The sequence below is a fragment of the Paraburkholderia sp. GAS348 genome (assembly GCF_050434205.1).
Classification (GTDB): Bacteria; Pseudomonadota; Gammaproteobacteria; order Burkholderiales; family Burkholderiaceae; genus Paraburkholderia.
The window spans coordinates 56,410-114,080 of sequence record NZ_JBNPVT010000011.1 but is presented as its reverse complement, the minus strand read 5'-3'; the positions used below and the strand labels follow the sequence as shown (position 1 = coordinate 114,080).

Below are 57,671 nucleotides of genomic sequence, written 5' to 3'. Positions count from 1 at the left end.
GACCATCGGGTTGCAGGACGTGATCGACGCGTTGCACCTCCTGTTCGATGATCGGTCCTTCGTCGAGATCCGACGTGACGTAGTGCGCGGTGGCGCCGATCAGCTTGACGCCGCGTTCGAATGCCTGGTGATACGGCTTCGCACCTTTGAAGCCCGGCAGAAACGAGTGATGGATGTTGATGGCCCGGCCGGCGAGCTGCTTGCAGAGGTTGTTGGAGAGGATCTGCATGTAGCGCGCGAGCACCACGAGTTCCGTCTCCGTTTCGGCGACGATCTTCAGCAGTTCGGCTTCCTGCTGGTCCTTGGTTTCCGGTGTCACCGGCAGATAGATGAAACGGATTCCCTCGCGCTCCGCCATCGGCCGCAGGTCCAGATGGTTGGAGACGATGGCGGTGATCTGCATATGCAGCTGGCCCTTGTGATACCGGTACAGCAGGTCGGCGAGGCAATGGTCGAACTTGCTGACCATCAGCAGCACCTTCATCGGCTGTGCCGCACTGTAGAGCTTCCATTGCATCGCGAAGTCGTTGGCGATGCTGCTGAAGTCGTGGCGCAACTTGTCGATGCTGCCGGTTTTCGCTTCGTTAAAGCGGAACACCGCACGCATGAAGAATGTGCCGTTGGATTCGTCGTCGAATTGCGCCAGCTCGCCGATATAGCAGCCCGATTGCGCGAGATAGGACGAGACGGCCGCGACGATGCCGGAGGTGGCCGGGCAACTGATCGTCAGTATGTAGTTCTGGGTCACTGCGACACTCCTGAAAATACGTGAGAGACGTAACGGGAGACCGTCGACGGACTAACCGATCGCGGTGCGTTTCTTCTTTTCCGGATCGTCGAACGGCAGTTCGGCGGCGCTTGCACGGGCCTTGATGCGGCCGCGCACTTCGAGCGGTGCGCCGGCGCGTGCGTAGTCCACGTCGAGGCGCGCGATCGCCATCGAGCGGCCGGTCAGCCGCGAGACCATGCCGCAGGTGACGACGCCGACTTGCTTGCCATCGTTCCACAAGGCATCGCCACCGTTGGCCGCTTCGGTGGAGTCCACCAGCACGCCGAAGATCTTGAAGCGCTCCTTGCCTTGCAGACGGAAGTGTTCGCCCGCGCCGCAGAACTCGGTTTTCCCCGGCGACACGGTGAAATCAAGCCCGAGTTCCCACAACGTGTCGCCCGCCTTTTCGTTCGCGAACGGATACATCTCGGAGTTGTCGTAGGGGAAAAACAGCAGATAGCTTTCGACGCGCAGCCAGTCGAGCGCGGTGAACGCGCACGGGACGATGCCGAATGTCGCGCCCTTGTCGAGGACGGTGTCCCAGATGAAAGGCGCATCTGCGGCTTTGCAGAAGATTTCGTAGCCGCGCTCGCCGGTGTAGCCGGTGCGCGAGATCATCACCGGTTTGCCGAAAAGCCGCGTTTGCAGGTGATGGAAATAAGGCAGATCGCGAATGCCCGGTACGTGTTCCGCGAGAAAGTCCACGGCAGCGGGACCTTGCAAAGACAGATCATGCAGATCGTCGTCGAACAGGACAGCCACCTGGCGGCCTTGCGCCGAGCGCACGAGACGTTCATGGCCGGTTCCCGAGCCGTGCACGACCATGAATGCGTTCGGCCCGGTCCGGTAGACGATGCAGTCGTCGATAAACTTGCCATCTTCGTTGAGCATCGCCGCATACACCGACTTGCCGGGATAGAGCTTGCCGACGTCGCGCGTGGTCGCCCAGTTGAGCAGGCTTTCCGCGTGGGGCCCCACGTAGTGAACTTTCTTCAGACCCGAGACGTCCATCAAACCGGCCTTGGTGCGAATCGCCTCGTGCTGGTCGGCGAGGTCGCCGGAATAGGTCCATGCGGTGCCCATGCCATTCCAGTCTTCCAGGTTCGAGCCCAATGCGCGATGTCGATCGGCGAGCGCGGAAATACGCCATGAATTAGCCATGTCTGTTACTCCAGAGGTGAGGGTGTCGGGGTGTGCGTGAATTGCGCGGCGTGTTAGAGGCCGTTGTCGAACTGGCTCAACCAGTCGACGAGGATCTTCCGGTAGCGCGTCATGCCCTTGTAGTCGGCAATAGGTTCGGGCAGGTCGCGCAGCACCCGATGAAGACGGCGCGCCCACGCAGGATGAGTGACGAGCTCGGCCATGCTGGCCAGATAAGTGCGGATGCTGAACATCAGCGCGTTGCTCTGCGGCAGCCGCGCCATGAATTGCAGTTCGACGCGCAGATGCACGCATTGCGCGACGTTTTCCGGCGTCACCTGGCCGCGCTCCGCACCCCACAGGTGGTAAGTCTCGGGCGCGGTGTCGAGGCGCGGATTGATCGTGAGCGTCCAGTTCAGACGCCGTACCGGACGGTCCACCTGAATGTTCAGCAGATACTTCAGCGCGCGATCGAAGATGCCCATCTCGTGCGCCATCGGCACCGGCGAATGCCATTGCCTGAAACTCATTCCCGCATCGAATGCGAGCGACCAGTCCGCAGGTCCGGTGATGACGCCGGCATCCATGAAGAGGTCGCCGTCGCGTTGATCGAGCAGCGCGATATCGCCTTGCGTCTGCCGCATGACGTATTCGAGCGGCTCGCACGGCAACGTCTGCGCGTCGCCGAAACGGAACGCCTGCTCGATGCCGAGTGCGCGATTGAGCCATAGCCACCGATCACCAGTGCGTTTCAGCGAAAACAGCCCTGGATAATCCTGGGCGAGATGCTCCATGATCATTTCCAGCGCGTCCCACGACGCTTTCTGCATGTGCGGCATCACCATGCAGCGGCGCGGATCGTTTTGCAGCACGATCGCGCGCTCGGCAACTTCGGAGCGATAGTGCTCGTCGATATCGAACCAGTGCTCGAAGGCCGAGCCCGGGTCGCGCGGCGTGGCCGGTTCGATATTCACCGAATACATGTAGGCGTCTTCGGGAAACGGAAAAGGGAAGCGCGCAATGGCGGCTTCGCTGTTGCGAAACGAAAACGCCTCACGGTAGCTTTCGGCGGGTTTCAGAATGACGCTCATGGCGCGGTCCTCAGAGATCAAGGAAAAGAGAGCTGCTGTGGGCACGCGAGACGCACGGCATCAGATGCGTGGCGCGCTCGGATTCGTGCAGGAACAGATCGCGGTGGTCGACTTCACCGGCAACATGACGGGTCGCGCACTGACCGCAGACCCCGCCGCGGCACAGGTTCGGAATCTCGAGTCCGCTCGCTTCGAGCGCTTCCAGCAGGCTCTGGTCTGCCGCCACGTCGAGCCTCGAGCCGCTGCGCATGAGTGTCACCACGAACGGCGCGCCCGGCTGCGGCGCAGCGAACGCTTCCCAGTGCACGCGGCCGTCAGGCCAGCCGAGCACCCGAGCTGTCTCGCGCACGGCATTCAGAAGTGCTTGCGGACCGCATACATAGACATGCGTCCCCATCGGGCGGCCACGCAGCACCCGTTCGATATCGAGGCGCGCGCGCTCGCCGTCGTAACCATGAAAACGGCTGCCCAGGCGCTCGCTCAACTCGGTGCGATACGCGTCGGTGAGCCCTTGCCGGTAGGCGTAGTGCAATTCGAAATCGGCGGCGTCGCGCTCCAGAGCGGCGACATGCGCGACAAACGGCGTGATGCCGATGCCGCCCGCAATCAGGATGTGAGCGCGCGCGCCGGAATGCAGCGCAAACAGATTGGCCGGCGGTGTGATTTTCAACGCCGACCCTTCACTGACCCGCTCATGCATGAACACCGAGCCGCCACGCGAATCATCCTGCTTGCGCACGGCGATGCGATAGCTGGACGCGTTCGCCGGATCGCCGAGCAGCGAATAGGCGTTGCGCAATGGGCGCTCCTCCAGCGGCAACCGCACCTGGATATGGCTGCCGGAAGAGAACTTCGGCAACCGGCCGTGCACGGCGGTCAGCGTGAACTCGCGCACCACGGGCGTCAGCAGCCTTGTCGCTTCGACTCGAACCTCGATCGTGTTCATGCGCGGTGCTCCAGGTGAGGACGATCCGGATCGGCGCACACGCCGAGATACGCGCCGACGCGCTGCGAGAAATGCTGGCGCACGCCGAGGTTGATGCCACAGCCGATGCATTCGACTTCAGGCAGTGCGTCGTACACGTGCGATGCGCTGCAATGCACGCAATACACCGCGCGCGGTGTGGCATCGAGCTCGGCGCTGATTTCTTCCGCCAGCATGCCCGCTTCAACGGCGAGGCGCCGGATGCGCCAGATAAACGCTTCGTCGCCGCATACATAGAGTCGCAAGCCGATTGCCGCGCGATCCAGGGTCGCTAGAAGATGGCGCTCGAGCGCGTCGTGTGTCGGGAAGAACGATGCGCGGTGAGCCGTTGCTGACGTGTCGCCTTGAATGAGAAGTACGCTCACGTCAGGCGCTGCCGGCAGCGTCGCGATGAAAGCCGCGATCTTCGTGAGTGCGTCGGCTTGAACGACCACGATGTGTTGACGCGCCTCCTCACATATCCGGAGCGCCTGATATCGCGGAAGGCTCGGGGGAGAGCCTGGTGTTCTGTTGTGTGTCGATGTCATGTCTTGAGTCGCCGGTTCTGTCGATGCGGGTAAAGCACGTGAATGACGTTTCGCTTCAAACGTGTGCATTTGCTTCTGAACTAAAACGGGGCGCCTGCTCCATTCGAGTGCGTTGCGAAGCACCGGTCTGACGGATAAAACACTCGGAAAACTGCATCCCCACAAGCAAAATAGTTCCTTAAAGGGAAACGCCGTTCAATCCTGACAACGAGGTATGACCAAGGGAGTAGTGCCGGGATGGCGCGGACTACGGCACGGTTCTTGCGTTTAAAAGGCTTTTCTCACGGGATGCCCCGCATGGCGTTGAGCCGGACCCCGATGCGGCGACGCGCATCCTCGCAAGCGGCTGGTGAGGTCGATGGCGTCGATCTTTCGCTGCGTTTCCGGGATGCGCTGTTGCGGGTCTTCGTCGACATCGCGGGCGGGCAGAGGTCAATCCAGCCATTGCAGCAGTTTGTCGGCTGGCTCGAAGCGGACCTTCCCGGTAGTCGCGCGACGCTGGCGGTCGCGGGCGAAAGGTTGCTGACGGGAGCGTCCGGCGTTGTCCTCTCATGCGATGAACCTCGCGACTGCGCGTTGAAGACGTCCCATGCCGAACCGTCGACCCAGCTGTGTTCGGCATGCTTGCGCGACGGCCGCGCTCGGCTGGTTGCAAGGTTCGGGGGCGCCATGCTTCTGCTCGAACTGGCGTCACCTGCGAGCCATCTGTTGGCGGTTGAAGTCGGCCATGCGGTGCAGGCGCTCGGCGCCGCAATCGGCTTGATCCAGCAGGAATGTCCAGACCGCCAGCAGGAAGCAAACACTACGGACGACGGCGTGCAAGTGCTGATCCGCGAGCTTCACGATTCGGTTGCGCAGCAGCTTGGCTTCATGTCGTTTCTCGTTAGCCGGGTGCAGCAGCAGTCGCGCAAGCCCGAGGTCGCGGAACCGCTGATTGCAGAGTTGCGTACCACGATGACGCGGTTGCAGCGCGACGTTCGCCAGTTGATCACCGGCGCGCGCCTGACGCTCGAAGGGCGTTCGTGGCGCCAGGCGCTGGCGGATTCCGTCGATGAATTTTCGCGCCGCTGCAACGTGGTTTTTGAACTGGATAACCGCATGCCCGAAATCCAACTCGCGCCAGATGTCGGGCTGCACGCGTTGCAGATCGTGCGCGAGGCGTTGTCGAACGTGGTTCGCCACGCCCACGCGCGACATGCGCGGATCGAAGTGATGGACGGTCCCGCGGACACCCTGTGTGTGACCGTGACCGACGATGGCGTAGGTTTGAGGCCTGCTTCGGTCGACGAAAATCACTACGGGCTGGAGATCATGCGCGAGCGTGCCCGCGCGATAGGCGCGCGCGTTGCCATCGAAAATGTGCAGCCGAACGGCACGCGGGTGCGCCTGCTTGTCCCGAATGACGCTTCCAGGAGGGTGTCTTTTGATGGGTCCGACGACGTTGCTTCTGATTGACGACCATCCGCTGTTCCGGCGCGGCCTCGCCGAGTACTTCAACTCGACCGGGGAGTTTCAGGTGGTCGGCGAAGCGTCCAGCGGCCGGCAGGGCATTGCGCTCGCGGAGCAGTTAAGGCCTGGCCTGATCCTGATCGATCTTCACATGCCGGGACTGGGTGGTTTGCACGTGCTCGATGAACTGGGCCAACTCGAAATCGAGAGCCGCAAGGTCGTGCTGACGGCCTCGCTCGATCGCAACGAGTTGTTGAGCGCGCTGCGCCTTGGCGCCGACGGCTATATGCTGAAGGAAACCGAGCCCGAAGACCTGCGCCTATACATACGCAACTGCGTGCAGGGCGTGATCGTGCTCGACGATTGTCTGGTCACGCTGCTGGCGAAAGACGTCGACGCACCCGAAGGCGAAAGAGGCCCTCGTCAGGTCGAACTGACCGAGCGCGAAGCGCAGACTTTGGCGCTCATCTCGGACGGCATGAGCAACAAGCAGATCGCGCGGCAATTGGGCATTAGCGACGGCACCGTCAAGGTCTATGTCAAGAATTTGCTACGTAAGCTGAATTTGCGTTCCCGGCTTGAACTCGCCGCGTGGGTTCACCGCGATGCCCTGGCGCGTCAATGACGAAGGGATAAACGAATGCGAGACGATGCTGTTGTAAGCGAATTGGCCGCCGGCACGTTAGGCCTCGATGCCTATCCAGTCGCGCTGCTGCAAGTGGATACCGAAGGCAGCATTCGCCACGCAAACGCTGCATGGAGCGAACTGATGGAAACGAGTGCGGCGGGCGTCGAGATGGCCGCGTACGTGCATCCTGAAGATCGGCTGATCTGGCGAGCGATACTGGAGCGGCTGCGCAACGAAAGCGGAGTCTGCATGCGCGAGCGAATCCGCTTCGTTCATCCACACGGACAGCTTCGCTGGCTGGAGGTGGCATGCCGTCGGCACGAGGACGCGTTCTTTATCTCCGCATTCGACGCCACGGCGCAAAAACGTCAGGAGACGTCAATCGAAGCCAGGCTGCGCAGCGCAATGGGTCTCCTGAACGGCGTGCCGGGACTGATCTATCGCGGCCGCAACAATCCATCGTGGTCGATGGAATTCGTCAGCGACGGCTGCGAAGAGTTGACCGGCTATCCGGCCACCTGGTTTGTCGATAGTCACGAACATAGCTACAGCCAGTTGATCGTGCCGGAAGACGTTGATTACGTCTGGCGCGGCGTGCAGGAATCACTGGCGGATCGCAGACCGTTCGAACTGCGCTATCGCATTCGCGGGGCGAATGGCGTGCCAAGAAACGTCTGGGAACGCGGCATCGGTATCTATTCGGCCAGCAGCGAGGTGTTGGGTATCGAAGGCGCGATCTTCGCCGTGCGATGAACAACGCCCGTGTTGCGCGAAGGGTCGCGCAACACGGGCGCGCGGTTTCCAGCAAGCGTGCGTAGTCAGGTCGTGATCCAGTGGCTCACGAAGACGACCACCACGCCGAGCACTAATGCCGCATACGGCAGAAAACCCGCGCGCCGCTCGCTGCTGGAGTTCGACAGGTCCATGTCGTCCAGCATCGCGTCAGGGAAACGGCCTTTGTCCGTCACGTAGTGACGCCAGATGAACACCGGCACGATCAGCGCCGAGAAGACGATGCCCGAAATCAGGGTGCCTTTGCCCCATACATCCGCGCCCAGTCCCATCAGTGCGAGATTGGCGAACGACAGCACGGTGCCGGCGCCGAGCACCCATTTCGGCGCCTTGAAAGGACGCTCCCAGCTCGACCGGTCGAGCCGATGAATCCAGGCGGCGTTGAGATTCAGAAAGTTGAAAATGATGTAGCCGACATTGGACATCGCAAGGACGACGACATAGTCGGACATCAGCAGCAGCACGAGATTGAATGCGAGGTCGGTCCACATCGCGCGGGTCGGTGCGCCGTTGTGGTTGACGTGCGACAGATATTTAGGCAGCCAGCCGTCGACGGAAGCCTGATAGAGCGTGCGCGACGAGCCCGCCATCGACGTCATGATGGCGAGCACGAGCGCGAACACCAGCATCGGTTTCAGAATGAATGCGCCCAGGTTGCCGGCGTGCACGATTTGCGCCATCGCTTCGGAAACGCCCATGCCGCTGTAGATGCCCGGCGACAGAATGCCATCGTAGATAGCGGGCTGCGTGACGTTGCCGGCGGCGTCCTTGATCTCGGGCGAGACGAGTTGGCCGAGACCGAGGGCGCCCTGGAACGCGAGCGGGACGAGCGTAAAGAACACGAGGCACAGGAGTCCGGAATAGACGATCGCCTTGACCGTGTCGCGGCGCGGATCCTTGAATTCGCGCGTGTAGCAGACCGCCGTTTCGAATCCGTAGGTGGACCAGGCGGCGATAAAAAGTCCACCGGCCATCAGTTCGATGCTGCTCAGATTCCACGTGCCGTCGATCACGCGGCCGCCGGCGTCTTTTGCCAGCGGGTAGAGCGGAAACAGATTGTGCATCGGCAGATCGCCAGTTAGCAGCGGATAGACGCCGACCAGCAGGAGCGGCAGCAGCGCGGAGATCCCGAGAATCATCTGGAGCCGCGCGGCTTGCAGAATGCCGCGGTGCTGGATTGCGAAGGTCGTCAGCAGAATCGCGGCGCCGATCACGAAGGTGGCATTGACCCGCAGACTCAGCCCGCTCGACAGCCAGCCCAGATCGACCAGCGTGATTTGCCATGTGTTGATCGCGGAGGTTGCGGGGAACAGCATGTTCAGCACGTAGCCGGCACCGAGGCCCGAACCGATTGCCAGCACCGGCGACCACGCGAACCAGTTGCACCACACGGAGAGCGGCGCGAGCAGCTTGCTGTAGCGCACCCAGGCGACCGCGCCATACACCGATGCGCCGCCGGACTTGTGCGGAAACAGCCCGGCGATCTCGGCGTAAGAAAAGGACTGGATGAAGCCGAAACAGATCGAAATCGCCCAGATGATCCACGACGGCTTGCCGACGGTCGCCGCAATCGAGCCGACCGAGAACAGCACCAGCGCCGGTACGCCGCTGGCTACCCAGAATGCGCCTGCCCAGCCTATCTTTCTATGCAGTCCTGTCGCATCTACTGGTGCGGCAAGATGAAGTTCCTGACCTGCATCGTTTACCGAACTCATGTTCGTCTCCCCAAGGATGTGTCGTCACTCAGGTGACATTCACCGGCCAATATCGGCGGAGCAAGGGGCGCGAAGAGGTACTCCCTCGGAGGGATGCGTAAGGGATCTTTAAGATCGGACCGGAGCTCAATGCGTCTAGTCCCGGCTGGCTTTCTAACGCCGAGACAGATGAATCCCCGCGAGCATGCAGCGCACGGATCCCCAGCCATTTCGATCGTGGCGACGCACGGAGATTTTTGGTGACGAGTCTGGGAGGTATCGCGTCAAGGCGAAGAAAGCGAATGCTGCAGGCGGCGTCAGTCAGTAAGTCTCACTTCACGCCTGAAAGAAGACCGGCTCACGCGCCGGTCTTCTTTCTACGCTGTGGGTAGAAAGCGACGCCTCTTCACACCGTCAATGGCTATTGACGCGGTTCTCGAAATGCCGGATGTCGACTGTCTTCCAGATGCCCGCCGTGTTAAACGGATCATCGAGGACGAAGTGCCGGACGGTTTCAATATCTTCCGACTCATAGAGAAAGAAGCTCCCGCTCGTCGTCCCGTCCGGCTCGGTCAGCGGCCCAGCAATCAGGGCACGCAGCGGCGAAGCCTGCAACCGTGCCTTGTGTGCCGCAAAGTGGGTCCGACGACGCTCTGCCGTCTCGGGATGATCGAGGCAATAAACGATGATATGCATTTGGGTTCCTAAGTGAACAGAAAACACCGGCGGCTATGCCGTCCGGACCGACCTGATGCAAGACAGCGCACGACCGCCCCCGCAACATCAGAACTGAAAAAACGGCGGACGGCCAGTCAACCTTGGTTGTCGAACCACGGATAGTGCGTTGTGTCCTTGCCCGCGTAATCAGGATCGAGGTAGATGAATACGCGCTGGATTTTCCAGTCGCGGATTTCAAATACATCGCACCAGTGGCCGGCCGCCGAGTGAGGTGCGCCGGCCTGCCAGGGACCATCGCGATGTTCGACATGACGGTTCTGTCGCGGTAAGGCGAGAGGGAAATTACAGTTTATCCGCGAGCTTGAATGAACAAACCGCAATGTTCAGGTTGGTCGCTTGTTCCTCAAGCGACTGCGCGGCCGCCGCAGCCTGTTCCACAAGCGCTGCGTTTTGCTGCGTCGCGTGGTCAATTTGAATGATGGCCTGATTTATTTGTTCAATGCCACGACTCTGCTCTTCCGATGAGCCCGCGATTTCACTGATGAAATCGGAAACACGTTTGATAGCACTTTCAATCTCCCTCATGGCAGTGCTGACTTCAATCGCCTGTTGTGAGCCATCTTGAATCGTCGCTACAGATGAGGCAATCAGTTCCTTGATTTCTTTCGCTGCAGAAGCAGAGCGCTGAGCTAAACTACGGACCTCACTTGCCACAACTGCAAAACCTCTTCCTTGTTCTCCAGCACGGGCAGCCTCTACGGCGGCGTTGAGCGCAAGAATATTTGTCTGGAATGCTATTCCTTCAATGACTCCCGTGATTTCGGATATCTTATTCGAACTACCACCAATTCTTTCGATGGTAGCAACCATGGCTTGAACCAGATCGTTGCCTGTGGTTGCGACGACGGCGGCCTCCATGGCCAGCGCCTTGGCGTGGCTCGCGTTGTCAGCGCTCTGCTTGACTGACTCGGTCAGTTGCGTCACGCCTGATGCCGTCTTCTCTAGCGACGAAGCCTGTTTTTCGGTCCGAGCAGACAAGTCAAAGTTTCCGGCAGCGATTTCACGTGTAGCCGTGGCGACCGAATCGCTGGATGAGCGCACAGTGGACACGGTCTCTTCTATACGACGCATCAGTTTGTCGAACGCAACAGCAGAGCGGCCGAACTCGTCCATGCTCGGACTCGACGACCGCTTCGATAAATCGAGCGTCTTCGAAATCTCCTCAAATTTTCTGCCCATTCGGTCCAGCTTGCCGCAAACAAGCCGTTGGATATGAAGACCGCTGCAGATCGCGACACCACATCCCACCCAGGAAAGCGCGATCAGACTTGCTAGAAACCAGCGGTAGGGTGAATCAGCGCTCGCTTCGACGTGTCGCAGCGCGAGTATTCCCAGCAGGCCGACGAAGAACATGAATGTCGTACACGCACCAAACGCCAACATTAATCTTAGTCTGATCGTAAAGACAAGTTTACGCAAAATGTTATCTCCGTCCATGGTGGCGATGTCGTCATGCGTTTCCGCAAATGAATTTTTATATGCAGGCGAGTCTACTTGCGCGTCGACCGCTTTCGCGCCGACATTTAAACAATCCCGCACCATTCCAATCTTCGGTTGCGCGGATCAGAATGGGGCGCTTAAGGACTGTTTTCACTATGCACTGATTGCGAAACGTGGAATAAAACGCGCCTGCGACTGCAACATTAACGAAGAGTTTTGTAGTGCCGTGGCATCTTATCGAAAGATATTAAATTATAAGCGCGCGTTCAATCCGGAACCCTTGCGTGTGATTTGGCCCATTTCTTGGAGCCCAATTTAGGCGATACCAAATGAAATCTGGTAACCGAATCGTCGCGCATTTTATCAATTCGTCCAGATTTTCCTGCTGTTCATGCATGCCAAAATGCAACATTGAGGTGGCCTCGGTCATCCGTACAGAACGGGCCGAACCCCCAAATTTGGATGCTCGTGGCGCGACTTCGTTTCTAATAAGAGAGGACCTTCCAGGAAGGCGAAGTGCACCGCGAGGCCGATCGCCACCGCTGCGTCCAGCGGCGCTCGCAGTCCGTGCCGTCAAAATGCGCGACGAGAAAGTCAATGAAGGCGCGCAACGTCGATGGAACATATTTGGGTTCTGTTGCGATAAAGCGAACCGCTATGATGCGCGGAATGACATGAACGACTGAAAGCTCGAAGAAGACGTTAAATCCGGCGGTGGGCCGAGTGCTCAACGCCTGCATTATCCGCTCGACGTGATCCTGACTTGCGTGCGCTGGTACGTGCCCTATCCGCCAAGCCTGCGGCACCTCGACGACATGATGGCTGCGAGCAGCGCGCTCTTGTCCGACGCCGGCCTGTGTGCGCCGACCAGGACCGTGATAATCATCGCGTTCGGCGTGCGGTTCATTCCCATGAACGTCGGATCAATGAAGAGCTCGTCTTCGGCGTGCTCACTCAGAACAATGAAGCGGTCTCCCTTGGGAAGGTTGAGTGCTTCGACGAGCGAAAGATTCAGCGCGTTTCCCATCGCTATCTTCTGCTCTTTGGAAAAACGACCCTTAGGAATGTGGGCATGGAATACAGGCATATTTCTCTCCAGTTTTCAGGTGAATTGCAGTGGCACTCGACAGACTCGTTCAGAACGACGCCGTGCTGAGCACAAGATCATGATTGATATCTGTCTTTACAATATGCGTATATGCTCATATTATGATTCGCGTTGACGTTCGACAAGTACTCTGTGGAGATGGAGGAGACCGACTATGAAGGCCGCCCTTGATGCTAGCCAAACCTCGAATCGGGGGATGCGACCGGGTACCCTTGACTTTGACGCACTAGTCATCGTTCATGGCTTCCTCGATAGCCATGAAGTCTGGAATCCACTGATCAAAGCACTTTATTACACCGGGATTCCGGCAGTTGCTGTAGATCCGCGGGAGGGCGTGCGAGCGACGTGTCGAGGACGATAAGTGCACGCGGGCGCAAGCCGTGTCCGACATCGAGAAGCTATTCGACGAATCGAGCCTTTCCCGAGTGGCGCTCGTCGGGCATAGCATGGGGGCACAAATCGCTGAGCTTGTCGCGACTGAACGCCCCGAACAAGTTGCTTCTCTCGTGCTTGGGGGGCTTACGTAAGTCCCCGCGTGACGTGCTTGGCAGCGGATTCGATCCGTGGGTAGAAGGCGAGGGGAGTTTGGCAGCGCAGTAGGCGGATCAATCGAAGAACCCACTGCAAACGGAACGTTATGCGAACATGGCTGCTACGTTTTTGCGGCCATTTTCGTCCGAAAAAATGAGCATATGCTCATATTGTGTGATGGTGATGTTCCAATCAAAGGAGATGAGACATGAAGCATTCAGCAATTGTTGAAGCATGCCGGAAAGCCTTTACGGGTTTTGATCGCAACGACAAATCCGACCTTGTCGCGCTGTTGGCAGACGACATCACGTTTGAGTTTTCGGACTCGCTCCCGTATGGTGGCACCTATCATGGCAAGGAAGAATTCCTTGCGTTCTGGAAGCACGTGTACCACGAGTGGGAATATTTCAATTACGACGCGCGGGCGATTCTCGAGGCGGAAGACTTTGTGATCGTGCCCGTGATTGCGCAAGCAAAAGCGACCAATGGGTACTCGATGCGGAACGAGCATCTCTTCCTGTTCCAGGTCCGCGATGGCCGGATCGTTCACGGACGGCTCTATGCGGATACGGCGCGTGGCCGCGACGTTCTTGAAGGGCGGGAGCCGCGTCGCTATCCGAAAGTCATCCTCGGTTGAAAGTGTCGTCGTTGCGTGATCGGCCATGGCCGTTTTTGAAAATCTGCAGTCTGACAGGGAATTCCCGTGGAAATTGATCCGGATGCTCTCGATAGCAGTGCGTTGTACAAGATTCTGATTGGCAGTGTGGTTCCGCGTCCGATCGGTTGGGCCTCCACGCTGTCGGTGGACGGCGTCGCCAATATCGCGCCATTTTCGTTTTTCACCGTAGTAGCGCGAAAACCGCCGATGGTCAGCCTTACGATACAACCTCGCTCGAGCCGCACACAACTGAAAGATACGCTGACCAATGCGCGCGAGACAGGCGAGTTTGTGATCAACGTCGTGTCGCTGCCCTTTGCAAATCAGATGCACCTGACGTCCGTCGAGCATCCGCCTGAGGCGGACGAGTTCGAACTTTGCGGGCTGACCAAGGCGCCTTCTGTGACGGTGCGTCCGCCGCGCGTTGAAGGTGTGCCGGTCGCGATGGAATGCAAGGTGGAGACAATATTGTCGTTTGGCGAGGTGGACGATCATGTCGTAATCGGTCGTGTCACCCGGTTCCATATTCGCGACGAGCTTTGGCTCGATCGCGGACGCATTGACACTGCTGCTTTGCAGCCAGTGGGTAGGCTTGCGTCGGAATATACGCTCGCGGATACAGTTTTCGCTTGTCCGCTACCCGAGACCGTTCTCTCCGGAAACGCGCAGCAACGCATGAGGCGAATCGACGGGAAGGATACAAATTGGTCGCCGCTCGATGAGCGCAGTTGGTCTGCCGCAGGGAACCCTACGATTAGCAAATAGCAGAATTGGCACCGCTGCTGGGGTGGACGTTCGTAGCGAACGGCTGCGCCAGGGTGGTGCCCATGAAAAACGTCCATTCAAAACGTGCCATCCCGTCACCGCTGTGATCCGCATGCTGACATGCGACGCAAGCCCGATCCTGGTGCAACCAGAGGTGGATCAGTTGTCGTCGGCCCGACAGGGTGTTCACCATTTTCAAACCGGGTATACCTATAATGCGTATGAAATGACGAATACCTAGAATGGCGGTTCACTGCTCGCAGGCTTTGCGGTGATCGACGACGGCGTCGGGATTCAGGCGGAAAGTCTGACAAAGATCTTTAGCCATGGCTTTACGACCCGGAAGGAGGGCCACGGCTTTGGCCTGCATGGCGCCGCGCTGACCTCCAGGCAAATAGGCGGATCGTTGCGAGCGCACAGCGAGGGCGTCGGCCAAGGCGCGACGTTCACCCCGGAATTGCCACTCAAGCTTGCGGAGGGCGTTTCATGACCCGGCAAATCAGCACCGGCAACCGTCGTATCCTGGTGATCGACGACCATGAAGCAATTCACCAGGATTTCCGCAAGATTCTGGACCCGGAGCCACAAGGGGCGGCATCGCTCGCCGCATCCGAGGCGGCACTGTTCGGCGAAGCCCCACCGCAGCGACAAGGCTTCGAACTGGATTCGGCTTACCAGGGCGAGGAAGGTCTGGCCATGGTGGTCCGCGCACTGGCCGAGAACCGGCCGTATGCGCTCGCGTTCGTCGACGTGCGCATGCCGCCCGGCTGGGATGGCGTCGAGACCATCGAGCGCCTCTGGCAGGTCGACGCGCAGTTGCAAATCGCGCTGTGCACCGCCTATTCCGATTATTCCTTGGAAGCCCTGTCCGAGCGGCTGGACCTGACCGACAGCCTGCTTATCCTGAAAAAGCCATTCGACACGATCGAGATCCGTCAAATGGCCAGCGCGCTAACCGTGAAGTGGCAGATGACGCGGGATGCGGCATTCAAGATGGATTGCCTGGAAAAAGCCGTCGAGGAGCGAACCAAGGCGTTGTCCGACGCCAACATCATCATCCAGAATAGCCCGACGATCCTTTATCGTCTGCGGGGCGAGCCCTCGTTACCGCTCATCTACATCTCCCACAACATCACCAAATTTGGCTACGATCCTGCCCTGTTGCTCGCATCGCCAGACTGGGCGGAGAAGCTCATCGAGCCGGACGATCGGGACAAGGTAGGCGCGGCGATGGCGCGCGTGATGGACAAGGATGCCGAAGGCGCCTCAATCGAGTTTCGTCTGCGTACCGGCGACGGCGCTCATCGCTGGGTCGAGAACCGTTATATCCCGGTTCGCGATGCGCACGGGCGGCTTATCGAAGTCGAGGGGATCATCATCGACATCACCGAGCGCCGTGCGGCAGAGGAAAAAATTGCCCAGCTTGCCCGCACGGATGGACTTACCGGTCTGGCGAACCGCGCGACGTTCATCGAACGACTCGCACAGGCCTTCGCCTCGGCCCGGCGCGGCGCGGTCCCCTTTGCGGTCCTCTATCTTGACCTCGACCGTTTCAAACCGGTCAATGACTTATTCGGTCATCCGGTGGGCGATCTGCTGCTCAAGGAGGTCGCCCACCGCCTCACGAACTGCACGCGGGAAAGCGACCTGGTGGCGCGGCTGGGCGGCGACGAGTTCGCGGTGTTGCAGGGCGAAATGGGCGAGCCCGCGAATGCGGGTGCGCTGGCGGGAAAGATTCAGGAGGCGCTGGCCTCTCACTATCGATTGAGCGGCAATGACGTGCACATCTCGGTCAGCATCGGCATCTGTCCATATGTTCCGGACAGCGCGGGACCGGATGCGATGCTGGGACAGGCCGATCTGGCGCTCTATCGATCCAAACAGGAGGGCGGCAACCGTTATCATTTCCATTCGGATGATCTCGACCAGCAAGTACTCGACTGGATTACCCTTGCCGACGATCTGAGAAAGGCGATCAACACCGGCGAACTGCAGCTTTACTACCAGCCCCAGATCGAGCTGTCTTCTGGGACGATAGTCGGCATGGAGGCGCTGGTCCGCTGGAACCACCCCACACGCGGCCTGCTCAAGGCCGCAGCCTTCATCCCGATCGCCGAGAAAAACGGCACCATCGGGGCGCTCGGACATTGGGTGCTCGATCAGGCGTGTCGGCAGCTGAGATGCTGGCGCGATGCCGGAATTGCCCTGCCGGTAATCGCGATCAATCTCTCCGCCGCCCAGCTCAGATACGGGGACGACCTGGTACGCGACGTCGCTGAAACCCTCGCGAAGTGGCGTCTTGTCCCGTCCGATCTGGAATTCGACGTGGCCGAGGCGACCCTGGCCCAGGTGAAATGGGGACAAGCCGGCGCGCTCCCACAGCTGCGTAAGCTCGGCGTGAGGATCGCCATTGACGATTTCGGAACTGAATACTCGTCGATCGGCTATCTCCGGACGTATCGTGTGAATCACCTCAAGATCACACCGTCTCTCGTCAACAACGCTACGGAAGACTCGCGCAGCGCAGCGACGATCCGCGCCATCATCAATCTTGCGCGTGAGGTGGGTGTCGGGGTGATCGCGGAGGGCGTCGAAACCGAGGCGCAGCGCAACGTTCTGGTTGCATCGGGTTGTACCGTGGATGCGCAAGGCTTCTATTTCAGTGAAGCCGTCGAGGGCAGTCGCGCCAGCGAGCTCCTGCGCCGCGGCGTCATTGGCGTGGATGCATGGAACGACGATGCGCGTTTCGCCCGCGAAGGAGCGACATGAACATGTCACCCGGCACCGCCAACCGTCGCATCCTGGTGATCGACGACCATGAAGCAATTCACCAGGATTTCCGCAAGATCCTGGGGCCGGAGGAGGAGAGGGCGGCGTCGCTCGCCGCATCCGAGGCGGCACTGTTCGGCGAAGCCCCACCGCAGCGACAGGGCTTCGAACTGGATTCGGCTTACCAGGGCGGGGAAGGTCTGGCCATGGTGGTCAGCGCACTGGCCGAGAGCCGACCCTATGCGCTCGCATTCGTCGACATGCGCATGCCACCCGGCTGGGATGGCGTCGAGACCATTGAACGCCTCTGGCAGGTCGACGCGCAGTTGCAAATCGCGCTGTGCACCGCCTATTCCGATTATTCCTGGGAGGCGTTGTCGAAGCGCCTCGACCTGAGCGACCGGCTGCTTATCCTGAAGAAGCCGTTCGACACGATCGAGATCCGCCAAATGGCCAGCGCGCTGACCATGAAGTGGCAGATGATGCACGACGCGGCGCTTAAAACGAGCCATCTGGAGAAAACCATACAGACAAGCAAACTTGATCTGCTAAGACTATCCCATATGGTCAAGCACAATGTTCTGACCGATCTTCCTAACCACATCCTGCTCCATCATCGGCTGCCGCAAGCGATTGCCTTGTCCGAACGTCACCGGAAACAACTGGCCGTGATATGCGTGGGCGTGGATAACCTCGAGCGCATCAACAACGCCCTGGGCTATGGGGTGGGCGATGAGGTGCTGCGGTCGGTGGCAAGACGCTTGGTGGCGAACGTGCGCATGTCAGATCCCGTATTCCATCGAGGCGGAAGCGAATTCATAGTTGTGCTTGAGGATGTGACGCATCCGGAGAAAACGGTCAGCCTTGCAGAGAAGCTGCTCGCGGCACTGAGCAAGCCGGACCGCATCGCTGAGCATGATCTCCAGATCAGCGTGAGCCTTGGCATCAGCCTCTATCCAAATGACGGCGACGACGGGGAAACCCTGATCAGGAACGCGGAAACCGCGATGCGTAATGTCAAAGAAGGCGGTGGCTTCTGCTTCTTTGAGCCGAGCATGGACATCCGCGCCCGCGAGCGGCAATCCATGGTGAGCAACCTGCATAGGGCCTTGGATCAGCGTGAACTCCTCTTGCATTATCAGCCGAAAGTAAATCTTGCGTCAGGTGTAATTACCGGTGGCGAAGCGCTGGTGCGCTGGCCGATTGCGGATTTGGGATTTGTGCCTCCTGCGCAGTTCATCCCGATTGCCGAGGATTGCGGCTTGATCCTATCGCTCGGTCGGTGGGCGCGACGTGAGGCGTGCCGACAGGTACGATCCTGGCATGACTCAGGCTTCCCGTCGTTGTCCATGGCGGTCAACGTTTCTGTATCGGAATTCCGCGACGAGCGTTTCCTGGAAGGGGTTCGCGAGGCCCTGATCGAGACTGGGCTGGAACCGCACCTACTGGAGCTCGAAATTACCGAGAGCATTCTCATCAAGGACATCGCGGCAACGACCGCCCTTCTACGCGGGCTCAAGGATCTGGGCGTGAAGATCGCGGTTGATGACTTCGGAACCGGCTATTCCAGCCTGAGCTACCTGAAACGGCTTCCTGTCGATACGTTGAAAATCGACCAGTCGTTCGTGCGCGGCGTCACCACTGTTGCCGAGGACGCTGCCATCGTCAGTGCCGTCATCAATCTCGGCAAAAGCCTCGGGCTGCGAGTGGTTGCAGAAGGCGTGGAGACCTCGGAACAGCGCGCGTTCCTTCAGGCCCATGGCTGTGAGGAAGGGCAAGGTTATTATTTCAGTGAGGCCATCGCGGCCGAAGCGTTCGCAAGACTGCTCACCAGTGGTATATCGTAAGCGACTTACCATGGCCGAAGCGCTGCGACGCCTACCGCCGTGCCAATTATTACGACACTGCGCAACATAGGGCAAAGCGACATCGAGCGAGGCGGTTACGCGCCGTCGGTCAGCTGCAAGCATGATCGGCTGCTCCGTAACGCTAACGCTGCGCGGCCGATAACCGTACCAAGGATCTTATATGCATATGCGTTCGCTTCGCTCTCTACGCCTCCTCCTTTCTCTGGCGTTTGTGCTTGCCAGTTTCACCCATACCCCCGCTTATGCCGCACCTCAAAAGGACTTTAAGATCTGCTGGGTCTTGTACGCCGGCTGGATGCCTTGGGGCTACGCCAAGACACAAGGCATCATTGACAAATGGGCAAGGAAATACGACATCAAGATCGATCTCATCGAATTAGACGACTACGTCGGCTCGATAAATCAATATACGGCTGGCAAGTTTGACGGCTGCGCGATGACCAACATGGATGCGCTGACAATTCCCGCAGCCAGTGGCATCGACAGCACCGCGCTCATCGTGAGTGACTATTCGAATGGCAACGACGGTGTGCTTATCAAAGGCAAGGGAAAAACACTCGCTGACTTGAAGGGGCAAAAGATCAACCTTGTCCAGTTTTCCGTCTCGCACTACCTGCTCGCGCGTGCGCTCGAAACAGCTGGACTAAGCGAGGGCGACGTCCATGTCGTCAACACGTCGGACGGCGGCATTGTCGCCGCTTTCGCGAGTCCCGCCGTCCACAATACAGTGACGTGGAACCCCATGCTCGCTGAACTGAAGGCTCAACCAGATATTTCCGAAGTCTTCGATTCGAGCCAGATCCCCGGCGAAATCATGGACATGATGGTGGTCAACACGAACACGCTGAAGGACAATCCTGCGCTTGGCAAAGCGTTGACCGGCGCGTGGTTTGAGACGATACAGATGATGAAGGCCGATACGGCGCAAGGCCACTCTGCCCTGAAGGCGATGGCGAAGTCCTCTGGTACGGATCTCGCAGGGTATAAAAGGCAGCTTGCGACCACGGCGCTTTTCTATACACCGCAACAGGCACTTGAGTTCGTCACGAGTCCGGACCTGCCGAGGATCATGGCGTTGATCGCGCAGTTTTCGTTCCGGCATGGACTACTCGGTCATGGAGCTTCGAGTGCGAATGTAGTGGGCGTGAGTTACGACCACGGGGTAACAACGGGGTCTAAGACGAACGTGAGGTTGCGTTTCGATCCAACCTACGTGCGCATGGCCGCCGAGGGAAAGCTGTGAGCGGAAATTTTCAAGCCAGGAGCCTGTCGGACTTGAACAAAGGACCGAAGTTGGTCGCAGCCAGACTGCACGCGGTTGACAGGATATGACGGCAACTGATCGAGTGTTCTTTCAAGCCACGCATAGGACTCGATCCCGTTCAGGCGACCCGTTCAATCAGCGAGTACATCGTAGCGACCGCTCAGGCACCCCTGAGCCTACAGGTGCGCGCCGGCTCCCTGACCCTACCTGAGAGGGCTGGACGCGGGTAACCGCACCCAGCTACCCGACAGAACCATCAACGCCGGACGCGAAACGCTCCTGTATCACCGTCCCGGTGACTGATCCCTCGTCCCCAGTCAAATGCAGGGGTACCCGAAGCGTGAACACCGCTCCCTTGCCTGGTCCATCGCTGCGGGCCGTCAGCGTGCCTCGCATCTCCATGGCAGCCAATGCACAACTATGCAGGCCAAATCCATGGCCGTCTCTGCGGGTTGTGAAGCCATGTTCAAAGATCCGCGTTATATTCTCAGGCGCAATCCCTTCGCCGTCGTCTTTCACGCGAACCCTTAACTCTTCATTGTCCGTAATATCCACGCTCAGTGTGATCTCGCGAGTCCGCTCGACCGCCCGAGAAAACGCATGCCCAGCGTTACTTATCAGATTGACCAGGATCAGTAGCAGCCTGTGTTTGTCCAACAAAAGTACGGGAATTTGGGAGTACTCCTTCACTATCTTGATCTGATGAAGTGCGAGTGTCCCCAATTGCATGCGCAGGGCATCCTCGATTAAATCGGTTACCTGCACAGGCTCGAGTATGCTGGATACGCCGGCATAAGTCTGCTGGGTGGCGACGATCTCTTTGATGTGGTCAACGCTTTTGGTCAACTGCACGAGCTCGTCGACGATGCCCTTTTTTTCTGACTGTAGCGCCTCCGTCAGCTGGTTCAAGTAAGCTGGCAGGAGCCTGCCCTTGGCATCGCGAGTAATAAAATGCCCCAGATCCGCAGAATGCTCATTTATCATTTGAACCGCCTTGTCCAGCCCCTGCGATTTCGAGGCGCGAACTTTGTGGCTAATCAGGTCCGCTGAAATGTTGATGCTGTTCAACACGTTGCCGACGTTGTGCAATACATTGGTGGCGATTTCGGCCATGCCCGCCTGACGCGCGGTGGCCACCAGGGTGCTTTGCGCCTCTTGCAGTTCGCGGGTGCGCTGCTGCACCCGATGCTCCAATGATGCGTTCGATTGATGGAGCGCCTTGTTAGCGCGGTTGATGACACCGTAGCTGAGAACCAGGCGGCTGCCGACATACAACAGCAAGCCGGCCAATATCGCGGAGAACATCATCAGGAACAACTTCGAGCGTCTGTCTCGGGCATTGTCGTGTAGCTGCGCTCGCGTCAAAATATCAGTGAGTGTGTCTAGACGGCCAGCTACCGGTACTGCGGCGATTTCGTTCAGCGTCGCGTTCACCGCTGGCTGCTCGCGCAAGACCGCACGGACACTAGAAGCAAGTATGTTCACCGCGCTTTGCAGGTCGATCGGTAATCGGTCCGCGTCACCCTCAAGAACGTCCAGAGCACCCTTGACCTTGCCGGCCCTTTCGCTAGACGCCAAATGCGCATATTCCATGGTACCCAACACGGCGGCGTTCACGTCCGTAGCGATTTTCGTTGCCTGCTTCCGACGGGTGTCCTTAATTTCCCTGAGAGAAGTCCGCATCCGGTCTTCGACTGTCGAGAACGAATTTAGAGCGATTTCGAGGGACGCGTTGTGGAACCTGAATTGCTCGACGAGCTTGGCTTTTTCGTAGAGGGCTTTCGAAACGGCTGCGGCGCTCGCTATCCACGCGCTGGAGTCGTCGCGGTTGCGACTGGCCTCGACTGCCTGCACTCGCGTCCACTGATCGACCAAATCGGTGGGCGGGTTAGAAGCCGGGTCGGCCCTCATGTTTATGCCAAGTTTTTCGTTCAGGATATCTAACTCCCACTGGGCGTCGAGTTGCTTCACGCGACGCAACATCGCGACGGATTCTGAAAAATCTGATCGCTCCCGTGTATGCATCACGCCGTATAGCAACGCCAACTCCACGACGATCACAATCGCCATTCCGGTCAAAAGAAACCGACTCCAATGTCGAGAAGTTCGCGTCATGTTTCCCATCAAGGGCGCTTGCCGGTGCGGTGAGCATTGTGGGAATAGTTTTCGGCCCTTCTTCACAGCGTCGTTGGCCACACTGCGTGATCCGTTTTTGCAGGCTTGCCACACCCGTTTATGCAATTGCACCATGGTGAGACCTTTTGGTTACCGTGCGGGTACGGCCGCTCAAAAGGCGGACCATTTCTCTATAGTGGAAAGACCGCTCGGGTGCCAGCGACCGCACAAAGGTAAAACTGGCTCAGGTAGGGGCCAATCAACGGAATTTCGGCACGCTCGTGTTGTTACGTTCTGGGCGATACCGCCAGTTAGCAAGGCGACGAATGCATCTGGGGGAACCGCCGGACTAAAGTAGAAACCCTAGCCTTCATCACACTGATGGGCACGAAGAAAGAGAAGCTCCTCAACCGTTTCCATGCCCTCGGCTATGACCTGCAGTTGGTGCAGTTGGAGACTTTTCGCGATGTTGATGGCTCGAACGTACGAGCGCAGCGCCGTTGGTGTCGGCGCTGATGTCGCGTACGAACGATTAGTCAGTTTTTAGTATATCGATTGGAAACCGCTTGTGTCAAACGAACTAAATTTCGGACGTATTTGCCACTAAATTTGAGGAATTAGCAAATTTAGTGGCAAATACGCGCAATGTTTATAATTTACATCAATAAAATTTGGCGTAAGTTTGCGACCTTTTCATAGCTGTTCCTTATGGGAAGCGGGACTCCCGGAATGGGATGTTCTATTTTTACTTCGATTGGCAGCGGCGAACCCCGCGTCAAAAAATGGATCTCGCCGTTGCGGAAGTACCGGTAGGCTGCGCTGCGGGCCGCTTCGGGATTGGCGCCGCCAGCGCTCGGGCTCGCGCCGGTGTCGCCGTCGTGTGCCTTTACCCGACATGGTGGATGACCTCGGCGTCGCGTGAGGCGTTCAGCCTGAACATCGAAACGGAAGTTTTCAGATCGTTCGCCTGCGACGCGAGCGAGCTGGCGGCCGCTGCCGCCTGTTCCACCAGCGCGGCATTCTGCCGGGTGACTTCGTCCATCTGCGTGACGGCCTGGTTGATTTGGCCGATACCCTTGCTCTGTTCCTGCGATGCGGCTGTGATCTCACCCATGATGCCCGTCACGCGTCTGATTTCGTGGGTGATCTCACGCATCTTCGCACCCGCATCCCGCACATGGCCGGCACCTGCCTGCACGCGCTCCACGGAATCGTGGATCAGTTCCTTGATTTCCTTGGACGCCGCCGAGGAGCGCTGCGCCAGCGAACGCACTTCCGAGGCCACCACCGCAAAACCCCGACCCTGCTCACCCGCCCGCGCCGCTTCGACGGCCGCATTGAGCGCGAGGATATTGGTCTGGAAGGCGATGCCCTCGATGATGCCAACAATGTTGGCAATCTTGTCCGAGCTGGCATTGATGCCATCCATGGTTTCGACCACGCGTGACACTACGGTGCCGCCCTGTTCGGCCACCTGGGCGGCCTGCGCTGCGAGCTGGTTGACCTGACTGGCATTGTCGGCATTCTGGGTGACAGTCGAGGTCAGTTGCTCCATGCTGGACGCAGTTTCCTCGAGCGAGGCGGCCTGTTCTTCGGTACGCTGCGACAGGTCCTGATTGCCCGCCGAAATCTGGTGAGTGGCGGTGGCAATCGAGTCGGCCGAAACTTTGATCGTGCTGATCGTATGCGTGAGCTGCTCCTGCATACGCTTCATCGAAAACAGCAGGCTCGAGCGGTCGTCCTGGGCGATCTTCACTACGGCAGTCAGATCGTTATTGGCTATCTGGTTGGCGATATCGGTGGCATAGGATGGCTCGCCGCCCAATGAGCGGATGATGCCGCGGTTGAGGAAGACCACGACAACCGACAGGGCTCCGGCGAGTACCAGCAGAACCCCGAGGCTGACCAATGTGTAGGAGAAGGCGCGAAAGCTCACTTTGCAGGGTGGGCTTCGACGGAATACGTACAGATAACGGCGCAAGATCGATTGCGATTAATACTCGATCCAGGAACAGTCTCTTACGGACATTGCAGAATACTGGCTGCCGGTATGTGATACAGGCAGGTGCGGACGCCACGGAAGAAAAACGCCAGATGCCAGATCTGGAACTCGGGGGAGCGGATAAGAGACGATCAGCGCTTGGTGGATTCCCTCACATTCAGGGCGACAACACGACAGCGGAATGCCCGTGATAGTTCGCTCGGCCAGCGTCCAGGCGGACGGGAGACGCTCTGCGTCTGTCAATTCTTTAATTAGCGACCAGCATGCCGATGGTCAGGGCTAGTAAAGCCAACGCGGTGATAACCGTGAAGAAGCCTTCCCCACGAAACCTACCGAGGACCTCCAGCCGGCGTTGGAAGGATACGGAGGGCTTGCGAATTGTCGTTGCATTCCACACCAGAGTAAGCGTGCGGTTCCCGCAAACGTTTCTTGTACTTTCAGGCGACGGGCAATTTATTTCAGTTGTCGCACACTTATTGGTTTCGACGATCATGGCAAGTAGAGTCAGTAAAGAACACTGTATGTCACTACTATGCTGGATTTCTTGTAACAATTTTCACCGTGCGTCTCAGTTTTTAAGAAATTTGAGACGCATGGTGAAAATTGTTTTCATATACTAAATTTCTTTTGATGAATTACCTTGCTAACTCAATTAACAAAGGGATGCCCATTACTGAGCACCCCTATCGCAATCCTCGGCCGCCTGACGACGACCAGTGACAGTCGCCCCTGCGGGCCCCGGACGACATGCGTTCATCGTGGCTCCGGCGCTACAAGCGTGATCTCGCCGCCACTTCTGCTGTTTTCAACGCCGTGTTGCAATGCGGAATTGCGCGGCCTAGAATGAATTTCACGTCTCCTCCATGCTTCCCTGCATGGATTTGGCCCGGCTCGGTACGCGGGCTGTTCTTTTTCGGACATGCCAGAGATTCAAGCGTTGACACCATCGGGCTGGCCGACTTGGCGCCCGAAGGGAAAGAATACTGCATATAGCCGAATAGGAGCGAGGCACGGCATGTCGGCTATCCGCTTTCAGATTGATTACCGATGGCTGGTCGCGCAGGCTCGATTCTTGATCCTGCAGTACCGCCGTCCCGTTCAAGCACAGATGCGGTGACATCATGGAACTCTGCGACGAGTGCGACAAACTTCAAGGATGCTCTGCTGACCAGTCCCGAGCCAGTGACATGACGTTGGTCGGTATCGGTGAGTGCGAAGGCGTACTGGCAATTGAGCACTACCGTTGCGGCCGATGCGGCGTGATTATGCATCGGCAGTTCGTGGGCAGTGCGCCCGAGCGGGTCTGGACGGCCATTTATCGGGCTACGTGAAGTTATACAACCGCTGGCTTGAGGCGGTAACGCTTTTAGGAGGAGGCCTCATGCTAACCGCCGAATACCTCGTGGGGATTGTGATTGTGGCACTCCTCACCATCACAGCAGCGTTTCGGCTGAATTCCGCTCGGAACCACACGGGTGACGTCCGCGAAGCGAAACGCGGGGCGGCCTACTGCTCGTGACAGGCTAGGGACGGCGGCACCTCAAACAGCCGGGGCGAACTGGCTGACGATACAACGACTGAAGGGTCGCCGTCAGCCCAATCACGATGGTGATGCATTGGATGCCGATACTGCTCGTTGCGACGCTCGTACGCGCCGGCCGGTGAGCCACGTAAGTTTCAAAACTGAATGATCCCAGGGCGCAATCCGCGCCTACGCGATAATAAGAAGCACTCTTCGTCACATGCGGAATGGACCTTCACAACGGCCTTTCAACATGGCGCCGCATTGACACATGTGGGCGTTAAGGCCCCCGTTGTGGTCGAAAATCGTCTTGCGAAAATCAGAAAAAACACGCATTCTTGAAACCCGCTTGATTTTGCATCGAATGCCGCTTGTAGCCAGTGGCATTACACCAATTCGTAACGTTCAGAAAGACCTCGGCTGTGGACCGGCGAGTCCACGTGGAGTCATACGAACCTTGTTCAAAGCAGCGCAAGCATTCGTGCCATCCGGAAATTTCATATGTTCGACCAAATCGTTAAGAAACTGAGTTCCGACGCAGCGCGCCAGACGCATTCAGATCAACTGCTGGCACGCTATTTCGAGGCGAATCTCCAACAAATTCCATTTGAAACCGCAGCGTCAATCGCCAAGAAAATGGACTTGAGCCCAATGACGGTGGGGCGGTTTTTGAGGCGCATTGGCTACAACGGTCTGGACGAGCTCAAGAACGATCTGAAGCGAATTAGCCGTAAGGGGGGGCCGAAGAGTTCCGCTTGGGAGCTGTCGGGAAGCATCGAGGATCTGCGGCGCGATCAGCAAGAGGGCCGCCTTGTTAGCGAATTGATCGAACAACAAATCGACGTCTTGCGGGGAATTTCCGCAATGGCTCGCAGCGATAAGTGGGATAAGGCTGTGAGCACGATCACCAATGCAGAGGCGGTCTTCGTTGCCAGCTTTCAAAACATCGCCGGCATCGCTCGCTATTTCAGCGAGCAGATGCAGTATGTCCGCGGCGGGATTACGTTCATGGATGGAGCGAACGGCACTTATCTGGAAATGTTCGGTAGTTCAGCAAGGAACAGGCTGCTGATTCTGATCGACTGCAGGCGATTCGCGACGAAGACGCGGCCACTGGCTAAACTCGCTCGCGAGGCAGGCATCACGGTGCTGCTTGTGACCGATATTCATTGCAACTGGGCTGACGAAGACAGCGATATATCACTGGTACTTCCCAGCATGCGCTGGCGAACATGGGACTCCTTTTTGCCGCTCGCTGCGCTACTGGATCTATTGGTAACAAGTTGCCTGATCACGCTTGGTGACGACGTCGTCGAACGCGCGGAGCTGGTGCGCACATTGCAGAATACTTTTGGTGATTTCGTGCGCCGCTGACTATTGCTCTCGCGGCGCCCCAAAAGCACTTACTTCGATGCTTTGACCTGAGTCCAGGCTGTGTCCCACAGTCTGACGGAATCGCCTACATCACTGAGCAAGGACAAGTGGCTGAGGGTTGCCGCGTCCGGGTAGATGTTCGGGTTATTGCGTAACGCCGGGCTGATCAGTGGAAACGCCGCCTTGTTCGGTGATCCACCATGCAGCCAGTTGGTGTTCTTCGCGGAGACGTCCGGTCGCATCATGTAGGCGAAGAATTTCTTCGCCGCTTCGGTGTTTTTCGACTGGGTCAGCAAGCACATGTCTTCCTGAAATCCATTCGCACCTTCCTTGGGAATGACATAACCCACTTTGTCGGGAGCAGTCTCGACGCTTTGCGCAACCGAACCCGACCACCAGTGCGCGATCGCAAAATCGCCGTTGATCACCTTGTCACCTATACCGTCGGTCAGCATCGCCGCCCAGTAGGGTTTGGCGTGCTTGATGGTGTCCCGGGCCTTCGCGAGTTCCTTCGGATTGGTAGAATTGAAGGAAAATCCGTTGTAAATGAGCGCTGCTCCCAACGTTTCCCGTTCATCGTCCAGCATGGCAATCTTGCCGCGCAGCTGGGGCGGAGGGTCGAACACCACCTTCCACGAAGTAACATCGATGCCTTTCGTCAACGCCTTGTTGTACATCAACCCTGTAGAGCCCCAGTTATATGGCATGCACACTTCGTGCTGAGGATCGCTGGTTGCCTTGAAATACCGCTGGTCGAGGTTCGAGTAACCGGTAATCGAGCGAAGATGAGGGTCCTGCAGATAACCCAGCTTGCTCAGAATATTCTGCATGAAAACCGAAGGAAATACGATGTCGTAGCCCGTGGCTCCGGCCTGAAGCTTCGCGAGCATTTCCTCGTTGGTGCCGTAGTTGTCGAGGGTGACTGCTATACCTGTCTCCTTTGTGAAATCCTGCAGCACATCCGGATTGATATAAACCGTCCAGTTATACAAATGTAGCGATTGTGGCTCTGCAAAAGCATGCCCCGCGGCAGTGATCGCAAGACCTATCACTGCCATACGTACTCCAGAAAACCAACGCATGAGATTCTCCTTATGTCGACTTACGTTTAAAACGGTTAGTGATGCTGACAGGTTGTTGAAAAAATCTCCTCCAGGACAACCGAAACAGTAGCCGGGAGGGTTCCTGATGGTTTCAGGCAAATGGGAGCGGAGCGTCCTGAGTCTTTCCCAACGAGCGACCGGGGCGTCGGACCAATAGCGAGACGGTAACCAGCGCCAGTGAAGCGAGCATCATGAGTACCGATACCGCGTTGATCTCAGGAGACACGTTGCGTTTGATCGCACCGAAGAGGTACACGGGAAGGGTGGTCGATCCCACGCCGCTCGTGAAATAGGCGATAACCAGATCGTCGAAGGAAATGACGAGGCACAGAAGGAACCCGGCGAGAATGGGTGGCGCAATGCCTGGAAGCGTGACGCGCCTGAACGTCGTCAACGGCCGTGCGCCCAGATCGGCGGAGGCTTCCTCGAGGCTACGGTCCATCCCAACCAGACGGGCGGCTACGACGACCGTGGCATAAGAGGAAAGGAAGACTGTATGGGCCAGAATGACCGACAGGCGCCCGAGGGGGAAACCTATGGTGCTGAACATGACCAGCAGGCCGATGCCGAGGACAATGTCGGGTATGACGATGGGCATATAGACTGCGGAGCGCAGCAACGTCTTCAGGCGCGATTCGGTGCGAGCAATGCCTAACGCGGAGAGGGTGCCGACCACCGTCGCAATCGTGGAGGACGAACCTGCCACGATGAGTGTGTTGATGAGAGAACGCCCAAGGTTGGGATCGGAATACAACTGCAGATCGGAGGCGCCGACAGCCGTGGATGCGTTGTGCGTGAAACCCAGATTGGCCAGAACTCTCAGGTACCAGTCGAAGGTGAAGCCCTTCCAGGTCATCATGCTGACCGGGTTCGCATTGAACGAATACGCGACCAGCATGAGAATCGGCAGGTACAGGAAGGAGAAGAATATGGCCAGATGCAGGATCGAACCCGCCCTGCGCAGGACATTTTCGATTGGCATGTCAATGCTCCTTGCCGGTCGATGACATAACGGTTTTGCCTTCAGCCCGGGCGACCAGATACAGACAGGCAACCACGATGACGCCGAGGATTGTCGCCACCGCTGATCCGAATGGCCAGTCGCGGGCGGCAAGAAAGGATTGCGCCAGCAGCGTGCCGATCTGCAGGTCCTTGGCGCCGCCAATGAGCGTTGGGGCGATGAAATTGCCCAGCGCGGGAATGAACACGAGAACGACGCCAGCCACGATACCTGGCATGGTCAGTGGAATGACCACCCGTCGCATCGTGGTGAACCGGCCGGCGCCGAGATCGAGCGATGCTTCGACGAGGCGGAAGTCCATCTTTTCGATCGACGAGAAGAGTGGCAGAACCATGAACGGGAGATACTGGTAGACCATCGATGCGGCGACTGCGGGTAGCGTATAGATCATCTGGAGTGGCTTGTCGATCAGGCCCACCGCCAGCAGTGCGTGATTGATCAGTCCATCCGATCGCAAAATCAGCATCCAGGCGTAAATGCGCACCAGACCGTTGATGAAGAAGGGCAACGTCACAAGTAGCAGCAGGAGATACTTGCGCCGGAATGACTGCCTGCTGATATACCACGCTGCGGGGTAGGCCAGCACCAGAGCGGCCATGGCGGTCGAAAGGGCGAGCAGCGAGGACCTGATGACGATGTTGAGATAGGTGAAGTCCCAGTCCCTGAGCAGATCGGCGTTCGGAAAGCCAAAAAACTGACTGTACGCATCCAGATCGAAATGCCAGATGACGCCGCCATAGGTATCCCGCGTCGCGAAACTGTAGGCGAGGATGATGGTTGCCGGCACCGCGAAGAGCAGCGTGAACAGCAGTACGCCGGGCGTCAGGAAGGCGAGTGTCGTCGCGGTGCCTGTTCGCCGTGGACGGATTTGCGGATCCGGCTCGCGATCGGCGACCCGGGACACGGAAGTCATATCGTTCATGGCAAGGACACCGTAGTAACGTCGCGTGGGTGATAGCTGAGCTTGACCGGCGCGCCGACCTCGGGAACCGACGCCTTGGCATTCAGGACGACCGTGATCCGGTCACCTTGCAGGTCGACGTCGACGCGCGTGTAATTGCCCATGTAGGTACGATCCGACACAATCCCATCGAGCAGGCAGTGACCGTCCGATACGCTCCCGAACACCATGTCCACGGCCTCGGGCCTCAGCGATGCGATGGCTGCGTGTTCGCCGGGTCTCGCACCGGCGACGAGAATTTCGGTTCCCCGTTCCGTTCTGAGAAGACTGCACCCGTCGCGCTTCCCGATCCACTTGCCGCGTAGCAAGTTGGTCTCGCCGATGAAGCGTGCCGAGAACTCGGTTCTGGGTGAATCGTAAATTTCTCTTGGGCTACCCACTTGCTCAATCTTCCCCCGGTTCATGACGACGATCATGTCGCTCATCGACAGGGCCTCTTCCTGGTCGTGCGTGACGCACACGAAGGCAATGCCAAGTTCGTGCTGAAGACGCTTGAGTTCCACCTGCATCTGCTTGCGCAACTGCCGGTCGAGCGCTGCCATCGGTTCATCGAGCAGGAGGACCTTGGGCTGCATGACAAGGGCGCGGGCGAGAGCGACTCGCTGCTGCTGCCCGCCCGACAACTGAGCAACCTTTCTTTTTGCCATGGATTCAAGCCGTACCAGTTCTAATGCCTGGCCAACACGCTGATCGATCAGGTGTCTCGGAACCTTTGCAATCTCGAGCCCATAGGCGATGTTGCCTGCAACGTCGAGATGGGGAAACAGCGCGTAGTGCTGGAAGACAGTATTCAGCGGTCGCTCATAAGGAGGCGCTGACGTCAGATCCTGGCCGTCGATCAGGACGCGACCAGAATCGGGCATTTCAAATCCGGCGATTGTCCGCAGCAAGGTAGTTTTGCCGCAGCCGGAGGGGCCGAGAAGAGTCGTGAACTTTCCCGATGGGATGGCGAGGTTGACATCGCTTAGCGCAAACACATGCCGTTTGCCGGGTGCGAGAAAGCTCTTTGATATCGAGCGAACTTCAACTGCTGGTTTCATGAACTCTCCTCTGGAGCGTATGTCGGGAAGTAACTCGACATCGGGCGAGCCTTCCAAAAGGACCACGAACGATAAGCTATGCTGGTCGAAAATGTTTGTAAAGCACCATTTCAACAAAAAGGTACTTGACTACCATTTTGCATTGGATGAACCTAGCGACTTCTCAAGAGCGGCTGGAAAGGAGGCGAGAAGAAATGAGCAAGGAATCCCGGATTGAACACTGCGTGCATACGAAAAAGCGCCGTGCGCGGGACTTGGGGTTGCCATTCGAGGGCATTCCTGGCGCGAACAATGCCATCACCGATGTGCCTGGTGTGACGGTGGGCTACAAGACCTTGTCAACAGGTTCAGGCGCTATGCAGACTGGGGTGACGGCAATACTTCCCAGACCGAGCGATCGGCTTCTGCATCCGAGTTGGGCCGGCACATTCTCGATGAATGGGAATGGGGAAATGACAGGCGTCCATTGGATTCGCGAAGCCGGTTGGTTTACCGGCCCGATTACTCTGACGAATACCTTTTCGATTGGGATGGCGCAGCATGCGACCACCCGCTGGATGGTTTCGAAATTCAGGGCACAACTGGACAAGGGCATCTGGGTGCTACCGGTCGCCGCCGAAACGTACGACGGCTGGTTGAACGACATCTGCGGGCAGCACATCTCGGAGAGCGACGTCATCGAAGCCATCGAGTCCGCTGCAGGAGGCGCCTTACTCGAAGGAAATGTTGGTGGCGGCACGGGGATGATGGCCTACGAGTTCAAGGGTGGGACGGGTACCTCTTCGCGCCGGATCGATATCGGCGGAGTTTCTTACACCGTTGGCGCAATAGTTCAAGCGAATCATGGATTGCGGCCATGGCTTCGCGTTTGTGGGGTTCCGGTCGGTGAACGGATGGCACAGTCAGCGGGGTGGCCTCACGAACGGGGATCCATCATCGCTATCATCGGGACAGACTTGCCGCTCATGCCGACGCAACTGGAACGGCTCGCCAAGCGCGCTGGCATCGGCATCGGTCGTGCGGGAACGCCATCTGGAAACAACTCCGGCGACATATTTCTTGCGTTCACCACGGCGAACTCCTTTGGCTCGTTACCAGAGCCTCCGCGTCTGACGCTGGACGCCGTCAGCAATGATCTGCTCGATCCAGTGTTTATGGCGGTTGTCGAAGCAGTCGACGAAGCGGTTATTAATGCGATGCTGGCGGCTGAGACGGTCACTGGTAAGTACGATCGCGTCGCACACGCAATAGATCACGACATGCTGCGGGCTATCGTATTGGAAGGTCGTGCAGATTGTCTCGCCAAAAATATCGATGATTGACGGAGCTACCCACAAGCGACTAATCAGTACCCTGCAGAGTGCGAAACCGTCTTTTTTGGATTCTTCACGGATTAGCGTGAAGCGGCATGCGATCGAGCCGCCGTTCCCTCTTGAGCACATGTAGGTGTTCAGCAGGCGCATTGCGCACAGCGTCGCCTCCATGCATCAACGCCGTGCGGATCGGTCATCCCGGGAGCTCCCTTCGTCAAGCTGCCAAGTAGCGCTGCGACGTTAGACGCCCGTTAAGCGGGCCTTAAGCTTGGTCCAATTAACCTGTCGTTACCGGCTGCAAACGGTATTGCGCGCAGCGGTCGACAATCCAGGAGGTACAACATTTGAAGTCCGTCATTCGAATCGCTGCTGCTGCCATCGCACTCGCCGCACCAGTGGTTTCCTTCGCCCAACAAGACAATCCACCTCTTACCCGTGCGCAGGTGCGCGCCCAGCTGATTCAGATCGAAAACGCCGGCTACCATCCCGGGCATCGCGACATTAACTTCCCAGATGACTTCCTCGCGGCCGAAGCGCGCGTCGCCGCTGAGAATGGGGGACCGTCGAGCACAGGCGTCGGTGGTGTCTCTAGCGGGGCGTCGGAGCTGGGTCATCGTGCCGCAGAATGAACGCATGTGCGAGACCGTGCGCGCAAGCGTCCCGGCGACGAAATTCATCGGACACTCATGCCCGAACGGCAAACGTTCGCAACGGATCGGGGCAAGATGGCCACGCTACCTCGAACACGATGTGAGAGCGGTTTCGATCAAGCAGGCTGATCTTCCTTGCGCGTCACGAGGCCGCCATCCCCATATTCCCGGATCACCTTCGCAATGACGACCCGGTAGCCGTCCAACCAGCGGGCCTGCTTCGACTTCGCTTCGACGTGCGTCGGATGCCTGATCAATTGCAGCAGTGCGTCTTCCGACTCCCAGTAGTAGACGTTCTGGATCAATCCGGCGCTGGCGCTCTCCCAGGTCTCTTCACCCAGATACCCAGGAATTGCACGCGCCATTTCGGCGATCTCCTGGTCGAGGCGATGGAATTCCTCGTCGTACTGACCGGCCCTGAAAATGAAGGTGGAAGAGTACATAGGGCTTCCTCTGGAGATGAATGAAAGGGCACAGAGTTTAGGGCATAAAGGGCCGGCAAGATCGTCAGGCCTCTTTCCGAGCCCCTATCTGTAAGGCCATGCCAGAAGCCTGATCCCGGCAACCCCGAATACGACAGCAAGGCATCCTTCCAGAGCGCGACGGGTCCGAATGTATAGCCGGCGAACTGAGTCCATGGAAAACAGGACGGCATACCCGCTGAACACCAGGCATCCAATGACCGCACAGCCTGGAATCACGGCCCCGTAGGCAGATCCCGAGTTGTTCGAAGAGAGGGCGACAATCGAAACCCACACGAGTATGGCCTTCGGATTTGTCAGATGCAGCAACGCGCCTCGCGCGTACAGGCTCGTCAACTTCTCTGGCTGTTCCCGTTTCGGTGAGGTTGTAGCTGCAGTGGCAAGAGCAGTGCGTCCCGATTTGAAGGCCAGCCAGAGGAGGTACAGGCCACCGAAAAGAGTGCTGAGAATCCTGGGCTTCAAGAAGACGATGAAGGCGATGCGGCTGGTGGGTGCGTGAGCACCCGATCGCCGGAAGGTGATCGTCCGATCCTTGGATCGTTCAGTTGAACGTTGCCTTTGCCCCAGATCGCTGACTGTCAAACACCGACAGAGCTCGTCGCGTCATCAGCCAAAGCCTTCGGCCGGTAACCGTGTTGCGCCACCTTAAATATCGTCGGGTTCGAAACGGTGTACTCCGTCGCCGGTGCCCCGGGCGAATCCAAAACGATACCGCGACGTTGCGGAGATACATCGCCGCAGCGTCGTGATCGTCAAGGCAACGGGCAAGTACACCGGCCGAGCGCGCAGGCGCGACTACGCCGCGATTCGGGCGTGGCGGGCCTGAGCATTCGGGCGACACCGGAACAGTTCGGTATGGGAACCTGCCCGGCAGTATCAAAGCCGTGAATCTGAAATTCGTTCTTCTCAATATCCAGCCCGATCATGGTAATCTCGCCATCGACGATTCCTTCAGATGAAAGAGCGACTCATCCTGGCACGTCGATACCGTCGCAGAGGTCGTCATCCCTATCACTGAAAATGATATTCCTACGGAGACCACACCCATGCTTATTGACTGGAAGTCGTTTCTCCCCAAAGTTAGCGGGTCCGTGAAAGAACTGGCCGAGGCCAGCCCGGAGACAATCGGGGGATACCGCCAGATTTGCGCCGCCGACGCTCAAACGGGACATCTGGACGCTAAAACGCGCGAATTGATTTCGTTGGCGGTAGCTGTGACCACCCGCAGTGACGGATGCATCGCGAATCATACGAAGAAGGCGATCGACCTCGGCACGACTCGTGAGGAGATCGCCGAGGCGCTGGGCGTCGCCATTGCGATGAACGCCGGCGCTGCGGTCGCCTATTCCGGCCGAGTCATGGACGCTTTCTCGGCCTTCTCGACTAAGGAATAACTCGTCGCACAGCCGCCCGTTCGGGCGAGGTCGGCGAAGATAAACGCGCGGGCAAGCGCGACGACCGAGGCGAAGGGGAAATTCTGGTGATAGCGTGGAGGGCGCCCGCACCGGCCTTTCGATTGCGCATCCCGCACTCGTAACCAAGGCTTGTATTCTGCTCCCGTACGTTGCCCATAACCCCGGGGCAGCGTACGGAATAATGTCTCCCTGCGTCTCGAAGCGCGGCGCGCTGAAATCCGTCCTTGTTTCTGCATGCTCGCGCTGTATTGACTACGGCTACCGCGTTCTCCATTGCCGCCTATCCCAGCTAGGTCTGCTCCGGCTTCGGGACGATGAAGTCAGTGGAACTGGAGAAACGCGATCCTCTCGTGGAGTTCGACTGGCGTAGTTCGTGCGGGAAGGTCTGTGCGATGTCGTCGTCCTTCTTGCGCTTCTTGCCAACGTCGCTGCCGGAACAGACCGCGAAACTATGAAGCGGTGTTTCACTTTCCTGCACCCATTCGGTAAGCGTCTGCGACCGCAGGGATAAACGCAGCGAGCGGCGATCGATTTGAGGTTAGCGTTCGATCGGGTTCGGCCAGGAGCGGACGGTCACATGCGTCTCTGCGCGGACGTTGAGGCGACGGGTCCGCCCCGTAATCGGCCATCCAACAGTAGAGGACGGGCGCTCGCTCATCGGCCATTGCAGACACTCAGTTAAATCTTGACATGAAGCACACAGGAGAGCGTAGTGCCGGAAACCGGCCCGCTGCGTTCGACGTGGCGGGAGCTGGAAAGATACCCCGACCGAGGTCTTGCTACGATCAGGCCTCGTCGTTCGAGCGTGTAGTAAGCCTGGAAAACTGTTGAAGGGCTGACGCGGTACGAACTGCTCGCCTGGCGCACCGACGGGAGCCGCACGCCGCGCTCAAGCGTGCCGTTCGCAATCAGGTTTTCGAACTGTGCCGCCGCTGGATATAGCGCTTCATTATTATGTCATGCAAATTAATTGAGGTTGTGCCGAGTTGATCCGGTTGCGGGCGGAATGCCTCATTTAGAAATTTCGGACCCGCCAGCCGAGCACGGTTGCAGCTCCCGCCGACTTTGAGGACGGAGCGTTAGCAGTCTGGAGAAATGCCTTCAGTTGGCTTGCGCCGAGCGCACGGCTGTAGAAGAAACCCTGACCGAATTCGGCCCGGCTTGCCCGCGCGATGTTGTGATGTGCCGTGTTCTCAATGCCTTCGACCACGACCACAGCGTCCATCTCATGGCCTATGCTCGTCAACGCAGTGATCTGTCCGGAGCGCTCATCGGGATCCATTCCCAGCACTTCCCTGTCAATCTTCACCATCTCAAAGGTCATGTCTGGCGGCAGTTCCAGTCCGACGTCAGTGGGGCGCAAGCCCGACAGGGCAAAGCGCATTCCTTTATCACGCGCCTGCGCCATCATCGGGATGAGTCGTTCTCTGAACTTCCTCACGCTGTCTGCCCCGATCTTCAGTATTAGCGGTGGAAGACCGAGGGAGCCAACGTCACCAAGGTCCGCGATGAACGCGGAACTTACCAGGTAAGATGCGGGAGCGGTAACGCCCAGGTAGAGCGATTTCGGAGCACCGATTTCCCGCAGATCCTGAGCGGCACGCGATAGGATGAATCGCGTCATTGGCCCAATCAGGCTACTGCTCTCAATGATTTCCATGTAGTGGGCCGGGCCCAGCGCGCCATATTTCTCGTTGTCCCAGCGCAGAAATGCTTCGACGCCGACACACCTGGCCCGCCGCACGCCAACGACAGGTTGATACTGAACATGGAACCGGCCACGGCGCAGCCCTGCACGCGCTGCACGCAGCAGGGACTTGTCGTAGCGAAACCACCTTTTGAGGGCCCAACCGACAACGACGACCAGGACCATCACCAGAATCGGCCACAATATAAATCCCAATATGGTCCATACTGAGGAAGGCTGCGTAGCAGTGCGCGACGAAAGCTGCACCGAGGCGAGTGTATCGGTCTCGACCGAAGGTGAGACCGCTTGTGTCTCACAACCCCTACCCAATGAGCAAACCGGGGTTGACATCGCTGGTGGTTCCGGCGACTGCTCCGCGCGGTCGACCCGCGACGCGGTACCGGCCACTGCGTCAGAGGCCAGAAGGCCGTTTCGTTCTGCCGCCGCGTGGTCGCTGATTTGCCACCGCAGTTCCCTAAGCAGCGTCACAACGTTCGGCCCCGAACTGGCCATCGCAGCAGCGGTGCCGATGGCATTGCCACGCGCGCCGTCCAGCGAATCGCAAGTATTAGTCAGTACGGGCATCGGACCAGCAACCGGTCCGGCAAGGGCGGCGGGAATAGAGGGCAACTGCGCAACGGACGCGCAGGCTGAGCCGAAGCGAATTGGGGGCGCTGGCGGACCCGCAAGCCAGTCCGTCAATTGCTGCCAGACGTTGCGTTCAAACGTAAGACTGCGACTGGAACCAGTGTCGGCCGGACCTGCAACAGCGAGTGAGGTGCCTGCGCAGGTGACGAGCACGACTGCCATATGTCGTCTCCAGGTCCGACGGAGCACGATGAACGCGCTGCATCTGATGGTTGATACCGGGAACCCAAATGCCATTGATTTATCGCTATAAAATTCGGCTTAAAAGTCTCTACCGATTGGACCGCTACAAGCAGGCTACACATCGAAAGAAGGGGAAACTGTCTGCGCTGCACTTTGCCAGCGTGTGCGCGGTCGCAATAGAAGCAGATTGCAAAAGAAAGGCCGTATCAGATTGATAAGTGGCATTCTTATAAGGTTAAGTGCGTGCTACCGGGGCGGGCCCGACGCCCGAAACGGTGTTATCTGTGAGGAGTACAAGTTGAAGCGGTATGAGCGGCTAGCCCACCAACTCAGTGAGCTCATCAAGCGCGGTGATCTGCCACCCGGCGCGCGTATCCCCTCGGTTCGCGCGGCGTGCAAGGCTTGGGGCGTGAGCCCCGCGACGGTATTTCGTGCTTACTACCTGCTCGAAAACCGGGGCATGATTAAGGCGCGCCCGCGTTCAGGCTATTTCGTGTCGCCGAGTTCCGGAGAATTGCTGCGGCGAAGTCCCGGGACCTCGATGAGTACCGACCCGAAGACCGTCAATATCAGCGACCTTGTCTTTGAGGTCCTCAAGACGATCAGGCATGCCGAGACTGTCCCACTTGGTTCTGCGTTTTTGAGCCCTGCGCTGTTTCCGATGGCGCGCGTCGGAAAGTCGTGCGCGAAGGTCAATCGTTCAACGCACCTGGCCAGCATGGTTGACGGACTGCCGCCGGGGTACGAAGGATTGCGCCAGCAGATTTCGCTGCGTTACCTGATGGCGGGGATGACGGTGCCCGTCGACGAGATAATCATTACGAGCGGTGCACTCGAAGCCCTGACGCTAAGCGCCCAGTTGCTCGCCGCTCCAGGCGATGTGATCGTGATCGAAAAGCCGACGTTCTATGCAGCGCTGCAGGCTATCGAGCGTCTGAGGCTGAACGTAGTGGAGATTCCTGTTGACCCGGTGGAGGGTCATGATCTGGATGCACTCGCGCAAGCGCTGCAGCAACATCCGGTTCGCGCCTGCTGGTTCATGACCTCGTTCCACAATCCGACCGGGGTGACGCTGGACGATTCCAGGAAGCAGGCACTGGTTGATCTGCTCGCCAGACACGACGTGCCGCTCATCGAGGATGACGTCTACAACGAGCTGCATTTTGGCCCGGATCCGGTGCGTCCGGCCAAATTCTTCGATCGGAAAGGTCTTGTGATCCATTGTGGATCGTTCGCGAAGTGCCTTGCGCCCGGATATCGTATCGGCTGGGCGGCAGCCGGAAGGTTCGCGGGCAGGCTGGAACACGCGAAATGGATGACCACGTTATCGGCCAGCATGCCCGCGCAGCGCGCAATCGCCGACTATCTGGAGCATGGCGGATATGAACGTTTCCTGCACAAACTACGTCGCGAGTTGGCCCTTCAGCAATCGCAGATGCTCGACGCGATCAGCCGGTACTTCCCGGCCAATACGATGGCGACGAGGTCTGACGGCGGTTATTTCACATGGGTGGCGCTACCGGATCACGTAGACTCGATACAGCTCTTCCAGGCTGCGCTTAACAGTGGGATCAGCATCGCGCCCGGACCTATCTTCTCTGCGGACGGCGCCTTCCGGCACCGTATGCGTCTGAACTATGGATACCCGTGGTCGGCGCGGCTCGATAAAGCGGTCGCGACACTAGGTGCCCTGTGCGCTGATGAATCGCGTTGCGGCGCAAAGCTGGCCGGTCCGGTTCGGCCGGCATGATACGGGGGTCGATCTCAACCCGGCACGCCGGCCGGTGAATCGTGAACCTCGTACTCGACCCTTTCCCCGTTGAGCACGCGTTGGACGTACGGCTCGATGGCAGCAAAATAGTCAGCGTCGAGAACCTCATGGGTGAGCCGTCCCACGATCTCCTCCGGGTCCAACCCCAGCCACTTGCGATAGGTTGAGTTGGCGAACCGAAAACGTCGCTCACCGTCGACGTAAGCGACCAGGGAACGTATGGGCCATTCAGCCGCGATCCGGACGTGCGACCGAGGGAGGCAGTCCGATGCCGAAGGCCGTTCTAACCGCTGAGCAGATTCGCGACGAACTGCAGACCCGCATGGCGAAATCGCCGCTGGCGTGCCGGGAGCTTTGCGCGTGCACATACAGCTACCGGAGCGGCATCCGCCGGACGCACCCGGCCGCCACTGGAACATAGTGTCCGTCCTAACGGCTTTCTTACGGGACGGAAACTGATCACGGATTAATTCTCGAAGCGGTCCCTTGATCATGCGTGGCACAGCGCGTTGATTCGCTCGACACTTCACGTAATTCGTCGGCGATGATGTCGATCAGCGCTTCGGCAGCAGCGCTCAACGGCCGCCGCGGATGACTGATGCGCACGATATGGCGTACGATGCGCGGCGCGAGAATCGGATAGGCGCGCAACGCACCTCGGCGCACTGCGCGTTCAACCGCGATGCGCGGCAGGATCGTCGCAAAGTGGGTGCTTTCGACGAGCTTCACGATCGTGCTCAACACATCGATTTCGAAGCGCGGCGCAAGCAGCACGTCCTCATGCTGCGCGGCCGTATCGAGCACGCCGCGCAGGCCGTGGCGCTTGGTGGGCAGCACGAGTTCGAGTTCGGGTAGTTGCGCGAGCTCGATCGCATGCGGCAGTTCGGGGCCATGTTCGGCGCTGGTGACGAGCACCATCTCTTCATCGAGGAGCGGCTGCGAGTCGAGCGACAGGCGCGAGCGCGGCTTGTTGATCAGCGCGGCGTCGAGCTGGCCGCCCGACACCCAGTCGATGAAGGTCGCGGTGTAGCCGTCGGCGATGGTGACTTCGACATGCGGATAGCGCGCGTGAAAGCGCGACAGCGAATCAGCGAGCACGCTTTCCGTCACCGATGCAATCAGCCCGATCGACACGTGGCCCGTTACGATCTCGTCGCGCTGAACCATTTGCTGACGCGCATGCGCGAGATCGCGGATGATCGGCAGAAAGAGGCGGTACATCAGCCGTCCGGCGGCGGTGGGCGCCATGCCGTGCCCGCCACGGTCGAACAGTTGTTGATGCAGTTCTTCCTCGAGCTTGGCGATCTGCATGCTGAGCGCCGGCTGCACGATGTTCAGGCGCTTGGCGGCGCGCGTCACGGAGCCGTCCTCGAACAGCGCGATGAAATACTGGATCTGCTTCAGGTCCATGAGAGGTCCATTTGACGTCCAGATGGGGTGCCACGGGGTGCATCACGAAAGTTAATATCCGCTGCGTGGTCCATCAGGTCACTCACGAAAGCCGGCGAAAACAGCACACCGCGTGGCTATCTGAATAGCTGAGAAAGACCCTTACCGGAAGCGTTGCCTATTGATAACCGAGCGCACGAAGGGCGTCATCGGGGCTAACACTGATATCAAAACTAATGATGAAAGACATCAAAAAACAATATTAGAAGTTATAGCCCGTTCTCGCTACGCTTCGTTCCAACTTGCTGCAGGTCCGCCCGACAGACTCGTTCCGGCGCCCGACGGCAAGCACCGATGGAGACGTAAATGGACTCACGCGATGCCGCAGGCAGCGGCACACCTCAATCCTCATGGGCGCCGCAGAGCGCCGCGCCGACGCTGCGCCACTGGCTTGAACGCCTGTCGGCAACGGGCCGCGTCGCGACGATCGATCAGCCGGTTTCACTCCAACACGAACTCGCGGCAGTCGCCAAACGGCTCGACGGAGAACAAGCCGCCATTTTTCTCAAGCCCGGCGGCCACGCCATTCCGGTAGTGAGCGGCTTCATGTCGAAGCGCGCGTGGATCGCCGAAGCGATGGGCGTGCCCGAGGCCGCGCTGCTCGAACGCTTTCGCGATGCGGCCGGGCATCCGGTTGCCTGGCACGAACTGCCACGCGACGAGGCCGCGTGCCAGCAGGTCGTCCGCACGCAGGGCATCGATCTGCACGCATTGCTGCCGATCCCGACACACAGCGAGCACGACAACGGTCCCTACATCACGGCCGGCCTCGTGATTGCGCGTAATCCGCGGACCGGCATCCAGAACGTGTCGATCAACCGCATTCAGGTGCACGCCCCGGACCGCATGGCGATCCTGATGTTGCCGCGTCATCTGCTGGCGTTCTATCAGGCCGCGGAAGCGGCGGGCGACGCCCTCGACGTGGCGATCGCGATTGGCGTCGATCCGTTGACGATGCTGGCGTCGCAGGCTATTTCCCCGATCGACAGCGACGAACTGGAGATCGCCGGTGCCTTGCACGGCGCGCCGCTGCCGGTCGTCAAGTGCGTGACGAACGACGTGCGTGTACCCGCGTTTTCGGAAATCGTGATCGAGGGCCGCATCCTGCCCAAGGTGCGCGAGCCCGAAGGTCCGTTCGGCGAATTCCCGAAGTACTACAGCGCGCGCGAAGCGCGTGAGGTGATCGACGTGACGGCAGTCACGCATCGCGAACAGCCGATTTATCACACGATTGTTCCGGCTGAAATGGAGCATCTGCTGCTCGGCGCCATTCCGCGCGAAGCGACCTTGCTGGCGCATCTGCAGCGCAGCCATCCAGGCGTGAAGGACGTGGAGTTGTCGGTGGGCGGCGTGTGCCGGTATCACCTGTGGGTCCAGTTCGACAAGAAGCGCGAAGGCGAAGCGAAAAACGTGATTTTGTGCGCGTTCGGCGCGCACTACGACATCAAGCAGGTGGTCGTCGTCGATACCGATGTGGACGTACACGATCCTGCCGAAATCGAATGGGCGATCGCGACGCGCTTCCAGGCGGATCGGGATCTCGTGATTGTGGCCGGCGCACAGGGCTCGCCGCTCGATCCATCGACGACCGTCGGCCAGCCCGACGATGCGCCGCCGCACATGCAGGGCGTCAGCGCCAAGATGGGTCTCGACGCGACGCGCCCGGTCGTCTATCCGGCACATGTATTCACCCGCGTGCGGATTCCGGGGCAGGACGCCGTCAATCTCGACCGGCTCGTCGCCACGAGCAACGCGGCGTTCGATGCCTATCTGCACAGCGGCCAGCTGCGCGACGCGGTCTGAGCGAGGCACAGCCATGCAGTCAACGCAAACGCGTGAACGGGTCGTCGTCGGCATTTCGGGTGCGAGTGGTGCAGTCATCGGCGTGCGGCTGCTGGCGGCCTTGCGCCGGCTCGGCACGGCCGAGACGCATCTTATCGTGTCGCCGTCGGGCGCCATTACCGCCGCGCAGGAGCTCGGTCTTACGCGTTCAGACCTCGACGACCTCGCCGACGTCGTCCACAACGTGCGCGACATCGGCGCGACGGTGGCGAGCGGCTCGTTTCTCACCGCGGGCATGGTGATCGCGCCGTGCTCGATGAAAACGCTGGCGAGCGTCGCCAACGGTTTCGCCGACAACCTGCTGACGCGCGCCGCGGACGTGATGCTCAAGGAGCGTCGTCGCCTCGTGCTCGTCGCGCGCGAAACGCCGCTCAATCTCGCGCACCTGCGCAACATGACGCTCGCCACCGAAATGGGCGCGATCGTGATGCCGCCGGTGCCCGCGTTCTATGCGCACCCTCAAACCGTCGACGACATCGTCGATCACACGGTCGGCCGGATCATGGATCTGTTCGGCATCGAGCATCGCGAGATTGCGCGCCGCTGGAGCGGTCTTGCCAGCGAGTTCAACCGAGGCGGGAACGACGAGGGCGACGACGCCGATGCAACCGCCACGCGCGGGCAGGGAGCAATGAAATGAATCAGCGCGATACAGTTGCCGAACTGGTAGCGGATGCACGCCCCGCTGGCGAGCCCGAAACGTCGGCTGAACGCCAGCGCCATGTGGGCCGCTCGATGGAACGCGTCGAAGATCCGGCGATCCTGACCGGCCGCGGACGTTACGGCGACGACATCGCCGTGAAACCCGCCACGCTGCACGCCGCGGTGTTGCGCTCGCCGCACGCCCATGCGGAACTGCGCAGCATCGACACGGACGCTGCGCTGAAACTGGCCGGCGTGCGTGCCGTGCTCACACGTGATGATCTGCCGGGCTGGTCGCGGCCGTTCGTGGTCGGCGTGAAGTCGCCGATGGAGCAGTGGGCGCTCGCGATGGACCGCGTGCGCTATGTCGGCGAACCGGTTGCCGTGGTGCTGGCCGAATCGCGTGCGCTCGCTGAAGACGCGCTCGATCTGATCAAGGTCGAGTACCAGACGCTGCCGCCGGTGACGTCGATCGAAAACGCGATCGCCGACGATGCACCGGTTCTGCATCCGAAGGTCGGCACGAACGTGATCAGCGATCGTCACTATCGCTATGGCGAGCCCGAAGCAGCATTCGAACGCGCGCCGCATCGCGTGACAATCGACGCGCACTATCCGCGCAACACGTGTGCGCCGATCGAATGCGGCGTGGTGATCGCCGAGTATCTGTCCGGCGATGAGGGTTACGACGTCACGTCGAATTTCATGGGGCCCTTCTCGCTGCATGCGGTGATGTCGATGGCGCTGAACGTGCCGGCAAATCGTCTGCGGCACAAGGCGCCGCGCGATTCGGGCGGCAGCTTCGGCGTGAAACAGGCGGTGTTTCCGTATGTGGTGTTGATGTGCCTTGCGTCGCGCAAGGCCGGTGCACCGGTGAAATGGGTCGAGGATCGCCTCGAACATCTGAGCGCGGCCACGTCGGCCACCGCGCGCCTGACGACGCTCGAAGCCGCAGTTGAGGGCGACGGCCGCATTACCGCGCTCTCATACGACCAGATCGAGGACTGCGGCGGCTATTTGCGTGCGCCGGAGCCAGCAACGTTCTACCGGATGCATGGCTGCCTGACGGGCGCCTACGCGATTCCGAATCTCGTCGTGCGCAACCGCGTGACGCTCACGAATAAAACGCCGACGGGCCTCGTCCGCGGTTTCGGCGGACCGCAGGTGTATTTCGCGCTTGAACGTCTGATGCAGCGCATCGCGATCGAACTGAAGCTCGAGGTGCTCGACGTGTATCGCCGCAACTTCGTCGCCGCTGAGGCGTTCCCGTATCGAGCCGCAGCGGGTGCGCTACTCGATTCCGGCAACTATCAGGAAGCGCTGCGCCGCTCGCTCGCTGAAGGCGGCTACGACGAACTCGTCGCGCGTCGCGATGCGGCGCGCCGCGAAGGACGTGTGTATGGCATCGGCTTTGCGGCGATCGTTGAGCCGTCTGTGTCGAACATGGGCTACATCACGACCGTGATGCCCGCCGAGGCGCGCAAAAAAGCCGGCCCGAAGAGCGGCGCCATCGCGAGCGCGACAGTCAGCGTCGATCTGCTCGGCGGCGTGGTCGTGACGATTGCATCGACGCCGGCGGGGCAGGGGCATATGACGGTCTGCGCGCAGGTTGTCGCCGATGTGCTTGGTTTGAATCCGCGGGACATCGTCGTCAACGTCGAGTTCGATACACACAAGGACGCGTGGTCAGTGGCGGCAGGTAACTATTCGAGTCGTTTTGCCGGTGCGGTGGCCGGCACGGTGCATCTGGCAGCGATGCGTGTGCGCGACAAGGTGGCCCGCATCGTCGCGAAGCAATCGGGTTGTGCGCCCGAGGACATCTGTTTCGAAGACGGCCGCATCTTTGCGAAGGGCAAGGAAGACCGCGCGCTGCCGTTTGGCCGCGTCGCGAGCAATGCGCCGCACTGGGCGCCCGCGCTGTTGCCTGAAGGCGAAGAGCCGGGCCTGCGCGAGACGGTGTTCTGGACGCCGCCGCACATGGACGCGCCCGACGAGCAGGATCGCATCAACACATCGGCGGCCTACGGTTTCGCGTTCGACATGTGCGCCGTCGAAGTGGACCGCGCAACCGGCCGCGTGCGCATCGACCGCTATGTGACCGCCCACGACGCTGGCACGCTGCTCAATCCGGCACTCGCCGACGGCCAGATTCGTGGCGCGTTCGCGCAGGGCCTGGGCGCGGCACTGATGGAAGAGTTCCGCTACGGCGCAGACGGCAGTTTCCAGTCGGGCACGCTCGCCGACTACCTGATGCCAACCACCTGCGAAGTGCCTGATCCGGTGATCGTGCATCTGGAAACGCCGTCGCCGTTCACGCCGCTCGGTGCGAAAGGGCTGGGCGAAGGCAACAACATGAGCACGCCGCCGTGCATCGCAAATGCAGTGGCCGATGCACTCGGCGTCGAGGATATCCGCTTGCCGCTCACGCCTGCGAAGGTGATGCACCTGATCGGCATCGACGATCCGCCGCCTTCGCGTCCCGAGTTACTTCAAGCGGCTGCGGCCGCCGCGTCGAACAAGGCGCTTGCGGGCGGCAAGGCGCTGACGGCGCGGGGCACTGTCGATCTCGACGCCACACCTGAAGCGATCTTTGCGGTGCTGATGGACCCACAGGCGCTCGCGAAGGTCATTCCAGGCTGCCACGCGCTCGAAGCGACCGGACCGAACCAGTATCGCGCCGATGTGACGGTCGGCGTCGGCATGATCAAGGCGCGCTTCGAAGCGCGGATCGGGTTGTCGGATATCGACGCGCCGCATCGTTTGCGCCTCGCGGGTGCCGGCAGCTCGCCGCTTGGCACCGCGCGTGGCGAAGGACTCGTAGAACTGACGCCCACGGAGCGCGGCACGCGGCTGTCGTACGACTATGAAGCACAGGTGTCGGGCAAGGTTGCGGCGGTCGGCGGGCGGATGCTCGAAGGCGCGGCGAAAGTCGTGCTGCGGCAACTGTTCGAATCGCTGGGCCGGCAAGCATCAGGCAAGCCCGTCGATCAAGGCCGCGCGCAAGGCTCGTGGCTCTCGCGCTTCCTCGCATTCTTCAGGAGTAGAACATGAAACCGGCGCCGTTCGATTATCTGCGCGCGACGAGTACGGAACATGCGCTCGAAGCGCTCGCGCATGGCGGCGAAGACGCACGCGTGCTGGCCGGCGGCCAGTCGCTGATGGCGGTGCTGAACATGCGCCTCGCGCAACCGCGTTGGCTCGTCGATATTTCCCGCACCGACGAGTTGAATACGGTGCGGGTCGACAACGAGGCGGGGCAGCTCGTTATTGGTGCGGCGGCGACGCAGGGCAGCGTCGAGTGGCGCCCGTCTCTGCGCGACGAAGTGCCGTTGCTCGCTCTCGCGTTCCCGCACATTTCCCACTTTCAGATCCGCAATCGCGGCACCGTGTGCGGGTCGATCGCTCACGCGGATCCGAGCGCCGAGTTGCCTCTCGCATTGGCAGCCCTGGGCGGCGGTGTGCTGCTGCGCTCGACAAAGCGCAAGCGCGTGCTCGCCGCCGAGGACTTTTTTCAGGGGATGTTGATGACGGCGCGCGAGCCGGACGAACTTGTCGAGGCTGTGCGTTTTCCGCTGAAAAAGCCGGGCGAGCGCTACGGCTTTGCGGAATTCTCCGCCCGTCATGGCGATTTCGCCCTCGTGTCGTGCGCGGCGGTGGTGACGGATAACCTGATCCAGCTCGCAGTGGGTGGCGTCGCCGACCGGCCGGTGGTGGAGCGCTGGCCGCGTCTGCAGGGCGACGACTTGCGTACTGCATTGAACGATTTGAGCTGGAAGCTGGGCGCGCAGGACGACGCGCATGTCAGTGCGACGTATCGCCGGCATCTGGTCCGGCAACTGGGATGGCGCGTGATCGAGGAGGCGAAGTGAGCAAGACCCCGAAGACCCCTGTTAATACGATGCCGCAGGGCATACAACCGCGCGGCGAACGGCGGCGAATCACCGTGACGCTCAACGGTCGCGAACGGAGCGGCTATTGCGAGCCGCGCGATCTGCTGTCCGATCTTCTGCGGCACGAACTGGGCGCAACCGGCACGCACGTCGGATGCGAACACGGCGTGTGCGGCGCCTGCACGGTTCATATCGACGGTGTGGCGGGACGTTCGTGCCTGATGCTCGCGTTGCAGGCGGACGGCCGCCGCATCGATACGGTAGAAGGCCTCGCGCCCGACCAGACGCTCGGCGACCTTCAGCAGGCGTTCCAGCGTCATCACGCGCTGCAGTGCGGCTTTTGCACCGCCGGCATTCTGATGTCGTGCGCCGACTATCTGAAGCGCGTACCGGATCCAGACGAGGCGCAGGTGCGCGACATGCTGTCGGGCCATCTGTGCCGCTGTACAGGCTATACGCCGATCGTCGCCGCCGTGCTCGATGTGGCGGCGCGCCGACGCCAGGCGCAGGAAGAGAAGGAGACGAGCGATGCTTGATCTCGGCCGAACCTTTCTGCAAAGCGTGGAGCGCAGCCCGAACGCGCTGGCGCTCGTCGATGGTGAACTGACGCTCACGTATGCGCAGTGGCACCGGATCATCCTGAACGTTGCGGACGGTCTGCACGAACTCGGCCTCGCACACGGTGACCGTCTGCTCGTCGTGCTGCAAAACCGCTGGGAAATGGCGACGCTGCACTGGGCGTGCCAGTTCGCCGGCGTGGCGATCGTGCCGCTGAACTGGCGGGCGAAACCCGATGAGCTCGATTACTGCGTGACCGATGCGGGCGTCAAAGCCATCGTGTACGAGCCGGTTTCCGCCGAAGCCGTCACGCAAAGCGCCGCCGCGAAGGCCGTTGCGCGCATTGCGCTGGACGATGCGGCGGGCGCGTCGATTTCGTTCGATGCACTGCTGCGCGAGCGTCGGCGCGAAGGCGCAGCTGTTGCTGCGGCCACCGCGGAAGACTACTCGCTGATCCTCTACACGTCCGGCACCACGGGCAAGGCGAAGGGCGTGCCGCGCCGGCATCGCCACGAACGCGCCGCCGCGCTCGCGCACGTCGCACAGAACCTCTATCGCCACGGCGAACGCACGCTCGGCGTGATGCCGCTCTATCACACGATGGGCGTGCGCTCGCTGCTGGCGATGGCACTCGTCGACGGGCTGTTCGTCTGCGTTCGCCGCTGGAATGCGACCCTTGCGCTCGATTCCATCTGCACGTACCGGCTGACGTGTCTGTATCTGGTGCCCACGCTCTATCACGATCTGCTGGCCGCACCGGAGTTCGCGCGCACCGACAAAAGTTCGGTGACGAAACTCGGCTTTGCCGGCGCGCCGATGAACGACGGTCTGCTGAAGCGTCTTTCGGCTGCTTTCAAGCCGGAACTGTTCGTCAATCACTACGGCTCGTCCGAGGTCTACACGTTCAGTATCGATCAGGACGCGACGCTGAAACCCGGCAGCGCGGGCCGCGCCGGCATCAATACGCGGCTGCGCGTCGTGAAGCTCGACGCGACGTCGCCCGACGAACTCGCGCAAACCGGCGAAGAAGGCCAGATCATTGCGGACCTGCTCGGCGACGAGTCGTTCGAAGGCTACTGGAACCGGCCCGACGCGAACGCGAAGTCGTTGCGCGACGGCTGGTATTTCACCGGCGACACCGGCTACTTCGATAACGACGGCGATCTCTTCGTATCGGGCCGCGTCGACGACATGATTATCAGCGGCGGCGAGAACATCTCGCCAGTCGATATCGAATCGGTGTTGTCGCTGCATCCGGCGGTGGACGAAGTGGCCGTCGCTGGCGTGAAAGACGAGCGCTGGGGGCAGCGTGTTGTCGCCTTCATCAAGCGCAGCGAATACGTCGAAGCCCAGGCGCTCGATGACTTTTGCCGGACCTCCGATCTCGTCAACTTCAAGCGCCCGCGCGAATACGTGTTTGTCGTCGACATTCCGAAATCGCCGGTCGGCAAGATCCTGCGCCGCAAGCTTTCCGCGGGCGAGTACGAACCGGAGCACGGCGCCGCACAACCTGACAGAACCACAAAAGGAGTAACACATGACTGACTTGACTCATCGCGGCCAGACGCTGCTGCAAGAACTCGACGGCTTCTCGATCGAAATCGACGCCGCGCGCGAACGCGCCGACATCATTCTGCACCGCCCGCCGTTCAACGTGATCTCGATGCATGCACGCGACCAACTGCGCGCCGCATTCGAAGCACTCGACGAGGACGACCGCGTCCGCGTGATCGTGCTGCGTGCTAAAGGCGAGCACTTTTCGAGCGGCGGCGACATCAAGGGCTTTCTCGAAGCGTCGCCGGAACACGTGTCGAAGCTGGCGTGGAATGTCGCCGCGCCCGCACGGTGCTCGAAGCCGGTGATCGCGGCCAATCGCGGCTTCTGCTTCGGCGTCGGTTTCGAACTGTCGCTCGCCTGTGATTTCCGCATCGCGACCGACACTAGCTTCTACGCACTGCCGGAACAGAAGCTCGGCCAGATTCCGGGTTCGGGCGGCTCGGCGCGTCTGCAGAAGATGGTCGGCGTCGGCCGCACGAAGGACATCGTGATGCGCTCGCGCCGCATTCCTGGCAAGCAGGCGTATGACTGGGGCATCGTGGTCGACTGCGTGCCCGATGCGGAGCTCGAAGCCGCGACCGATGCACTCGTCGACGAGTTGCGCGCCTTCTCGCCGCTCGCGCAGCGCACTGCGAAGAAGCTGCTGAATGACACCGAAGACGCGCCGCTTTCGATCGCGATCGAACTGGAAGGGCATTGCTATAGCCGGCTGCGCAGTTCGGACGATTTCCGTGAAGGCGTCGAAGCGTTTCATGGCAAACGCAAGCCCGTGTTTCGCGGTAGCTGATAGCCGCGCATAGATCGAGCAATTCGGGAGACAGGCATGGAGCGGGCAAGCGCAGTTTGCGGCGCAAGACCAGCGCGGTCTGGCTCGCCTGACGTCATAACGATTTTCGTCAACGTAACAAGAACGCGCCGTGCCTTTCACGAGGCCGAAGCGCGTCGCACATCGGGTGAGTTCACATCTGGGCCAGCCCGGTATTAACTTAGGAGATGATGATGTCCGTTGCAGCGCAAAGTGGCGCCGCCGTGCCCGCAATCAACAGGCGGCAGGTGATGGGCGCAGTGGTAGCCTCGTGTCTGGGATGGGCACTCGATCTGTTCGATCTGTTCGTCCTGTTGTTCGTCGCACCGGTGGTCGGCCGGTTGTTCTTCCCCTCCGAACACGCGATGTTGTCGCTCGCCGCGGTGTATGCGTCGTTCGCCGTCACGCTGCTGATGCGGCCGCTCGGATCCGCGTTGTTCGGCTCGTATGCGGACCGGCGCGGCCGCAAGGGCGCGATGATTCTCGCGGTGGTCGGTGTCGGTCTGTCGACGGCGGCGTTCGGTTTGCTGCCGACCGTCGCACAGGTGGGCGTGATCGCGCCGGTGCTCTTTCTGCTGCTGCGTCTCGTGCAGGGCGTATTCGTCGGCGGCGTGGTGGCGTCGACGCACACGATCGGCACGGAATCCGTTGCGCTGAAGTATCGCGGCGCGGTGTCGGGGTTGATTGGCGGCGGCGGGGCAGGTCTTGGTGCGCTGCTCGCTTCGCTGACGTATCTCGCGATGTCGTCGCTGTTTCCCGGCGACCTGTTCGACGTGTGGGGCTGGCGCTGCATGTTCTTCACCGGGATCATCAGCTCGGTGCTCGGACTCTTCGTCTTCAACAGTCTCGAAGAATCGCCGCTGTGGAAGAAGCTTGCCGCGGAAAAGGCCGCGCGTGCCGCCGCCGACAAGACGCGTAACGCGCCGGTCGAGGTGGTTCGTTCGCCGATCCGCACGCTGTTCTCGCGCGACTATCGTTCGATCCTGTTCGTCAACCTGCTGCTGACGATCGGCGGCGGCAGCGGCTACTACCTGACGTCGGGTTATCTGCCGACCTTCCTCAAGGTCGTCAATCACGCACCGAATGGGACGGCTGCTGCGATCCTTATGTTGTGCAGCGTGGCCGTGGTAATCGCATCGGTCGCGGCCGGTCACCTGAGCACGTTCATCGGCCGCAAACGGACCTTCATCCTGCTCGGCGCAATCCGTCTGTTTGCATTGCCCGCACTGTTCCTGCTGTTGCCGACGGCGCAGACCATCACGATGGTCGGTGTCTACGCGGTCATCCTGAGTGCGCTCGGCAGCGCAGGTTATGCGCCGATTCTGATCTTCCTGAACGAGCGGTTTCCGACGGCGATCCGCGCGACCGGCACGGGTCTGTCGTGGAATATCGGCTTTGCGATCGGCGGCATGATGCCCACGCTCGTCTCGCTGGTCGCGAAGACGCCACTCGATCTGCCGATGACGCTTGCCGTGTTCGTCGGCGCGATCAGCGTGATATTTCTCATCGGCGCGTTCGTCGTGCCGGAGACGCTCGGCAAGCTCGACAACACGCCGGTGCGCGACCCGTACTGATCGCGCGACCGCGCGCGATAGGCAGATTTGCGTCGCGCCGTTCGCTACCCGCAGCGATGCGCTTAGCGACGCGCGCCAGCCGCCGGAAGGCCGGCGCCAGCGAAGCGGCTCACGCCTGGTTGCCGTTGGCCGGATCGGGGTCCGCGATCTCGATCCCCGTGGTGACGCGGCGGATCTGATCGGCGATGATGTCGATGAGCTTGGTCGTGGCAGGACCGATCGGCCGCTTTGGATGGCTCACGCAAACGATGTGACGCACGATGCGCGGCGCCGAGATCGGCGTCGCGCGCAGCAGGCCGTCGTCGACCTTCCGCTGCACGACCACGCGCGGCATGATCGTCGCGATGCTGCTTTGTTCGACAAATTGCACGATCGTGGTCAGCAGGTCGATCTCGAACTGCGGCTTGATCACGATATCGGCATTCAGCAGCGCGGCGTCGAGCACGCCGCGCAGGCCGTTGCGGCGCGTCGGCAGCACGAGCTCGAGCTCCGTCAGCGCGGATGCCGTAATGGTGTCGGGCAGCGCAGGGCCGTGTTCCGCGCTCGTGACGAGCACCATCTCTTCGACTACCAGTGGAGACGTATCGAGCGACAGGCGCCCGCGGGGCCGGTTGATGATGGCCGCGTCGAGCCGGCCCGCTTCCACCGCGTCGATCAGTTGCGCGCTGAAACCATCGGCCACCGACACCTCGACATGCGGATAGAGCGCGTTGAATAGCGCGAGCGATTCCGGCAGGACGCTCTGCGCTTCCGACGCCACCATCCCGAGCGAGATACGCCCGGCGACGATCACATCGTGCCGGCTGAGCTGCTCGCGAGCGTGGTCGATGTCACGCATGATCGGCATGTAGAGGCGGTACATCTGCCGTGCAGCGTCGGTGGGCGTCATGCCATGCGGGCCGCGCTCAAAGAGCCGGCTGTTCAGTTCCGTTTCGAGCTTTGCGATCTGCATGCTGAGCGCGGGCTGCACGATATTGAGCCGCTTGGCGGCGCGTGTTACGGAGCCATCTTCGAACAGCGCGATGAAATATTGAATCTGCTTTAGATCCATGAGCCGAAAGATGAGGGAGCGATGGCCAGACATCGAGTGTAACGACATCGGCGTGTGGGGGGCAACGGCGAACCTGATTTCATCTTGAAGGAAGCACACTGGTTCCTCGAGATGCCTTAGCTTGATCGCGCGCCAAACCAGGCGAACCATACCGTTTCAGAACTCCGAGGCAGCCCCTGAGCCACCGGACATGGTTATCAACGATGGCAAGCCGCGCAACGTCAGGCAGCACAGGCGCAATAAAACGTCGTCGGCTTGCGTATCGCCGGCGCCTTCGCACTCACGGCCTTCTTGGCAACCACCTTCTTCACCGCAACCTTCTCTGTCGCTGCGACCTTCCTGACGACGGCTTTTCTGGCAACTGCCGTTTTGGCCGAAGGCTTTGTTTTGCTCGCAGCCCCCGCACTGGTCCATTTGGTAGTTGTCGGCAACTTTGAGCAACATGCGGCCATGTCGATGCTGCTAGAAAGCAAAGATTTCAAAGCGAAAATATCTGCGACGGGGCGTCGCAAGGTAGACCATTCGAGGTAAGCGCATCATTAGTGCCCACGCCATAAAAAACGAACAGCGAATCGATGTCTTTCGCGGTTAGTCCCCAAAGGGATTGCCAGTGTCCTTCACTTCGGTATTGAGGTTGTATTCCGCACGCACTGCTTTCAGCACGCCCTCGATGTCGCGCTCGAAGCCGACCGCGTTGCCGAAGTGAGTCATGTTCCAGTTGCAGCCTGTCTTGTCAGCCTCTTGCAACTGCGGCCGCGGCACACGAATCTTCACGCCATCCTCGACGATTTCCTGCAGTCGATGGATTCGCCGGTCGACCTCCTGCTGAAGCTGCGAGGCATTGAGCGTTCTGCGTATCATCCAAGTCTCCTTCCGTTGCTCAACCCAGTCTAGCGCAGGTGAGGCGTTCCGCGACCTGGCGCTGAAATGCAAAGTGCCTGAGAGAGAGCAGGCGCCTTGATTCGTAGGGGTAATTTAGTCCGCGACAATCGCTACGCCGCTGCCGCCAATGCGAAGACCAGCGATGCGCGCATGGTCCCAAACTCTCAGGACACTTGCTGGCCGAGAAGCCGAGATAAAGCGACGGTTGCGCGCTTGAGCAACTCTCCAAACTCCTCGACCCGCTGCTCGGTGACCCGGACGCTCGGACCAAAGATGCATAGCGAGCCTGCGACCTGATTGGCCCCGTTGAAGAAAGGTGCCGCCACGGCGACGGCGCCATCAATCAATTCGTGGTGACTTGTACCGAACCCTTTTAAACGGATTTGTTCGATGTCTTGAATCAACGCCGACACATCCTGGGTAGGGTCGACGAGATAACGCGTTAATTCGTCTGGTGTCAGTCGCATCTGCGAAAGAATGGTGCGGCCGCTGGCGCCGCGCACAAGCTTTTCGCGGTAGCCGACACCGCGTCGAAAACTAAGCGGCTGATGACTCTCCAGTTCTGCCACGCAAAGTCGATACGTGTCATCTGGAACAAACAGAGCCACGGTCTCGGACGTCGCCTCCCATAGGTTGCGCAGAACCGGCTGCGCCAGTTCGGCGATTCTGTTTTCGCTCAGCCAGACGTGTGCCAATTGAGCCACCGAGCTTCCCAGGTGGAATCGCTGCGGTTCACCGGTCGATGCGAGGAACCCGGCCTGCTCCAATGTGTTTAGCAGTCGATACAACGTCGGACGGCTAAGGTTCACACGCCCAAGCAACTCAGCGACGGTTAGAGATTCATCTCCCGGCCTGAACGCCAAAAGTATTTCTAAAGCTCGTTCAACCGCACGAACGCTCTCGTGCGCCTTTTTTTCTTCCATGTTCCGCTATCCCCTTGGCCGATGCCATCTGCGCCATTGTAGAGAAACTACCTATTCGTAGAGGCTTGACTTCAAATTTCGTGTCCGTAGAATGAGAACACAATCTCATCAGACGGACAACATCACATACGATTTGGAGTTTGAGCATGGACAAGAACATGTCGGAAACGCTTGTGCGCACGGGTCCCGGCACAGCAATGGGTAATCTGATGCGGCGCTACTGGGTGCCAATTCTGCTGGCGAGCGAAATCGCGGAGCCAGACTGCCCGCCGGTGCGAGTGCAAATCCTTGGAGAGAAGTTGCTGGCGTTTCGGGATTCAGACGGCAATCCGGCGCTGATTGATGAGTTCTGTTCGCATCGCGGTGTGTCGCTCTATTTCGGGCGCAACGAGGAGAACGGCATCCGCTGCTCGTATCACGGCCTCAAATTCGACCGGAACGGAAACTGCGTCGAGGTGCCGTCCGCGCCGCAAGCGTGCAAGCACATGAGCATCACGGCATACCCGTGTATCGAGCGCGCCGGTATTCTCTGGGCTTACATGGGCCCCAAAGACAAGCAGCCGGCACCGCCGGACCTCGAATGGTGCAACCTGCCGGCGGACCACGTATTCGTTTCCAAACGTCTGCAAGAGTCAAACTATCTGCAGGCTATGGAAGGCGGCATCGACACGAGCCACGTCTCGTACGTGCACCGCTACGAAGTCGACGAAGACCCGATGCACCAGGGCACCAAAGCGCTCGAGTACATCAAGGCGGATGGGAACGTCATCTTCGAAATCGAGAAGCAGCCGTTCGGCCTCACGCTTTTCGGGCGTCGCAATGGCGGCCCGGATTCTTACTACTGGCGAATCACGCAGTACCTCTTCCCGTGGTACACGCTCATTCCGCCGTTTGGCGACCACTCGCTAGCAGGTCACGTCTGGGTGCCGATTGACGACCATACCTGCTGGGCGTGGAGTATCAACTTCCGTCCGGACCGTCCGTTGTCCGAGGAAGAGATAAGCGACCTGAACGCAGGTAAGGGCATTCACTGCGAATACGAGCCGGGCACGTTCCGCCCGAAGGCGAACAAGAGCAACGACTATCTGATTGACCGTCAGGCCCAAAAGGACAAGCGCGCATATTCAGGCGTCTTCGGCTTCGCGATGCAGGACGCGTCGCTGCAGGAAAGCATGGGTCCCATTCAGGACCACAGCAAGGAGAAGCTGTTGCCGACGGACCGCGCCATCGTAATGGCTCGACGCATGCTCTATGAAGCAGCTACCTCTTTGCAGGTTGACACCGACCCGCCCGCAATCGATGCAGACCAGCAGCGTGTGCGCGCGGCCGGCGCCTTGCTCCCGCGCGACCGGAAACCGCAAGAGTGGGCTGTCATCCATCTCTCGGATGGCAAGGGCCAGCCGATTTACTCAATCTGAGCGGGCTCAGCGCTCATTGTTCAACGCTGCATAAGGAGGCCGGCACCGCGCCGGCGTGAGATGCAAGGTTCAAGACTAAGAGACAAAGTCGCGCTGATTACGGGCGGCGGAGGCGGCATTGGTGCTTCTACCGCGCGTGTGTTCTGTGACGAAGGCGCTGCAGTCGTCCTCGTCGACGCAAATCCACAAGCGCTCGCCAATATCGCAGACGACTTGCTCGGCCGTGATGCCGCGGCAAGAGTTCAAACGTATGTCGCTGACGTGGCGAACGCCGAGCAAGCTTCCGCGGCCGTCGAGCTTGCCCAACGTGCGTTCGGCCGGCTTGACGTCCTCGTCAACAACGCCGCAATGCGCAACTACAGCGCCCTCGCCGATGCGACGCCGGAAGAATGGCAAAGCATGGTGTCGGTGAATATGGTGGGCACCGCGAACTACTGCAGGGCTGCTTTGCCGTTGTTGCGCGCGGCGGGTTCGGCGAGCATCGTCAACGTGTCGTCCTGCTACGCGGTCACCGGCCGCAAGGGCATGGGCCTCTACGATGCAACCAAGGCCGGCATGCTCGCTATGACTCGCACGCTTGCCTTCGAGGAGGCTGTACACGGTGTGCGTGCCAACGCAATATGCCCAGGCTCGACGCTGACGGATTTTCACGTCAATCGGGCGCAGGCTGCTGGAAAGAGTGTAGAGGTGCTCAAGACACAGAGGCAAGACACGTCGTTGTTAGAACGTTGGGCGTCTCCTGAGGAGGTCTCATGGCCGATTCTATGGCTTGCGAGCGATGAGGCATCGTTTATCACCGGCACCACGCTGATGGTCGACGGCGGCTTGTCGATTATGTAACGGTGGTGGCCATGAAGAATTCCACAATGATGGTACGAGTTGCGCGGCGCAATATCGAGGCTGACGGCATCGTCAGTTTTGAATTCGCAAGTCCAGACGGTCGTGATTTGCCGGCGTTCGATGCTGGCTCACACATCGATGTCCACTTGCCAACGGGGCATGTCCGGCAATATTCGCTTTGCAGCGCGCCCCACGAGCGCTCGCGTTATCAAATTGCCGTGTTACGCGAAGAGCACTCGCGAGGTGGTTCGGCAGGTATGCACGACGCAGTTAAAGAAGGGGACGAACTGAGCGTCAGTATGCCTCGCAATCACTTCGCGCTCGCGTCCGTTCCCGCGAAGCACCTGATGTTGGCCGGGGGCATCGGACTCACTCCGTTGCTTTGCATGGCACAGCACCTCGACCGTACCGGTAAAGATTTCGAGCTGCACTACTGTGTACGTTCGCGTTCGCGTGCGGCTTTCCTCGAGCGGCTCGCGGACGCGTCATGGGCTGAGCGCGTTCACTATCACTTCGACGACGAGGATGAGCACCAACGCCTTCGTCTTGATGCGCTGCTCAAGGACGCAACCCCGGACACGCATCTCTATGTCTGCGGGCCGCAAGGCTTCATGAACGCGGTGCTTGATGCGGCGCGTGCGAGCGGGTGGCCAGAGAGTCGAATGCATTACGAGTTTTTCTCGGCTCCCACCGTCGACACGTCGGCCGATGGCAGCTTTGAAGTGTGCCTTGCGCGC

49 protein-coding genes and 3 pseudogenes (2 of these 52 only partly in view) are annotated in these 57,671 nt (G+C 59.8%); 27 read left to right on the top strand and 25 right to left on the bottom strand.

The window, feature by feature from the left end; all coding sequences use genetic code 11:
• The 5 genes in view from purU to P3T22_RS19730 are tightly spaced (at most 53 nt apart) and all read right to left on the bottom strand, a layout consistent with a single transcriptional unit that may run on beyond the window.
• On the bottom strand, window positions 1-748 hold the 5' portion of the coding sequence (purU, locus tag P3T22_RS19750; RefSeq protein ID WP_429325887.1) for a formyltetrahydrofolate deformylase. It extends 110 nt beyond the left edge of the window; the window shows 748 of its 858 coding nt (coding positions 1-748); it begins with the start codon at window positions 746-748; its stop codon lies beyond the left edge, outside the window.
• 51 nt (window positions 749-799) lie between these two features.
• Window positions 800-1,930, bottom strand: a complete 1,131-nt coding sequence (locus P3T22_RS19745) for an aminomethyltransferase family protein (RefSeq protein ID WP_063496473.1) — start codon at window positions 1,928-1,930, stop codon at window positions 800-802.
• A 53-nt stretch (window positions 1,931-1,983) separates the two neighbouring features.
• Entirely contained in the window at window positions 1,984-3,000 is a 1,017-nt protein-coding gene (locus tag P3T22_RS19740) for a heme-dependent oxidative N-demethylase family protein (protein WP_429325886.1), read from the bottom strand.
• A gap of 10 nt (window positions 3,001-3,010) precedes the next feature.
• Entirely contained in the window at window positions 3,011-3,946 is a 936-nt protein-coding gene (locus P3T22_RS19735) for a PDR/VanB family oxidoreductase (RefSeq protein WP_429325885.1), read from the bottom strand.
• Window positions 3,943-4,512: a dimethylamine monooxygenase subunit DmmA family protein gene (locus P3T22_RS19730; protein WP_429325884.1), complete on the bottom strand. Its 570-nt coding sequence runs from the start codon at window positions 4,510-4,512 to the stop codon at window positions 3,943-3,945. The genes P3T22_RS19735 and P3T22_RS19730 overlap by 4 nt, the downstream gene beginning before the upstream one ends.
• Before the next feature lie 318 nt (window positions 4,513-4,830).
• Here P3T22_RS19730 and P3T22_RS19725 point away from each other — a divergent pair, with 318 nt between their 5' ends.
• The 3 genes from P3T22_RS19725 to P3T22_RS19715 are packed head-to-tail and all read left to right on the top strand — an operon-like array spanning window position 4,831 to window position 7,342.
• Window positions 4,831-5,967, top strand: coding sequence for a sensor histidine kinase (locus P3T22_RS19725; protein WP_429325883.1), 1,137 nt, complete (start codon window positions 4,831-4,833; stop codon window positions 5,965-5,967).
• Window positions 5,939-6,586 (top strand): response regulator, encoded by a 648-nt coding sequence (locus tag P3T22_RS19720; protein WP_429325882.1) that lies wholly within the window; start codon window positions 5,939-5,941, stop codon window positions 6,584-6,586. Before P3T22_RS19725 ends, P3T22_RS19720 begins: the two co-directional genes overlap by 29 nt.
• Before the next feature lie 15 nt (window positions 6,587-6,601).
• A complete protein-coding gene (locus tag P3T22_RS19715) occupies window positions 6,602-7,342 on the top strand; it encodes a PAS domain-containing protein (RefSeq protein ID WP_429325881.1) in 741 nt (246 codons plus the stop codon).
• Window positions 7,343-7,407: 65 nt separating this feature from the next.
• Here P3T22_RS19715 and P3T22_RS19710 read toward each other — a convergent pair whose 3' ends face one another.
• From P3T22_RS19710 to P3T22_RS19700, 3 genes are all read right to left on the bottom strand, one after another.
• A complete protein-coding gene (locus tag P3T22_RS19710; protein ID WP_063496467.1) occupies window positions 7,408-9,096 on the bottom strand; it encodes an APC family permease in 1,689 nt (562 codons plus the stop codon).
• 393 nt (window positions 9,097-9,489) lie between these two features.
• Entirely contained in the window at window positions 9,490-9,771 is a 282-nt protein-coding gene (locus P3T22_RS19705) for a YciI family protein (protein ID WP_063496466.1), read from the bottom strand.
• Window positions 9,772-10,095: 324 nt separating this feature from the next.
• The gene (locus tag P3T22_RS19700; protein WP_429325880.1) at window positions 10,096-11,355 is read right to left on the bottom strand and encodes a methyl-accepting chemotaxis protein; all 1,260 of its coding nucleotides are present in this window, start codon (window positions 11,353-11,355) and stop codon (window positions 10,096-10,098) included.
• Window positions 11,356-11,967: 612 nt separating this feature from the next.
• Between P3T22_RS19700 and P3T22_RS19695 the strand changes: the two are divergent.
• Window positions 11,968-12,077: pseudogene (locus P3T22_RS19695) on the top strand (IS6 family transposase); the annotation flags it as partial.
• Here P3T22_RS19695 and P3T22_RS19690 read toward each other — a convergent pair.
• Complete coding sequence (locus P3T22_RS19690; protein WP_082855067.1) at window positions 12,038-12,340, bottom strand: tautomerase family protein; 303 nt, start codon at window positions 12,338-12,340, stop codon at window positions 12,038-12,040. The pseudogene P3T22_RS19695 and the gene P3T22_RS19690 sit on opposite strands and share 40 nt — an antisense overlap.
• A 401-nt stretch (window positions 12,341-12,741) precedes the next feature.
• Here P3T22_RS19690 and P3T22_RS19685 point away from each other — a divergent pair, with 401 nt between their 5' ends.
• The 7 genes from P3T22_RS19685 to P3T22_RS19655 all read left to right on the top strand — a co-directional run bounded on the left by P3T22_RS19685 (window position 12,742) and on the right by P3T22_RS19655 (window position 20,195).
• Window positions 12,742-12,888, top strand: a complete 147-nt coding sequence (locus P3T22_RS19685; protein ID WP_429325879.1) for an alpha/beta fold hydrolase — start codon at window positions 12,742-12,744, stop codon at window positions 12,886-12,888.
• A 212-nt stretch (window positions 12,889-13,100) separates the two neighbouring features.
• Window positions 13,101-13,529: a nuclear transport factor 2 family protein gene (locus tag P3T22_RS19680; RefSeq protein ID WP_063496465.1), complete on the top strand. Its 429-nt coding sequence runs from the start codon at window positions 13,101-13,103 to the stop codon at window positions 13,527-13,529.
• A gap of 66 nt (window positions 13,530-13,595) precedes the next feature.
• Complete coding sequence (locus P3T22_RS19675; protein WP_429325878.1) at window positions 13,596-14,315, top strand: flavin reductase family protein; 720 nt, start codon at window positions 13,596-13,598, stop codon at window positions 14,313-14,315.
• 271 nt (window positions 14,316-14,586) lie between these two features.
• Window positions 14,587-14,805, top strand: a complete 219-nt coding sequence (locus tag P3T22_RS19670; RefSeq protein ID WP_063496463.1) for an ATP-binding protein — start codon at window positions 14,587-14,589, stop codon at window positions 14,803-14,805.
• Complete coding sequence (locus P3T22_RS19665) at window positions 14,802-17,084, top strand: GGDEF/EAL domain-containing response regulator (RefSeq protein WP_063496462.1); 2,283 nt, start codon at window positions 14,802-14,804, stop codon at window positions 17,082-17,084. Before P3T22_RS19670 ends, P3T22_RS19665 begins: the two co-directional genes overlap by 4 nt.
• A complete protein-coding gene (locus tag P3T22_RS19660) occupies window positions 17,081-18,931 on the top strand; it encodes a GGDEF and EAL domain-containing protein (RefSeq protein WP_063496461.1) in 1,851 nt (616 codons plus the stop codon). Before P3T22_RS19665 ends, P3T22_RS19660 begins: the two co-directional genes overlap by 4 nt.
• 181 nt (window positions 18,932-19,112) lie before the next feature.
• On the top strand, window positions 19,113-20,195 hold the full coding sequence (locus tag P3T22_RS19655; RefSeq protein WP_429325877.1) for a putative urea ABC transporter substrate-binding protein: 1,083 nt from the start codon (window positions 19,113-19,115) through the stop codon (window positions 20,193-20,195).
• Window positions 20,196-20,456: 261 nt separating this feature from the next.
• Here P3T22_RS19655 and P3T22_RS19650 read toward each other — a convergent pair whose 3' ends face one another.
• Both P3T22_RS19650 and P3T22_RS19645 read right to left on the bottom strand, forming a co-directional pair.
• Window positions 20,457-22,286, bottom strand: coding sequence for a DAHL domain-containing protein (locus P3T22_RS19650; protein WP_429325876.1), 1,830 nt, complete (start codon window positions 22,284-22,286; stop codon window positions 20,457-20,459).
• Between the two features lie 931 nt (window positions 22,287-23,217).
• A pseudogene (locus P3T22_RS19645) lies at window positions 23,218-24,255 on the bottom strand (methyl-accepting chemotaxis protein); the annotation flags it as partial.
• Between the two features lie 2,101 nt (window positions 24,256-26,356).
• On the opposite strand from P3T22_RS19645, the gene P3T22_RS19640 reads away from it, so the two are divergent.
• Window positions 26,357-27,229 (top strand): MurR/RpiR family transcriptional regulator, encoded by an 873-nt coding sequence (locus P3T22_RS19640; RefSeq protein ID WP_063496459.1) that lies wholly within the window; start codon window positions 26,357-26,359, stop codon window positions 27,227-27,229.
• A 29-nt stretch (window positions 27,230-27,258) separates the two neighbouring features.
• Here the strand turns inward: P3T22_RS19640 and P3T22_RS19635 are convergent, their stop codons facing one another.
• The 4 genes from P3T22_RS19635 to P3T22_RS19620 form a co-directional block, all read right to left on the bottom strand.
• Window positions 27,259-28,311, bottom strand: coding sequence for an ABC transporter substrate-binding protein (locus P3T22_RS19635; RefSeq protein ID WP_429325875.1), 1,053 nt, complete (start codon window positions 28,309-28,311; stop codon window positions 27,259-27,261).
• A gap of 112 nt (window positions 28,312-28,423) precedes the next feature.
• Window positions 28,424-29,314: an ABC transporter permease gene (locus P3T22_RS19630; protein ID WP_063496457.1), complete on the bottom strand. Its 891-nt coding sequence runs from the start codon at window positions 29,312-29,314 to the stop codon at window positions 28,424-28,426.
• A gap of 1 nt (window position 29,315) precedes the next feature.
• Complete coding sequence (locus P3T22_RS19625; RefSeq protein WP_429325874.1) at window positions 29,316-30,257, bottom strand: ABC transporter permease; 942 nt, start codon at window positions 30,255-30,257, stop codon at window positions 29,316-29,318.
• 14 nt (window positions 30,258-30,271) lie between these two features.
• The gene (locus P3T22_RS19620; protein WP_063496456.1) at window positions 30,272-31,354 is read right to left on the bottom strand and encodes an ABC transporter ATP-binding protein; all 1,083 of its coding nucleotides are present in this window, start codon (window positions 31,352-31,354) and stop codon (window positions 30,272-30,274) included.
• A 194-nt stretch (window positions 31,355-31,548) separates the two neighbouring features.
• On the opposite strand from P3T22_RS19620, the gene P3T22_RS19615 reads away from it, so the two are divergent.
• Window positions 31,549-32,676, top strand: a complete 1,128-nt coding sequence (locus P3T22_RS19615; protein ID WP_063496455.1) for a P1 family peptidase — start codon at window positions 31,549-31,551, stop codon at window positions 32,674-32,676.
• A gap of 335 nt (window positions 32,677-33,011) precedes the next feature.
• A complete protein-coding gene (locus P3T22_RS19610) occupies window positions 33,012-33,296 on the top strand; it encodes a DUF4148 domain-containing protein (RefSeq protein WP_082855062.1) in 285 nt (94 codons plus the stop codon).
• Between the two features lie 137 nt (window positions 33,297-33,433).
• Here the strand turns inward: P3T22_RS19610 and P3T22_RS19605 are convergent, their stop codons facing one another.
• Together P3T22_RS19605 and P3T22_RS19600 are read right to left on the bottom strand one after the other, a co-directional pair.
• A complete protein-coding gene (locus P3T22_RS19605) occupies window positions 33,434-33,760 on the bottom strand; it encodes an antibiotic biosynthesis monooxygenase family protein (protein ID WP_063496453.1) in 327 nt (108 codons plus the stop codon).
• An 84-nt stretch (window positions 33,761-33,844) separates the two neighbouring features.
• Window positions 33,845-34,276: pseudogene (locus tag P3T22_RS19600) on the bottom strand (LysE family translocator); the annotation flags it as partial.
• Between the two features lie 569 nt (window positions 34,277-34,845).
• On the opposite strand from P3T22_RS19600, the gene P3T22_RS19595 reads away from it, so the two are divergent.
• Window positions 34,846-35,193 (top strand): carboxymuconolactone decarboxylase family protein, encoded by a 348-nt coding sequence (locus tag P3T22_RS19595; protein WP_063496451.1) that lies wholly within the window; start codon window positions 34,846-34,848, stop codon window positions 35,191-35,193.
• A 699-nt stretch (window positions 35,194-35,892) separates the two neighbouring features.
• On the opposite strand, the gene P3T22_RS19590 is transcribed toward P3T22_RS19595, so the two are convergent.
• On the bottom strand, window positions 35,893-36,096 hold the full coding sequence (locus P3T22_RS19590) for a GntR family transcriptional regulator (RefSeq protein ID WP_420488450.1): 204 nt from the start codon (window positions 36,094-36,096) through the stop codon (window positions 35,893-35,895).
• A 133-nt stretch (window positions 36,097-36,229) separates the two neighbouring features.
• Complete coding sequence (locus tag P3T22_RS19585; protein WP_429325873.1) at window positions 36,230-37,711, bottom strand: EAL domain-containing protein; 1,482 nt, start codon at window positions 37,709-37,711, stop codon at window positions 36,230-36,232.
• A 319-nt stretch (window positions 37,712-38,030) separates the two neighbouring features.
• Here P3T22_RS19585 and P3T22_RS19580 point away from each other — a divergent pair, with 319 nt between their 5' ends.
• The gene (locus P3T22_RS19580) at window positions 38,031-39,482 is read left to right on the top strand and encodes a PLP-dependent aminotransferase family protein (protein ID WP_063496448.1); all 1,452 of its coding nucleotides are present in this window, start codon (window positions 38,031-38,033) and stop codon (window positions 39,480-39,482) included.
• A 14-nt stretch (window positions 39,483-39,496) separates the two neighbouring features.
• On the opposite strand, the gene P3T22_RS19575 is transcribed toward P3T22_RS19580, so the two are convergent.
• On the bottom strand, window positions 39,497-39,871 hold the full coding sequence (locus P3T22_RS19575; protein ID WP_429325928.1) for a PAS domain-containing protein: 375 nt from the start codon (window positions 39,869-39,871) through the stop codon (window positions 39,497-39,499).
• 91 nt (window positions 39,872-39,962) lie between these two features.
• Entirely contained in the window at window positions 39,963-40,913 is a 951-nt protein-coding gene (locus tag P3T22_RS19570) for a LysR family transcriptional regulator (RefSeq protein ID WP_063496447.1), read from the bottom strand.
• A 345-nt stretch (window positions 40,914-41,258) separates the two neighbouring features.
• Between P3T22_RS19570 and P3T22_RS19565 the strand changes: the two genes are divergently transcribed.
• The 8 genes from P3T22_RS19565 (at window position 41,259) to P3T22_RS19530 (ending at window position 51,820) form a co-directional block, all read left to right on the top strand.
• Entirely contained in the window at window positions 41,259-42,755 is a 1,497-nt protein-coding gene (locus tag P3T22_RS19565; protein ID WP_429325872.1) for a UbiD family decarboxylase, read from the top strand.
• 13 nt (window positions 42,756-42,768) lie between these two features.
• Window positions 42,769-43,434 carry a UbiX family flavin prenyltransferase gene (locus tag P3T22_RS19560; RefSeq protein WP_429325871.1) on the top strand — a complete coding sequence of 222 codons (666 nt, stop codon included), beginning with the start codon at window positions 42,769-42,771 and terminating at the stop codon, window positions 43,432-43,434.
• Window positions 43,431-46,487 (top strand): xanthine dehydrogenase family protein molybdopterin-binding subunit, encoded by a 3,057-nt coding sequence (locus P3T22_RS19555; protein WP_429325870.1) that lies wholly within the window; start codon window positions 43,431-43,433, stop codon window positions 46,485-46,487. The genes P3T22_RS19560 and P3T22_RS19555 overlap by 4 nt, the downstream gene beginning before the upstream one ends.
• Window positions 46,484-47,305 carry an FAD binding domain-containing protein gene (locus P3T22_RS19550; RefSeq protein ID WP_063496444.1) on the top strand — a complete coding sequence of 274 codons (822 nt, stop codon included), beginning with the start codon at window positions 46,484-46,486 and terminating at the stop codon, window positions 47,303-47,305. Before P3T22_RS19555 ends, P3T22_RS19550 begins: the two co-directional genes overlap by 4 nt.
• Before the next feature lie 29 nt (window positions 47,306-47,334).
• On the top strand, window positions 47,335-47,862 hold the full coding sequence (locus P3T22_RS19545) for a (2Fe-2S)-binding protein (protein WP_063496443.1): 528 nt from the start codon (window positions 47,335-47,337) through the stop codon (window positions 47,860-47,862).
• Window positions 47,855-49,429: an AMP-binding protein gene (locus P3T22_RS19540; protein WP_063496442.1), complete on the top strand. Its 1,575-nt coding sequence runs from the start codon at window positions 47,855-47,857 to the stop codon at window positions 49,427-49,429. Before P3T22_RS19545 ends, P3T22_RS19540 begins: the two co-directional genes overlap by 8 nt.
• Window positions 49,422-50,228, top strand: coding sequence for an enoyl-CoA hydratase/isomerase family protein (locus P3T22_RS19535; protein ID WP_063496441.1), 807 nt, complete (start codon window positions 49,422-49,424; stop codon window positions 50,226-50,228). Before P3T22_RS19540 ends, P3T22_RS19535 begins: the two co-directional genes overlap by 8 nt.
• A 212-nt stretch (window positions 50,229-50,440) precedes the next feature.
• Complete coding sequence (locus tag P3T22_RS19530; RefSeq protein ID WP_266239189.1) at window positions 50,441-51,820, top strand: MFS transporter; 1,380 nt, start codon at window positions 50,441-50,443, stop codon at window positions 51,818-51,820.
• A 109-nt stretch (window positions 51,821-51,929) separates the two neighbouring features.
• On the opposite strand, the gene P3T22_RS19525 is transcribed toward P3T22_RS19530, so the two are convergent.
• The 4 genes from P3T22_RS19525 to P3T22_RS19510 all read right to left on the bottom strand — a co-directional run bounded on the left by P3T22_RS19525 (window position 51,930) and on the right by P3T22_RS19510 (window position 54,676).
• Window positions 51,930-52,871 (bottom strand): LysR family transcriptional regulator, encoded by a 942-nt coding sequence (locus P3T22_RS19525; protein ID WP_063496439.1) that lies wholly within the window; start codon window positions 52,869-52,871, stop codon window positions 51,930-51,932.
• A gap of 156 nt (window positions 52,872-53,027) precedes the next feature.
• Complete coding sequence (locus P3T22_RS19520; protein ID WP_158515277.1) at window positions 53,028-53,315, bottom strand: hypothetical protein; 288 nt, start codon at window positions 53,313-53,315, stop codon at window positions 53,028-53,030.
• Between the two features lie 144 nt (window positions 53,316-53,459).
• Window positions 53,460-53,732: a hypothetical protein gene (locus P3T22_RS19515; RefSeq protein WP_063496437.1), complete on the bottom strand. Its 273-nt coding sequence runs from the start codon at window positions 53,730-53,732 to the stop codon at window positions 53,460-53,462.
• Between the two features lie 185 nt (window positions 53,733-53,917).
• On the bottom strand, window positions 53,918-54,676 hold the full coding sequence (locus tag P3T22_RS19510) for an IclR family transcriptional regulator (RefSeq protein ID WP_429325869.1): 759 nt from the start codon (window positions 54,674-54,676) through the stop codon (window positions 53,918-53,920).
• Between the two features lie 146 nt (window positions 54,677-54,822).
• Between P3T22_RS19510 and P3T22_RS19505 the strand changes: the two genes are divergently transcribed.
• The 3 genes in view from P3T22_RS19505 to P3T22_RS19495 are tightly spaced (at most 60 nt apart) and all read left to right on the top strand, a layout consistent with a single transcriptional unit that may run on beyond the window.
• The gene (locus tag P3T22_RS19505; RefSeq protein WP_063496435.1) at window positions 54,823-56,094 is read left to right on the top strand and encodes an aromatic ring-hydroxylating dioxygenase subunit alpha; all 1,272 of its coding nucleotides are present in this window, start codon (window positions 54,823-54,825) and stop codon (window positions 56,092-56,094) included.
• 60 nt (window positions 56,095-56,154) lie between these two features.
• Entirely contained in the window at window positions 56,155-56,934 is a 780-nt protein-coding gene (locus P3T22_RS19500) for an SDR family NAD(P)-dependent oxidoreductase (RefSeq protein ID WP_063496434.1), read from the top strand.
• A gap of 11 nt (window positions 56,935-56,945) precedes the next feature.
• Window positions 56,946-57,671: the 5' portion of a PDR/VanB family oxidoreductase gene (locus P3T22_RS19495; protein WP_429325927.1), read on the top strand. The gene runs 240 nt beyond the window's last position; only the first 726 of its 966 coding nucleotides appear in the window; its start codon is at window positions 56,946-56,948; the stop codon falls past the right edge of the window.

Coding starts and splice junctions, on each gene's coding strand:
- P3T22_RS19745 (WP_063496473.1), bottom strand. CDS start 1,930: ATGGCTAATTCATGGCGTATTTCCGCGCTCGCCGATCGACATCGCGCA.
- P3T22_RS19740 (WP_429325886.1), bottom strand. CDS start 3,000: ATGAGCGTCATTCTGAAACCCGCCGAAAGCTACCGTGAGGCGTTTTCG.
- P3T22_RS19735 (WP_429325885.1), bottom strand. CDS start 3,946: ATGAACACGATCGAGGTTCGAGTCGAAGCGACAAGGCTGCTGACGCCC.
- P3T22_RS19730 (WP_429325884.1), bottom strand. CDS start 4,512: ATGACATCGACACACAACAGAACACCAGGCTCTCCCCCGAGCCTTCCG.
- P3T22_RS19725 (WP_429325883.1), top strand. CDS start 4,831: ATGCGGCGACGCGCATCCTCGCAAGCGGCTGGTGAGGTCGATGGCGTC.
- P3T22_RS19720 (WP_429325882.1), top strand. CDS start 5,939: ATGGGTCCGACGACGTTGCTTCTGATTGACGACCATCCGCTGTTCCGG.
- P3T22_RS19715 (WP_429325881.1), top strand. CDS start 6,602: ATGCGAGACGATGCTGTTGTAAGCGAATTGGCCGCCGGCACGTTAGGC.
- P3T22_RS19710 (WP_063496467.1), bottom strand. CDS start 9,096: ATGAGTTCGGTAAACGATGCAGGTCAGGAACTTCATCTTGCCGCACCA.
- P3T22_RS19705 (WP_063496466.1), bottom strand. CDS start 9,771: ATGCATATCATCGTTTATTGCCTCGATCATCCCGAGACGGCAGAGCGT.
- P3T22_RS19700 (WP_429325880.1), bottom strand. CDS start 11,355: ATGGTGCGGGATTGTTTAAATGTCGGCGCGAAAGCGGTCGACGCGCAA.
- P3T22_RS19690 (WP_082855067.1), bottom strand. CDS start 12,340: ATGCCTGTATTCCATGCCCACATTCCTAAGGGTCGTTTTTCCAAAGAG.
- P3T22_RS19680 (WP_063496465.1), top strand. CDS start 13,101: ATGAAGCATTCAGCAATTGTTGAAGCATGCCGGAAAGCCTTTACGGGT.
- P3T22_RS19665 (WP_063496462.1), top strand. CDS start 14,802: ATGACCCGGCAAATCAGCACCGGCAACCGTCGTATCCTGGTGATCGAC.
- P3T22_RS19660 (WP_063496461.1), top strand. CDS start 17,081: ATGAACATGTCACCCGGCACCGCCAACCGTCGCATCCTGGTGATCGAC.
- P3T22_RS19655 (WP_429325877.1), top strand. CDS start 19,113: ATGCATATGCGTTCGCTTCGCTCTCTACGCCTCCTCCTTTCTCTGGCG.
- P3T22_RS19650 (WP_429325876.1), bottom strand. CDS start 22,286: ATGGCGATTGTGATCGTCGTGGAGTTGGCGTTGCTATACGGCGTGATG.
- P3T22_RS19640 (WP_063496459.1), top strand. CDS start 26,357: ATGTTCGACCAAATCGTTAAGAAACTGAGTTCCGACGCAGCGCGCCAG.
- P3T22_RS19635 (WP_429325875.1), bottom strand. CDS start 28,311: ATGCGTTGGTTTTCTGGAGTACGTATGGCAGTGATAGGTCTTGCGATC.
- P3T22_RS19630 (WP_063496457.1), bottom strand. CDS start 29,314: ATGCCAATCGAAAATGTCCTGCGCAGGGCGGGTTCGATCCTGCATCTG.
- P3T22_RS19620 (WP_063496456.1), bottom strand. CDS start 31,354: ATGAAACCAGCAGTTGAAGTTCGCTCGATATCAAAGAGCTTTCTCGCA.
- P3T22_RS19615 (WP_063496455.1), top strand. CDS start 31,549: ATGAGCAAGGAATCCCGGATTGAACACTGCGTGCATACGAAAAAGCGC.
- P3T22_RS19605 (WP_063496453.1), bottom strand. CDS start 33,760: ATGTACTCTTCCACCTTCATTTTCAGGGCCGGTCAGTACGACGAGGAA.
- P3T22_RS19595 (WP_063496451.1), top strand. CDS start 34,846: ATGCTTATTGACTGGAAGTCGTTTCTCCCCAAAGTTAGCGGGTCCGTG.
- P3T22_RS19585 (WP_429325873.1), bottom strand. CDS start 37,711: ATGGCAGTCGTGCTCGTCACCTGCGCAGGCACCTCACTCGCTGTTGCA.
- P3T22_RS19575 (WP_429325928.1), bottom strand. CDS start 39,871: ATGTGCACGCGCAAAGCTCCCGGCACGCCAGCGGCGATTTCGCCATGC.
- P3T22_RS19570 (WP_063496447.1), bottom strand. CDS start 40,913: ATGGACCTGAAGCAGATCCAGTATTTCATCGCGCTGTTCGAGGACGGC.
- P3T22_RS19565 (WP_429325872.1), top strand. CDS start 41,259: ATGGACTCACGCGATGCCGCAGGCAGCGGCACACCTCAATCCTCATGG.
- P3T22_RS19560 (WP_429325871.1), top strand. CDS start 42,769: ATGCAGTCAACGCAAACGCGTGAACGGGTCGTCGTCGGCATTTCGGGT.
- P3T22_RS19555 (WP_429325870.1), top strand. CDS start 43,431: ATGAATCAGCGCGATACAGTTGCCGAACTGGTAGCGGATGCACGCCCC.
- P3T22_RS19550 (WP_063496444.1), top strand. CDS start 46,484: ATGAAACCGGCGCCGTTCGATTATCTGCGCGCGACGAGTACGGAACAT.
- P3T22_RS19545 (WP_063496443.1), top strand. CDS start 47,335: ATGCCGCAGGGCATACAACCGCGCGGCGAACGGCGGCGAATCACCGTG.
- P3T22_RS19540 (WP_063496442.1), top strand. CDS start 47,855: ATGCTTGATCTCGGCCGAACCTTTCTGCAAAGCGTGGAGCGCAGCCCG.
- P3T22_RS19535 (WP_063496441.1), top strand. CDS start 49,422: ATGACTGACTTGACTCATCGCGGCCAGACGCTGCTGCAAGAACTCGAC.
- P3T22_RS19530 (WP_266239189.1), top strand. CDS start 50,441: ATGTCCGTTGCAGCGCAAAGTGGCGCCGCCGTGCCCGCAATCAACAGG.
- P3T22_RS19525 (WP_063496439.1), bottom strand. CDS start 52,871: ATGGATCTAAAGCAGATTCAATATTTCATCGCGCTGTTCGAAGATGGC.
- P3T22_RS19520 (WP_158515277.1), bottom strand. CDS start 53,315: ATGTTGCTCAAAGTTGCCGACAACTACCAAATGGACCAGTGCGGGGGC.
- P3T22_RS19515 (WP_063496437.1), bottom strand. CDS start 53,732: ATGATACGCAGAACGCTCAATGCCTCGCAGCTTCAGCAGGAGGTCGAC.
- P3T22_RS19510 (WP_429325869.1), bottom strand. CDS start 54,676: ATGGAAGAAAAAAAGGCGCACGAGAGCGTTCGTGCGGTTGAACGAGCT.
- P3T22_RS19505 (WP_063496435.1), top strand. CDS start 54,823: ATGGACAAGAACATGTCGGAAACGCTTGTGCGCACGGGTCCCGGCACA.
- P3T22_RS19500 (WP_063496434.1), top strand. CDS start 56,155: ATGCAAGGTTCAAGACTAAGAGACAAAGTCGCGCTGATTACGGGCGGC.